Below are 55,996 nucleotides of genomic sequence, written 5' to 3'. Positions count from 1 at the left end.
CCAGAGTGAGCCGCACGAGCGTCTGCTTCTGCACGGGGTAGTGCGTGCACTTCAGGTATCGCAGGGAGGTCCCTCCCAGCTCGCCGACGACCCGGACCTCGTAGAGACCCGCGCCGGCGAGGCTCGTGCTGGTGGCGCGGTGCTGGTCCCGTGGGGCCGCACCGGGATCGTCGTCCTCGACGCTCATCACCCGGTGCACGTCCGTCAGGGTCAGGCCGAGGCTGCCGATCTCGACGAGCAGCGCGCTGAGCTCCTCGGGTCCCTCGACCCGGCGCCGGAGGGCGGTCTGGGCCTGGGTGCTGCGCACCGTCATGCCGGGGTAGAGGGCGCGGAGCGCGTCGTCGGGACGTCGGGTCAGCTGGACGTCGTACTCGAACTCTTGCTCCTCGTCGACCATCACGCCACGGTGCTCCGTCGGCGGGGTCCTCGCGTCACCCTCGGGGGGTGAGGCCGTCCCAGTGCGCTGTCTTCATGCTGAGGGAACGAGCACGACGAGAGGGAGGCAGGCCGATGGCGACACCGAGCCCGGTGGCAGCGCAGGACCGCCACGAGAACCGTTCCACGGGCGGTGCATGGTCGGGCTGGATCATGTTCGCCAGCACCATGATGTTCATCCTCGGGTGCTTCCACGCGATCGCCGGCTTCGTCGGCATCTTCGACGAGGACTACTACCAGGTCGGCGAGAACGGCCTCGTCGTGAGCGTCGACTACACGACGTGGGGGTGGATCCACCTGATCCTGGGCATCCTCGTGGCCTGCGCGGGCGGGGCGCTCCTCCGGGGTGCGATGTGGGCCCGGATCGTGGCCATCGTGCTCGCGGTGGCGAGCTCCATCGCCAACCTCGTCTTCATGCCGGCCTATCCCCTGTGGTCGCTCATCATGATCACCGTCAACTTCCTGGTGATCTATGCCGTCACGGCCCACGGTGACCGTCGATCCCTCGACGGCTACTGAACGGCAGGCGTCGCGTGACTCGGCGCCCGTCCCTGTCCCGTCCCGTCCCGTCACACCAGCGTAGGAGTAGGTAGACATGTCAGATGACTTCGGTTTTTGGGACGTGATGGTCTCGATCTTCTGGTTCACGATCCTGCTGGCCTGGATCTCGCTCCTCATCCACATCCTGGCCGACATCTTCCGGGACGACAGCATGAGCGGTGGCAAGAAGGCCCTCTGGACGATCTTCATCGTCCTCGTCCCCTGGCTGGGAGCCCTCGTCTACATCATCTCGAACGGCGACTCCATGAACCGGCGCAACCGTGAGGCGGCGATGGCGCGCATGGCGGTCTACGACTCGCAGCGACCGCCCTCGACCCAGGTGTCGGAGGAGCTCCGGGGCCTCGCCGAGCTGCGCGACAGCGGCGTCCTGTCCCCCGCCGAGTACGAGCAGGCCAAGGCCAAGGTCCTGGCCTGACCGGGCCGCGAAGTCACGGCTGCCCCGCCGCGGCATGCTCGAGCGGCCCGACACAGGAGGAACGATGGGATTTCGCGACCGGGGCCTCGACGGCCCCACATTCCGGATGCGCGAGAAGCTGGTCGCGATCGGGGACGACTTCTGGATCGAGGACGACAGCGGTCGCCGGCTCTTCAAGGTCAACGGCAAGGCTGCCCGGTTGCGGGACACCTTCATCCTGGAGGACGCGAGCGGCAACGAGCTGTGCAAGATCCAGGAGAAGAAGCTCTCCGTGCGCGACAAGATGACCATCGAGCACGGCGCCATGACCGCGACGGTGCACAAGCGACTCCTCGGCATCCGCGACCACTACATCATCGAGGTGGACGACGGCGAGGACCTCAAGGCGCACGGCAACATCGTCGATCACGAGTACGAGATCGAACGAGACGGTGACACGGTGGCCAAGGTCTCGAAGAAGTGGTTCCGCGTCCGCGACACGTACGGCGTCCAGCTGGCCGAGGGCCAGGACGTGCCCCTCGTCCTCGCCATCACCGTGTGCGTCGATGCCATGGCTCGGGGCTGACCGCGCGCTCCGCGGGGTCACCCGCCGCGGATGATCCGCGGCTCGCAGCCGCCTCACTAGCGTCGAGACACCGGGCACTGGCTCGCTCGCTGAAGGGGTGATGGGGATGACGCGTGGTGCGAAGCTCGACACGAGGCGGCGGTCGGCGTGACGGCGGGGGACGTGGCGGCGCGGGCCAAGGTGCCGACGACCACCTACATCTCGTGGGTGGCCCTCGCGATGATGACCACCAGCTCGGTGGCCAGCCTGCGCGCAGCGCCCACGATGGCCGTCTACGGCCTCGCCTGCGTGTTCCTCTACCTCCTCCCCGCCGTCGTCTTCCTGCTGCCGACGTCGCTGGTGTCGGCCGAGCTGGCGTCCGGCTGGGAGGGCGGCATCTACAAGTGGGTGTCGGAGGGCATCTCGAAGCCGATGGGCTTCCTGGCCGTGTGGTGCCAGTTCGCGATGACGATCTTCTACTATCCGAGCCTGCTCGGGTTCGTGGCCAGCACGCTCGCGTACGTCTTCAATCCCGAGCTGGCCAGCAGCGGCGTGTGGACAGCAGCCGTCATCATCGTCGTCTACTGGTCCGGCGTGTGGATCTCCTCGCGCGGCACCAAGGGCGTGGCCGGCCTGGCCAGCGGTGGCCTCATCATCGGGACCCTGATCCCCGGCGTCGTGCTGGTCCTGCTCGGCATGGTCTTCCTCGGACAGGGCAACGAGTCCGCGGCGCCGATGACCGCCGACAACATCTTCCCCGTGTGGGCAGGTCTCTCGAGCCTCGTGCTCATCGTCAACAACTTCCTCTCCTACTCCGGCATGGAGATGAACGCGGTCCACGTGGGGTCGTTGAAGAACCCGGGCAAGGAGTTCCCGAAGTCGATGTTCCTGGCCATGGGCCTGGTGCTCACGATCTTCATCCTGCCCGCGCTGGCGATCAGCTGGATCGTCCCGGCCGAGGAGCTGTCCCTGACCGCCGGAGTGATGCAGGCCTTCGACGCGGTCTTCGCGAACTTCGGCTGGCAGTGGCTGACCCCGATCGTCGGCATCATGCTGGTGGCCGCCTCGCTGGGCGGCATGCTGACCTGGCTCGCGGGCCCCTCGAAGGGGCTGCTCCTGATCTCCCGCCAGGAGGGCTACCTGCCGCCGTACCTGCAGAAGCTCAACAAGAACGGCGTGCAGCAGAACATCCTGGTCGTCCAGGGTCTCGTCACCACGGTGATCGGCCTGGCCTACGCCCTCATCCCCGACGTCTCCAGCGCCTACTGGGTCTTCTCGGTGATCACCACGCAGGTCTACCTCATCATGTACCTGCTGATGTTCGTCGCGGCGATCCAGCTCCGACGGAAGGAACCCGACCACCCGCGCGGCTACCGCGCGCCCATGCTGATCGGGATGTGCGGGATCGGCTTCGCCGCCTCCCTGGCCGCCCTGCTCGTCGGCTTCGTCCCGCCGTCGCAGTTCGCGGACGGCAACGCGGGGCTGTACTTCGCGATCGTCGGCGGCGGCGCGCTCGGGCTCGGGCTCCTGGTGCCGTTCATCTTCTACAAGATGCGCAAGCCCAGCTGGAAGCAGCCCGAACCGGAGGAGGTGATCGCGTCATGAGCACTCCTGCCGAGACCCAGAGTCCGCGCGAGCGCAGCTGGATCTTCATCGTCGTCCTGGTCCTTCTCGCGGTGATCACCCTCGCCGGCGTCCTCGCCTTCAGCCGCGGGGTCAATGACGCGCAGGCCCAGAACAAGGCCAACGAGCTCGTCAACGCGCTCACGGAGGTCGGAGCCCGCACTCCCGACGTGGACCAGGTCGCACGTGTCCTTGGCGACGACGGCGGCGCCACCTGCGAGAACCCGAACGAGGCACTGAGCCGGGCCGTCCTCCTGTCGCAGCTCACCAACGGGGCGACCGGTCCTGGGCAGAGGCCGGTGATCGCGGACAGTCGGGTCGTGCAGGGCCAGCTGCTCATCATCCAGATCTACTGCCCCGACGAGCTGGATGACTTCAAGGACTTCGTCGGTGACCTGAAGACCGACGACGTGGCGGGCTCGTGACCATCGACCTGCGCGCCCGTGTCGCCGAGCTGATGCCCCGGGCGAAGGAGGAGCTGGCCGAGCTGGTCGCCATCCGGTCGGTCGCCGACCCGCGCCAGTTCCCGCCGGAGGAGTGCGACCGGGCGGCCACCTGGGTCCTCGATCACTTCGCGGCCCTCGGCTTCACCGACGCGCGGCTGGAAAGGACAGCGGACGGCAGCAACGCAGTTGTCGGCTCCCGACCGTGCGCGCGCGCCGACGCACCCACGGTCCTGCTGTACGCCCACTACGACGTGCAGCCGCCCCTCGACGACACCGCCTGGAAGACGCCGCCCTTCGAGCTCGCCGAGAAGGACGGTCGCTGGTACGGGCGCGGGACGGCGGACTGCAAGGGCAACATCCTCATGCACCTCCTGGCACTACGTGCCCTGGGTGAGGCCGTACCGGTGAACCTCAAGCTGGTGGTGGAGGGCTCCGAGGAGCAGGGCACCGGCGGGCTCGAGGCCTTCGTCGTCGAGAACCCCGACCTGCTCCGCGCGGACACGATCCTCGTCTGCGACACCGGCAACGCAGCCGTGGGCAAGCCGGCGGCGACCGTCAGCCTGCGCGGCATGGTCAACGTGGTCGTCACGGTGGAGGCACTCGCCTCCGAGGTGCACTCCGGCATGTTCGGCGGCGCGGCCCCAGACGCCCTGGCGGCGCTCATCGCGATGCTGGCCACCCTGCGGGACGCGGACGGCAACACCACGATCGAGGGCCTGGACAACACCAGCCGGTGGGAGGGCGAGCCCTACCCGCCGGAACAGTTCCGGGACGACGCGGGGCTGCTGGAGGGCGTGCGGCTCCTCGGTGACGGCGCGGTGTCGGACATGCTGTGGGCTCGTCCGTGCGTCACCGTGCTCGGCATCGACTGCCCGCCCGTGGTGGGCTCGGCGGCCGCGATCGTGCCGAGGACGGCGGCGCGGCTGAACCTCCGCATCCCGCCCGGACTGTCGCCGGACGTGGCCGAGAAGGCCCTCACGGCGCACCTCCACCACGCCGCACCGTGGGGGGTCCACGTCACCGTCGAGGTCGAGGCGACCGGCTCGCCGTTCCGGGCCACCGTCGACGGACCGGCGTACCAGGCGATGGGCGCGGCGATGTCGGAGGCCTACGGGACGCCGATGGTCACGCTGGGGCAGGGCGGCTCCATCCCGCTGTGCAACGTCTTCACCGACACCTACCCGGACGCCGAGATCATCCTCATGGGCGTGGAGGAGCCGCAGGCGTTGATCCACGCCCCCAACGAGAGCGTCGACCCGACGGAGATCTCCGCCATGGCGCTGGCCGAGGCGCTGTTCCTGCAGCGCTACGCCGCCGCCTCGAGCTGACGGGCACGTGCTTGCTTCCGTCGGCCGGGCTACGTGGCCGCAACCACCCGCACGCCGGGCGGGAGGAGCGAGCCGTCGCCGACCGCGTCGTCGAGCCACAGCCCGATCACGCCAGCCAGCTCCGTGGGGTGACTGAAGTTCACCGCGTGTGCCGCTCGGTCGATGACGGCGATCGTCAGGTGTTCCGGAGCGAGCCGGGCCACCTCGCGGATGCGGTCGGGAGACGGCAGGAGGGGATCGCGGGTCCCCAGGACGGCAAGGGTCGGGACGGGCGTGTTCAGCAGTCGCTCGAGCGACGGGAAGCGGGTCAGCTCGCCGAAGAGACGCAGTCCGTTGAGGGGCCCGAACCTCACGTAGTCGGGCACGGCGACGGGAAACATCCTCGTGCTCTCACGGAAGACGTCCTTCGCCAGCTGCCCGACGGCTCGGCCCATGGGTTGGTTGTGCACGCCACCGGCCGGCGAGACCAGGACGAGCCGGTGCACCCGCTCGGGCGCCTTGTGGGCGACCTCCAGGCTGACGGCGCAGCCCATCGAGTTCCCGACCAGGACGGCCTTGTCGATGTCCAGACCGTCGAGGATCGCGATCGTGCTGTCGGCCAGGCCCGGGATGTCGAGGACGCGATCCCGTCGCTCACTGCGCCCGTAGCCGGGAAGGTCCGGGACCACGTTGACCCCACGCGCGGCCAGGGCTCGGGCGGTCGGCATCAGGTAGGCGCCGGAGATCGCGAACCCGTGCAGGTGGACGAGGGCGACCCCGTGCTCGGTGGTGCTGCGCCGGTAGTGGACCGACGTCCCGCCCACCTGGATCTGCTCGTCCACCCAGCCGTCGCCTGGTCCCTGGTGGGCCTTCATGGGCCGAGGCTAAGCGAGGATGGTCACGCATGGGGATAGAACCCGCCGAGGACTGGCGCCGCGGCGATGCCGTGGACACACCGCCCCCGACCTCGCCTCCCACGTTCGAGCTGGCACCGGACGACGTCTCCGGCACACCGCTGTGGCCCGTCCAGCAGATCGTCGACGGCGCCTTCTTCGTGATCGGCACGGTGCTCGTCATGTGGCTGGGGTGGATCGTGGTCACCGTCGGTGTCGACGACGGCTGGTACGTCATCGGCTCGGTGTTCCTGTTCTGGGTGCTGCTGGCCTACGTGGGGCTCCCTCGCCTCCAGGAGGTGCTCTCGAAGGTCTACGTGCCCGACTACTTCATCGGGCGGTCCCTCACCGACATCGGTGTGCTCGGTGACCCGATCAACCTGGCCCTCGACGGCACCGAGGCGGACATCCACGCCGCCATGCTCCGCGCCGGCTGGACCCGTGCCGACGAGCTCACGATCCGCTCCTCCTGGCGGATCGTGGTCTCGTCGGTGCTGCGCCGCCCGTATCCGGAAGCCCCCGTCTCGTCGCTGTTCCTCTTCGGGCAGCGGCAGGCGTTCGCCTACCAGCAGGAGGTCGACGGCAATCCGTCACAACGCCACCACGTGCGTTTCTGGCCGGTCCCCGACGGCTGGAAGCTGCCCGGTGGGTTCGAGGTGCAGTGGCTGGCCGCAGCGACCTACGACAGGGCGGTCGGCATCTCCCTCTTCACCCTCCAGGTGACGCACCGGGTGGACGCCGACATCGACATCGAGCGCGACTACGTCATCGACACGGTCCGCTACGCGGCCCCGGACGTCTCCCTGCGCGTCATCAAGGACTACTCCAGCGCCTTCACCACCCGCAACGGTGGAGGCGACGTCGTACGCACCGACGGCAGCCTGCCGATCCTGGACCTGACCACCCTCCAGGCGCCGCAGCCGGACCGGCTGCAGCCGGCCGACGACGCGTTGTCGCGCGCGGTGTCCCACCGCGTACCGCCACCGGCCCTCCTGGCCGCGGCCGCGTTGAGCGTGGGCAAGTCCGCGGTCACCCTGACAGCCGTGTTCGCCGCCGTCGTCCGTGGCGAGAGCGCCCCGGCCGCCGCCTCGACCTTCGAGATCGCCGTGATGGGGATCAGCGCGCTGTGCCTCGTCGGCCTGTGGGCGTTCATGCTCGCTCACCATGCCTGGGCCCGGTTCGCCCTCATGGTCGTGTGCACCGTGGAGGCCGTCACCCAGCTGGTCGACCTCGGCGCGGCCGACGAGGTCCACTTCTCCGTCCTGATTAGCACCGCGATCACCGTCCTCATCCTCATCGCCGTGAGCTCGGACGGAGCCCGGCGCTGGGTGAGGCTCGATCGGCGGCCCTGAGCCGACCGAAGGCGGTTCGGTCGTGGTGCGTCACCTTGGGTGACCGTCCGTCGTTGTACCGACCATGAGACGTCCGTCGGTGGGCCGTGCCGCTGGTGTCCCATGGAGCCACGGCGGCCGCGCGACCGAATGCGGACGGCTTGGGAACAACAGAGCCGCGCTACGTGGTAGCGCGGCTCTCGGTGATCTTGGTGGGCGATACTGGGTTCGAACCAGTGACCTCTTCGGTGCGAACAACAGAGCCGCGCTACTTGGTAGCGCGGCTCTCGGTGATCTTGGTGGGCGATACTGGGTTCGAACCAGTGACCTCTTCGGTGTGAACGAAGCGCGCTACCACTGCGCCAATCGCCCAAGCTCGGCAGAACCGTATCCCATCGTGCGGCCCGGGCCGGAATCCGGGTCAGCTATCGGCGCCGACGGTGCGGTCCTCAGCCTTGCGACCGCGGGCCTTGATGTCGCTGCGCAGCTCGTCGGCCTTCTCGGGGTGGCCGTGGAAGCGCCGGTAGCTGTAGATGATCAGGCCGACCGCGATGAGGGCGGACGCCACCTGGGTGACACCGGTCCAGACCCCACCGGGCAGCCACCACGTGTCGGCCAGCGGCCACCAGTCCGGGGACGGCGGCTTCATGATCCAGAGCACACCGCACGCCGCGAGGACGATCGCCCCGAGGCAGGAGGCGACGATGCGGGGCCAGGTCTCGACGCTCTCCGCGGCGCCGAGCATCGCCCGCAGCCGGACCGGCTCGACCCGCCGCTCCGCCCAGTCGTACTGCTGGGAGAGGAGTGCGAGGCCGGCGAAGATGCCGAGCAGTCCCGGTCCCGGCAGGAAGATCGCCGCCACACCCAGCACCAGCAGGGTCCACCCCAGGACCTCGAGCACGATGCGCTTGGCTGCCCCCGTCATGGGAAGAACCTACCCGGGGGGACCAGAGGTTTCGCAGCAGCCGAAAGGCCGGGTTACCGTCAAGTTCGCCATGAGCCAACATCAAGATCCGGTCTGGACCAGCCCGGGTCATCTTTTGCCGTTTTGCATCACGAGGGTCGCGGCATGCCGTCTCATGAGCACGCAACCTCGGAGAAACCCTCACTTCGGGCGATCACAAGGAGCTCTCGATGAACCTGTCCGGTAGCGGGCACACCCTGTCCGACGTCGCGTTGGACATCACCGTCGAGTGCATGGACGACCGCGGCATCCGCCACGAGATCGACACCGTGCTCAGCTACGCCGCCTCCGACCCGTTCGCGGTCGCGATGACGTTCGTCACCTCTGACGGCAACCTCGTGTGGACCTTCGGTCGCGACCTGCTGATCCGTGGTACGGAGGCTCCGGCCGGCGAGGGCGACGTGCACGTCTCACCCGCGATCGGCCTCAGCGGCCGCGCCATGGTCTCCATCGAGCTCAGCTCCCCCGACGGCCACCTGGTGCTGCTGGCTCGCGCCGCGGACGTCGTCGACTTCATCGCGCGCACCGTCGCGGTGGTCTCCCCCGGCACCGAGTCCGACGTCTTCGACGCGGACATGCTCATCAGCCAGCTGCTCGCTTCCTGAGCCAGCCTCGGCCTCGCGGGGCTACACCCGCGAGTGCTGCGCGACCCAGCTCGCGTGGAGCCCTGCGTAGACGCTGCCGGCCTGCGTGACGAGCTCACGGTGCGGCCCACGCTGCACCACGCGGCCCTTGTCGACCACGATCACCTCGTCGGCGCTCTCGGCCGTGGACAGCCGGTGCGCGATGGTGACCGACGTCCGTGACTGCATCAGCCGCTCGAGGGCGCGGCCGATCTGCATCTCCAGCGCTGGGTCGACGGCGCTGGTGGCCTCGTCGAGGACCAGGAGGTCGGGGTCGGCGAGGTGCGCGCGCAGGAGCGCGACGAGCTGCCGCTCGCCAGCCGACAGCGACTCGCCGCGCTGGCCCACCTGGGTGTGGAGCCCGCGCGGGAGGCCGCGCAGCCAGTCGTCGATGCCGAGCTCGACCGCCGAGGCGCGGATGTCGTCCTCGGTCGCGTCGAGCTTGCCGTAGCGCACGTTGGCCGCGATCGAGTCGTCGAAGAGGAAGCCCTCCTGCGGCACGAGCACGACACTGCGCCGCAGGGACCGCGCCTCGATGCGGCGTACGTCGACACCGTCGAGCAGCACGGCGCCGTCGGTCGGGTCCATCAGGCGGGTGAGCAGCTTGGCGAAGGTGGACTTGCCCGAGCCGGTCTCCCCGACGATCGCCACCCGGGTGCCCGCGTCGATGGCCAGGTCGACCTCGCGGAGCACCGGCGGCCCGCCGGGGTAGGCGAAGCTGACGTCGGCGAAGCGGACGTCGATCGGACCCCGCGGGAGGACCTCGCCGTCGGCCCCCGGGTCGATGAGGTCGGCAGGCGTCTCGAGGATGCCGAGGACGCGGCGCCAGCTGGCGATGGCGTTCTGCGCGTCGGTGAGGATCTGGGTGCCCATCTGCACCGGCCCGACGAACAGGGTGACCAGGAACGCGAAGGCGAGGACCCGGCCGGGCGTCATGTCACCGGTGAAGCCGAGGAGCACGCCGATCACGATCACGCCGGCGTTGGCCAGGCCGGCCGAGAGGCCGCCGAGGGAGAACGACGTGACGGTGTAGGTCTGCGCGTGGGTGTAGGCGTCCTGCCAGTCCTGGATGGCGGTGTCGATGCGCGCCTGGGTGCGGTCCTCGACGCCGTAGGAGCGGACCACGGCGGCGCCGACGACCGGCTCGGAGATGGCGCCGAGCAGCACGCCCACCTGGTGGCGTACGACGGTGTAGGCGGCCGACAGCTTCTTCTGGAACCAGCGGATCGAGAGGAACAGCGGCGCGAACGACAGCCAGACCACCAGCGCGAGCTGCCAGCTGTAGACGACCATCAGCACGGTCGCGACCAGCATCTGCCCGATGCTGACGACGAAGATCAGGCCGCCGAAGACGAGGAACTGGCTGACCTGGTCGACGTCGCTGGTCACGCGGGAGACCAGTGCGCCGCGGCGCTCGGTGTTCTGGGTGAGCAGCGGGAGGTCGTGCACGTGGCGGAACGCCTTCGTGCGCAGCGTCGCGAGCCCGCGCTCGGAGGTGGTGAAGAGCCGGCTGGTCATCAGGTAGGACGCCCAGCTCGTCACGGCGATCGCGAAGGCGGCGAGCACCCCCATCCAGACGACGTAGTCGAGGCGGGGACCACCGGGGCCGTTGAGCCCGCGGTCGAGCGTCTGCTGGACCGTGATCGGTACGACGATCTGGCCGCACGAGGCGATCACGGCGAGGAACAGCGTGAGCCCGAGGCCCTCGCGCAGCTCGGGTGAGTACTTCATGCCGAGGCGGAGGGTCGCCATGGCGCCGATGTCCTCGCCGGTGTCCATCCGGGTCCCGGAGGTGGGTGCGACAGCGCTCATTCCGGGGTCCCCACGGTGTTGTCGGACGGAGGAGCGAAGCGGTGGAGGGCGAGAAGGTCGTGGGGTGGGTTCATGATCGGCTCCCTCCGTCGGTGGCGGATCCCGCGTCGGCATCGAGGGCGGCGTCGGTCTCGTAGGCGTTGACCAGCTGGGAGTAGGCCGGGCTGGTGGCAAGCAGCTCGGCGTGGGTGCCCCGGCCGACGATCCGGCCGTCCTCGAGGTGCAGGACCTCGTCGGCCAGCGAGATCGTCGCCTTGCGGTAGGCCACCACGACGAGCGAGGCGGCCGAGTCTCCCCCGTCCTCGTCCCGGTCGTCGCGCAGCGAGGCGAGGATGCGCGCCTCGACCTCCGGGTCGACCGCGGAGGTGGCGTCGTCGAGGATCAGCAGCCGCGGACGGCGTACGAGTGCGCGGGCGAGCGAGAGCCGCTGGCGCTGGCCACCGGAGAGCGAGGTGCCGCGCTCGCCCAGCTTGGTGTCGATGCCGTCGGGCAGGGCGGCGACGAAGCCGTCGGCCTGGGCGGTGCGCAGCGCGGCCCACACGTCGGCGTCGGGGACGTCGGCGCCGAGCGTGACGTTGCCCCGGACGGTGTCGTCGAACATGAAGGCCGTCTGGGGCACGAGCGCCACGTCGCGTGGCAGCGCGCCCTTGCGGAGGCCCTTGAGGTCGTGACCGTCGATGCGGATCCGGCCCGCGTCGGGGTCGACCAGCCGGGTCATCAGGCTGGTCAGCGTGCTCTTGYCGGAGGCAGTCGCGCCGACCAGCGCGACGGTGCGCCCGGGGCGTACGTCGAAGTCGACGCCGCGCAGCAGCGGCGCGTCGGCGTCGTAGGAGTAGTGGAGGTCCTGGACCTCGAGGAGCGCGCCCGACGTGAGCACCGGCAGCTCGTCGTCGCCGTAGGACATGTTGCCGGTCGCGTCGAGGACCGCCTTGGCACGGCGGTATCCCACGACCGAGCGCGGGAACTCGCCGAGCAGCCACCCGATCGCCCGGATCGGGAAGGAGACGATGGTCAGCAGGTAGGCGACGGTCACCACGTCGCCGGCCTCGGTCGCGCCACTGGCGACGCGGGCGACGCCGACCGCCAGGACGACGAGGACCCCGAGGCTGGGCAGGCTGGCCAGGGTCGGGTCGAACACCGCCCGGATCCGGCCGGCGCGCACGTTGACGTCGCGCAGCTCGTGGGCCTTGGCGCGGAACCGGTCGGTCTCCTCGACCTCGCGCCCCAGCGTCTTGACGACCATCGCGCCGTCGAAGGACTCGTGGGCGATCTCGCTCACCTCGGCCCGGAGGCCCTGGGCGCGGGTCATCAGCGGCGAGGAGTAGTGCTGGTAGAGCAGGTTGGCCGCGACGACGGCGGGGAAGACGAGCAGCCCCACCACGGCCAGCACGACGTCGGCGATGAACATCTGCACGACCGCGATGACCATCATCACGACGGTGCCGAGCGCCATCGGCAGGGGCATGATCGGTGACCACGCCGCCTCGACGTCGGAGTAGGCGTTGGAGAGCAGCTGGCCGGTCGGGTGGCGCTGGTGCCACTCCATCGGCAGGGACAGGTACTGGCGAGTCACGCCGCGGCGCGTGTGGGACTGCATCCGGTAGTACATGATGCCGCCGCCGAGGCGCCGGGCGACGATGCCGACGGCGCGCAGGATCGCGACGCCCATGAAGAGCGCGACCACCAGGACCAGCATGTCGGTGCCGATCTCGCCGGTGTCGAACGCCGGGATCAGGACGTGCTGGGTGGCCCAGCCGAGCACCCACGCGTCGGCCACGGTGAGCACCCCGAAGAGCACGGCACCCAGCGTCGCGACCGTGAAGACGATCGGCTCGCGCTTGATGCCGACCCACAGGACCCGGAAGCCGTCGAGAGTGGTGGTGCCCCGCAGCTCCGCGTCGTCGCCCACAGGTGTCGCCCGCCTCCTCGTCGTCCGGTGTCTCCGCTGGTCAGTTGCCGAGCGCAACCAACCAACCGGGCAAGGCTATTCCTCGGCACCGACACTCCGCGAATCGAAAAGCGTCTCGCTCAGGAGGCGCGGATCCGCGAGAGGAACGCGCGCGTGCGGTCCTCCTGCGGGTCGCCGATCACCTGCTCGGGCCGCCCCCGCTCGTGGATGCGCCCGTCGTGCAGGAAGCAGACCTCGTCGGCCACGTCGCGGGCGAAGCCCATCTCGTGGGTGTTGAGCAGCATGGTCACGCCCTCGGCCTTGAGCTCGGTCAGCAGGTCGAGCACCTCACCGACGAGCTCCGGGTCCAGCGCGCTCGTCACCTCGTCGAGCAGCATCAGCCGCGGGTTGGCCACCAGCGCCCGTGCGATCGCCACCCGCTGCTGCTGCCCGCCGGACAGGTCGTCGGGACGGGCCGCGGCCTTCTCGGCGAGCCCGACGCGCTCCAGCATCGCCAACCCGCGGGACCGCGCCTCCTCGGCGCCGACCCCGTGCACCAGCCGCAACGCCAGGGTGACGTTGCCCATCACGTCGAGGTGCGGGAAGAGGTTGTATGCCTGGAAGACCATCCCCATGCGCGAGCGCACCTCGTCGCCGTCCACGCGCGGGTCGGTGATGTCGCGGCCCTCGAAGGAGATCACCCCGTCGTCGACGACCTCGAGGAGGTTCACGCACCGCAGCAGCGTCGACTTGCCGGATCCCGACGCACCGATCAGCACGACGCACTCGCCGGGCTCGATGGTCAGGTCGACCTCGCGCAGCACGACGTGGTCGCCGAACGACTTGCGGATGCCGTCGAGGCGCAGCAACTCGGTCATCACGGGGTCCCCGCGGCGTTGTTCGGAGGAGCGAAGCGGAGGAGAAGAACGTCGTGGGGTGTTCTCACAGGTGGCCTCCTGCGCCGTGGTAGCCCTTCTTGCGGGCGTAGCGGTCGGTGAGCCTCGCCATCGGGATGGTGAGGCAGCAGAACAGCACCCCGGCGACGACGTAGGGCGTGTAGTTGAAGTCGATGGCCGTCTCGATCTGGGCCGCGCGGATCGCGTCCACGACGCCGAGCACGGCGATCAGGCCGGAGTCCTTCTGGAGCGAGACCAGGTCGTTCATCAGCGGCGGGATGACCCGGCGCCAGGCCTGGGGCAGCACGACGCGGCGCAGCGTCTGCCCGTAGGTCAGGCCGAGGGACCGCCCGGCCAGGCGCTGGCTCGGGTGGACCGACTCGATTCCGGCCCGGAACACCTCGGCGACGTAGGCCGAGTAGGACAGCACCAGGGCCGTGCATCCCCAGAAGAGGGCCGAGGTGGGCAGCCCGGACAGGCTGAGCGCGGGGCCGCCGAAGCCGAGCAGGAAGATCACCAGCAGCAGCGGCAGGCCGCGGAAGACGTCGACGTACGCCGTACCGACCAGGCGCAGCGGGAAGGCGACGGGACCGCGGATGGTGCGCATCACCGCGATCGTCAGGCTCAACGCGACGATGAGGACGGCGCAGAGCGCCATCACCCGGATGTTGAGCCAGAGGCCCTCGAGCACCGCCGGGAACGACGAGACGGCCTTGTCCCAGTCGAAGTAGGTCTCCTGGACGCGCTCCCAGCCCGGCGAGCTGACCACCAGGCCGCCGACGACTCCGAGCAGCAGCACCGTGCTGCCCGACGCGATGACAGCGCTGCGGATCGTGCGCCGGCGTCGCCACTCGTCGCGCTCGCGCTGGACCTCGGAGGGCTCCCAGGCGGTGTCCACCTGGTCAGTCATGGGCTCGCCTTCAGGACAGCTCGGGAGCGCCCTGCTGGGCCAGCCACTCCTGGCCGATCTGGTCGAGGACGCCGTCCTCGCGCAGCGTGTCGACGGCCGACGAGACGCAGTCGGTCAGCGGGCTGTCCTTGGCCAGGACCGCGCCGAACTGCTCCGGCTCGCCGTCCGGGAGCGGGAGCTGGCCGACGATGACACCGTCGTCGAGCTGCACGGCGGTCATGAAGTAGGCGGTGGGGAGGTCGACGACGATGCCGTCGATCTGGCCGTTCTTGAGCGCCTGGACCGCCTGGTCGTTAGTGTCGAAGACGGCCGGGTCCTGCGAGGGCTGGATCTGGTCGGTGATCGCGGTGTAGCTGGTCGTGCCGACCTGGGCGCCGAGCTTGGCGTCGGCGAGGTCGGCGAGGCTGGTGATGCCGTCGATCGAGCTGCCCTTGTTGGTGATGACCGTCTGCACGACGTCGTAGTAGCCGGAGGAGAAGTCGACTGCCTTGCGGCGGGCCTCGGTGATGGACACCTGGTTGACGTCGAGGTCGAAGTCCTTGGGGCCGGGCTGGACCACCTTGTTGAACGGGACCTTCACCCAGGCGACCTGGTCCTGGGTGTAGCCGAGCTGTTCGGCGACGGCGTAGGCCACCGCGGACTCGTATCCCTCACCGTTGGTCGGGTCGTTGTCGACGAACCACGGCTCGTAGGCGGGAGTGTCGGTGGCGATGGTCAGGGTGCCGTCGGCGACGGTCTCCATCGCGTCGGGCGTGCACTCGTCGGCGGCAGCCGTCTCGGACGCCGAGCTCTCCGAGCTGTCCGAGCCGGCGTCGCTGCCGCTGTCGGCCTCGTCGGTCGGGGCGCACGCGGAGAGCGCGATCGCAGCGGACGCGAGGGTGACGACGGCGAGGTGGCGCTTGGCTGCGCGCCGGGAGGTCTTCAGCATGGCCGAATCCTACGACTGCGTCCGCCGTCAGCGGACCGGATGGCCCGCTGTGGACAGACCGGTCTTGACCTCTGCGATGGTCAGCGTCCCGAAGTGGAAGACCGTGGCTGCCAGCACCGCGTCGGCGCCGGCCTCGACGGCGGGCGGGAAGTGCTCGACCGCACCCGCTCCCCCGCTGGCGATGACCGGGACGCCCACCTCGCGTCGTACGGCGCGGATGAGCTCGAGGTCGAAGCCGTCGGTCGTGCCGTCGGCGTCCATCGCGTTGAGCAGGATCTCCCCCGCACCGAGCTCGGCGGCACGCACGGCCCACTCGATCGCGTCGAGCCCGGCACTCTTCCGACCGCCGTGCGTGGTGACCTCGAAGCCGCTCTGCGTGCCCGTCGCGCGTCGCGCGTCCACGCTCAGCACGAGCACCTGGTTGCCGAAACGGTCGGCGATCTCCGCGACCAGCTCGGGCCGGTGGATCGCGGCGGTGTTGACCGCCACCTTGTCGGCACCTGCGCGCAGGAGCCGGTCGACGTCCTGGACGCTGCCGACGCCGCCGCCCACGGTGAGCGGGATGAAGACCTCCTCGGCGCAGCGGCTGACCACCTCCATCGTGGTGGCACGGCCCTGGTGGGAGGCGGAGATGTCGAGGAAGGTCAGCTCGTCGGCGCCCTCGGCGTCGTACAGCCTGGCGAGCTCGACGGGGTCGCCGGCGTCACGCAGCTCGGTGAAGTTGACGCCCTTCACCACCCGCCCTCCGTCGACGTCGAGGCACGGGATGACGCGGATCGCGAGGCTCATGCGGGGTCCCCTCGGCGTTGTTCGGGGGAGCGCAGCGGAGGAGAAGAACGTCGTGGGGTGTTCATCGCTCCTGCTCCTTGCGCGCGCGGGCTGACAGGGCGACGTCGACGATTCCCACGCGGGACTGGGCGTCCAGCTCGGCGAGCGGCACCCAGGCTGCGTGGTCGGTCGACCCGTCGACCTCGGTCGTGCCGAGCTCGCCGCCGGTGATCGTCGCCTCGAAGACGAACCGCTGCGAGCGGAACAACCCGTCGAAGGTGCGGCCCTCTCCGGTGAAGAAGTCCTCGGCGAGGAGCGCACCGGGCTCGACGTGGTGACCGGTCTCCTCGAAGACCTCCCGCACCAGCCCGTCACGGATCGACTCGTCGAACTCGATCCCGCCGCCGGGAAGGGACCAGGCCGGGTCGCTGTGCCCCTCGCCGTTCCACCACGCGAGCAGCACGCACTCCTGCCCGTCGACCTCGTCGACGAGGAGCACGTAGGCAGCCAGCCGCGTGTGGTAGTCGGTGAACTCCATGCTCACGGCACCGGCTTCGTCAGCGCCAGGGCGTCCTCGAGGCTGAAGCGGCCCTCGTAGAGCGCGGTGCCGGCGATGGCGCCCTCCACGCCCTCCTCGACGAGGGTCATGAGCGCGCGGATGTCGTCGAGGGTGGTGACGCCGCCGCTGGCCACGACTGGCTTGTCGGTGGCGGCGCAGACGTCGCGGAGGAGCTGGAGGTTGGGCCCCTGCAACATGCCGTCCTTGTTGACGTCGGTGACGACGTAGCGGGCGCACCCCTCGGAGTCGAGGCGGGCGAGGGTCTCGTAGAGGTCGCCGCCGTCGCGGGTCCAGCCGCGCGCGGCCAGCGTCGTGCCGCGCACGTCGAGCCCGACCGCGACCCGGTCGCCGTACGTCGCGATGGCTCGGGCGCACCACTCGGGCTGCTCGAGCGCGGCGGTGCCGATGTTGACCCGCCGGCACCCGGCTGCCATCGCTGCCTCCAGCGACTCGTCGTCGCGGATGCCGCCACTCATCTCGACCTGGATGTCGAGGGTGCCGACGATCCGGGCCTGGAGCTCCCGGTTGTGCCCGTGGCCGAAGGCGGCGTCGAGGTCGACGAGGTGGATCCACTCAGCCCCGGCGTCCTGCCAGCGCAGCGCCGCCTCGATGGGGTCACCGAACCGCTTTTCGGACCCGTCCACCCCCTGCACCAGCTGGACGGCCTGGCCGCCCTTGATGTCCACGGCAGGAAGGAGCTCGAGGTAGGGCTGCTCGGGGGTGCTGGGCATGGGTCGATCCTAGGAGCGACCGCTCCCCGTCCCCACCGGGTGGTGGCCCGGCGAGACGCGGCGCCACGCGGGCTGGACCAGAGCTAGCGTGGGGACGTGATCGGCGACCGGTGGGGCGTCAGCGACGCCGAGGTGCGCCGTGCCTACGGGTGCGACGCCTTCGTCACCGCGCCGACGCTGCAGGCGTGGCGCGGTGTCACCGTCCATGCCGAGGCCGCCACCGTGTGGGCCCGCATCCGGCAGGTGCGCCTGGCGCCCTACTCCTACGACCTCGTCGACAACCTCGGCCGTCGCTCACCGCGCGATCTCCGCGACCTGCCGGAGCCGCGGGTCGGAGATCCGTTCACCCGCGCCCTCGGCCGTGACCAGGGGCGGGTGGTGGCGGTCGAACCTGGCCGCGAGCTGACGGCGACGATCATGGGCGCCCACATGTCGTACGCCGTCCTGCCGCGGGAGGGCGACGTTCGCCTCGTGCTCAAGGTGGTGGCTCGCACCAGCAGGTGGCTGGCGCCGGCTCTCTCGGTCGGCGACCTGGTGATGGCGCGCAAGCAGCTGCTCACCCTGAAGGAGCTGGCCGAGGTCTAGTGTCGGCCGCGCTTCAGGGTCGGCAGCTCGTAGGCGATGCCGTCCGTCGGGCGGGTCGGTGCGATCCCCATGGCCCGCAGGATCGTCGGCATGATGTCGACCGACCTCACCTCGGCACGCAGGTCCTTGTGCGACGTGTTGGCGCCGGCGAAGACGATCGGGACCTGCTGCGACGTGCGCTGGATGCCGCCGTGGTCGCCGAGGACGGAGTACGTCGTGTTGTCGGGCAGCGTCGCGATCAGGTCGGGACCGTAGTCGGCGGCCTGGGTGTCGACGAGCTCCTGCGCCTTCGTGGCGAACCACCGCTTCTCGGCGCCGTGCATCCGGTCCCAGCGCACCGGGGTCACCCGGTCGAAGTGATCGCCGTCGCGCCGCCAGACCGCGGTCACGTCGGCCAGGCCCTCCATGATGGCCGCCGCCTCGGCGACCTTCTCCGGGGACTGGTCCTTCAGCCACACGTTGAGCGAGGAGTCGCTGTAGGAGAAGCCAACGTTGGTCTTCCCGGTGCCGTCGTCGGTGCCGTCGATGAGCGGTTGCAGCGCCTCCTGCGGGCTCAGGTACGGCACGTCGTTGGCCGGCGAGCCGTAGTACCAGTTGAAGTAGCCGTAGTCGTTCACCGGCTCGAAGTCGCCGTGGAAGTGGCCCTCGTCAGCCGCGACGGAGCCGTGGTCGGCGGTGAGGACGACGAGCGTGTCGTCGAGCTGGCCACTGTCCTCGAGCGCCTGCATGATCCGGCCGACCTGGGCGTCCGCGGTCTCGGTGGCGTACTCCATGTGCGTCATCGGGTCGTAGCCCGGCGTCGCGCCCTCCGGGTCGTTGACGCCTCCCCACATGTGCGCGGCCTTGTCCACGCCGGGGAGGCTGACGAAGATGCCGCTCCAGCCGTCGCCCTCCTGCCCCATGATCTCGAGGACGGCATCGGTGGCCCAGATGTCCCCGCCCTGGTGTGCCGGGTCGTGGCCGACCACGTAGCGGTTGTCGGTGGCGGGGTAGAGCTGCGCCGGGTACTGGAGGGTGTCGTACCCCGTGTCGCGGGCCACCACCCACCGTGAGCCGCAGTCCGCCGAGAAGTACGCCGGCACGTTCCAGCCCGTCGGCGCGCGGTGGCGGGTGGTCACCGGAGGGTTGCTCCCCGGGACGGGGCACGTCTTGCTGCCGAACGTGATCGTCGAGGTGTTCGCCGACCCGGGACCGCTGAGGCCCCATGCGGCGTACCCCTTGGGGCTGACGGTGAACACCTTGCCGGTGTCGTCCAGGTAGTCGGACAGGTGCGGGTAGCCGGCCGCCTGCTGGAGCGGCGCCATCTGGTCGCGCCCGAAGTTGCTGGTGATGTAGAGGCCGCCGGGGGCGCCGAGCAGGCCGGCCACGTCGCGGTAGCCCTCGTTGGTCCAGCCCATGTGCTTCGGCGAGGCACCCGTCGTGACCACGTTGTGGGTGACGACCGTGACCGACCCGGTGTGGCCGAGGTAGCCCTTGGGCGTGTCGACACCGTCCTTCATCAGCGCCTGCACGTTGCCCATGCCGTACGTGTCGACGATCTCCTTGCTGAGCGCGTCGACGACGATGACGACGACCTTCGTCGGCCGGTCGGGCGCCCTCGTCCCGTGCCCCCCACGACCCCCGGCCTGGGCACCCGACTGGGTCCCGACGACGGTGAGCGCGACCGCCGAGGCGGCAACGACGGCGAGCAGGCGGGCACGGTGCTGAGCCATGACGACTCCCTCCCGGCGCGGCGGCGCTGCCGCGGTCCGTGAGCCGAACGTAGACCCGGCCCGCACCCCCGGCAATCCCCCGGGATGGGTAGGTCCGCGCCTCCGCCGAGCCCCGCGGATCAGCGCCAGACGGGCGCGACCTCGCGTCGGTAGCGGCGCGCGACGAGCAGGGTGAGGATCGTGATGACAGGCCCCGGGATGTTCGCGCGCAGCGCCGACCGCTCCCGCTCCCCCGCGCCGTCCTGCATCCAGGCCAGGGAGTTCGCCGCGTCGACGGGGCTGGCCGGGCGCAGCTTCTTGGCCAGTGCCTTGAACTCCTCGTCGTCGTGCAACGCGCCCATCGGGCCCTCCACGTCGCGTTCCTCGTGGTCGAGGTGGCCGTTGATCACCTCGCGGGCTCGCGCGACCTCGTCGGCCGCGGCCGCGGCGTTGATCGCCGACGGTGCGCCGACGACGGCGTCGAGGCTGGTCGAGACCGACGTCAGCGCCTGCTTCATCGCCACGTGCTCGGACTCCATCTGCTCGAGGAGCGTGCGGTCGACGCCGCGCGACTGGAGGAACGGCCACACGTGCTCGTCCTCGGCCTCGTGGTGGTGGGTGAGCTCCCGGACCAGGTTGCGCCAGGCCGTACGGATCTCGCGGGCTCGCGCCGTGTCGCCGTCGGGCAGCGTGCGCAGTGCCTGCTCGGTCCGGGTCACGTCGCGGCGCACGGCCGCGTGGATGATCTGGTTCATGCTCATGGTCCCCGTCATGTCCGCGACGCTAACGAGGCGACGCGGCCCACTGCGACCCGATTTCGGGGTAAGTCGCGGGCCGCGCGTGGCTCGGCTGCAGTCGACGGCCCGACGGTCCAGAATACGGTCGACCACATGTCGACCCGCCAGGGTCGCCTGACGACGGGGGACCCACCATGCGATCGCTCCAGCGCGCACTCACCTCGGCGACGCTCGCCGCTGCCCTCCTGGGCCTGTCGACGACAGCCGCGCACGCCGACCGGTGGTGGGGCCGCGACGCCGCGCGCGACGTCACCCAGTTCACCTTCACGCCTGAGCCTCCCCCGTGCGGGACCTGGGAGGTCGCGACCCAGGCCCAGGACACCACCACCGACCTCGTCGGACTGTCGGTGGTGCACGGACGCGACGACGTCGTCCTGCGGGCGCACTACCGAGACCTCACCGGGTTCGCGAACCGCTTCGTCAGCTTCACCCTCGCGACGGACGGTCGCGACTTCCAGGTTGCCCTCCACGAGCGTGGCCGCCGTCCGGTCGCGGAGCTCTGGAGCGCCCCGCCCGAGCCCGAGGAGGTGGACGCGTGCGGTAGCTACTCGGTGATCCAGGCGGGCCGCGGGTGCGACGTCGAGTCGCAGGTGCTGCTGGAGCGTGACGTCATCGCCGTGACCGTCCCTCGCGACTGCGTCGGCGATCCGCGCTGGATTCGGGCGGGAGTCGTCGACCAGCGCTCAGTCGGCGCCCGGTTCCGCGGCGACGCGTGGGGACTGACCGGAGGGGGAACCGAGACCGATCTCGCCGACGCGCCTCTCTCACCGCGGGTGCGGCGCAGCCGCTGACCCGTCGCGGGTCGGCCTAGACCGACACCCGGAGCGACGCCACCCAGTTGGCGAGCAGCGCGGCACCGGCGTCCCCGGACTTCTCCGGGTGGAACTGCGTCGCGGTGAGCGGGCCGTTCTCGACGGCGGCCACGAAGCGGTCTCCCCCGTGCTCGGCCCAGGTCACCAGCGGGGCCGCCGTGCGGTCGTTCGTGACGAGGTCCCAGGAGCGCGCCGCGTAGGAGTGCACGAAGTAGAACCGCTCGTCCTCGACGCCGGCGAACAGCCGCGTGCCTTGGGGGGCCTCGACCGTGTTCCAGCCCATGTGCGGCACCACGTCGGCCTCGATCCGGGTCACGAGACCGGGCCACTCCTCGCAGCCCTCGGTCTCGACGCCGTGCTCGACACCGCCCGCGAACAGGATCTGCATGCCGACACAGATGCCGAGAACCGGGCGCCCGCCCGCCAGCCGCCGGCCGATGATCCGCTCGCCCTTGATCTCGCGCAGGCCGGCCATGCACGCGGCGTAGGCACCGACGCCGGGCACCACGAGGCCGTCCGCGGCGAGCGCGGTGTCGAAGTCACCGGTCAGGGTTACCGTGGCGCCGGCGCGCTCGACGGCGCGCACGACCGAGCGGAGGTTGCCCGACCCGTAGTCGAGGACGACGACGTCGGGAGCCGTCACAGGCTGCCCTTCGTGGACGGTACGCCGGTCTCGCGGGGGTCGATCGCCACGGCGTCGCGGAACGCGCGGGCGAAGGCCTTGAACTGCGCCTCGACCACGTGGTGCGGGTCGCGGCCGCCGAGCACCCGCACGTGCAGCGCGAGGTGGGCGTGGAAGGAGATCGTCTCGAAGACGTGGCGGGTCAGGGAGCCCATGTAGGTGGCGCCGGTGCCGCCGATGGCGACGTACTCCTGGCCCTCCGGCTCACCGGTGTGCACGCAGTAGGGACGGCCCGAGACGTCCACGACGGCCTGGACGAGCGCTTCGTCGAGCGGCACGGTGGCGTCGCCGAAACGCCGGATGCCGGCCTTGTCGCCGAGGGCCTCGCGGAGCGCCTGGCCGAGCACGATCGCGGTGTCCTCGACCGAGTGGTGGGCGTCGATGTGGGTGTCGCCGCTGGTCTGGACGACGAGGTCGACCAGGGAGTGGCGAGCGAAGGCGTCGAGCATGTGGTCGTAGAACCCCACGCCGGTCGACACGTCGGAGCGGCCGGTGCCGTCGAGGTCGACCTCGACCAGGACGCCGGACTCCTTGGTGGTGCGCTCGATCTTCGCGGTGCGGCTCATACCGGCTCCTTCGTTGTCTCGATTGTGTCCAGCAGGGCCTTCTTGAAGGCTGCCATCTCCTCGGCCGTGCCGATCGACACGCGCAGCCAGCCGTCGGGGCCGGTCTCGCGGATCAGCACGCCCCGGTCGACCAGACCCTGCCAGACGGCGTGCCGGTCGGCGAACCTGCCGAACAGCGCGAAGTTGGCGTCGGAGTCGGCGACCTCGAGCCCCTGCTCGCGCAGCCAGACCACGGTCGCGTCGCGCTCGGCGCGGAGGTCGTCGACCTTGCCGAGCAGCTCGGGGGCGTGGCGCAGCGCCGCCAGCGCGGTCGCCTGGGTGACGGCCGAGAGGTGGTAGGGCAGTCGTACGACCCGGATCGCGTCGCAGATCGAGGGATCCGCGGCGAGGTAGCCCAGCCGGGCGCCCGCCAGGGCGAACGCCTTGCTCATGGTGCGCGTGACGACGAGGTTGCGGTGCCGCGGCAGCAGCTCGAGCGCGCTCGGGGTGCCGGCGCGGCGGAACTCGCCGTAGGCCTCGTCGACGACCACGATGCCGCCGGGCTCGTAGGACGCGGCCGCCTCGCACAGCATCGTCACCGCCTCGGGCGGCAGCGCCGTCCCGGTCGGGTTGTTGGGGCTGGGCAGGAGCACGACCGACGGGCGACGCTCCTCCACCAGCCGACGCGCGGCGTCGAGGTCGAGCGAGAAGTCCTCGGCCCGGTGGCCGGCCACCCACTCGGTCATCGTGTCGCGGGCGTACTCGGGATACATCGAGTACGTCGGCGCGAACGACAGCGCGACGCGCCCCGGACCACCGAAGGCCTGCAGCAGCTGCAGCATCACCTCGTTGGACCCGTTGGCCGCCCACACCATCTCGGGGGTGATGCCCGAACCGCCGGACGTGTCGAGGTACGCCGCCAGGGCGGAGCGCAGCTCGACGAACTCGCGGTCGGGGTAGCGGTTGAGCGACACCGCTGCCGCACCGACGGCACGGGCGATGTCGGCCGCGGCCTCGGGCGAGGGACCGTAGGGGTTCTCGTTGACGTTGAGCTGCACGGGCGCCTGCTCCAGCGACAGCTGGGGCGCACCGTAGGGCTCGATCCCCCGCAGCTCCTCGCGCAGCGGTGGGAACAGCCCGCTCACCGCTGCGACCGGTCGCTGTCGAACCGGACGCTGACCGCCTGGCCGTGGCCCGGCAGGTCCTCCGCCCCGGCCAGCGTCACGACGTGGCCGGCGACCTCGGCGAGCGCCTCGCGCGAGTAGTCGATGACGTGCACCGACTTCGTGAACGCCCGCACGGAGAGACCGCTGGAGTGGCAGGCGCAGCCGGCCGTCGGCAGCACGTGGTTGGAGCCTGCGCAGTAGTCGCCCAGCGACACCGGCGACCACGGGCCGACGAAGATCGCGCCGGCGTTGCGCACGCGCGCGGCGTGGGCGGCGGCGTCGCGGGTGACCACCTCGAGGTGCTCGGCGGCGTAGGCGTCGACGACGTCGACGCCCTGGTCCATGTCGTCGACCAGCACGATGCCGGACTGCCGCCCGCCCAGCGCGGTGCGGATGCGATCGGTGTGACGGGTGGCGAAGACCTGCTTGTCGAGCTCGGCCTCGACCGCGTCGGCGAGCTCGAGCGAGTCGGTGACCAGAACGGACGCCGCCATCGGGTCGTGCTCGGCCTGGCTGACCATGTCGGCCGCGACGAACGCGGCATCCGCGCTGTCGTCGGCCAGGATCGCGATCTCGGTCGGCCCGGCCTCGGAGTCGATGCCGACGACGCCCCGCAGCAGCCGCTTGGCGGCCGCGACGTAGATGTTGCCGGGACCGGTGACGAGGTCGACGCGCTCGCAGGGGCCGGCGCCGTAGGCGAACATGGCGATCGCCTGCGCGCCACCGACTGCGTAGACCTCCTCGACGCCGAGGAGCTCACAGGCAGCGAGGATCGTCGGCTCCGGAAGGCCGTCGCGGTTCTTCTGCGGCGGGCTCGCGAGCGCGATCGAGCGCACCCCGGCGACCTGCGCGGGAACGACGTTCATCACGACGCTGCTCACCAGCGGGGCGAGACCACCGGGGACGTAGAGGCCGACGCGGTCGATCGGCACCTTGCGGTGCGTGACGGTCGCCCCGGGGGCGACCTCGCTGGTGACGTCGCGCTCGAGCTCGGCCGCACAGGTGGCGCGGAGCCGACGGATCGACTCCTCGAGACCGGCCCGCACCGCTGGGTCCAGACCCTCGAGCGCGGTCGTCAGGGCCGCGCGCGGCACGGCGATGTCGTCGCCCTCCACGCCGTCGAAGCGGGCGGAGAACTCCGTGATCGCCTCCACGCCGCGCGCCCGGACCGCGTCCAGGATCGGCTGCACCTGATGCGTGGCGGCCTCGACGTCGAACTCGGCGCGAGGCACGCTCGCGCGGTAGTCGACGGACGCCGCGTCGGCGGCCCTCAGGTCGATGCGCCGGATCAGGGACATGCCCCGATTCTAGGTTCCCCCGCGGGTCGAGCCGAAGTCGCGGGCGTCGGGTGGACACCGGCCGTTAGTGTCGTGGTGTGAGCGACCCACTGCCGATGTTCCCGCTGAGCACCGTGGTGTTCCCGGGCATGAGCGTGCCGCTCCACGTCTTCGAGGACCGCTACCGGATGCTGGTGCGCCACCTCCTCGAGGAGGAGGACCCCGCCCAACGGGTCTTCGGCACGGTCGCGATCCGCGAGGGCTACGAGGTCGGCGACCACGGCGCCCAGTCGGTCTACCGCGTCGGCTGCGTCCTGCAGCTGACCGAGGTCGACCGGCGTGACGACGGGACCTTCGACATCGTCGCCGTCGCCCGCGAGCGCCTGGTCCTCGAGGAGATGCAGCGGGGCAGCGACTACCCGCAGGGCCTCGCCGTCGTGCTCCCCGAGCCGGAGGTCGACGTGCCGGCCGAGGTGCTCGAGCGGGCCCGCGCCACCTTCACCGCGTTCCGCGTGGCGATGACCGAGCTGCAGGGCGACCCCTACAGCGGGACGCTCCCCCGCGACCCCGACTACCTCGCGTGGACGCTGTCCGCCCTCGCCCCGCTGCCCATGGCGGAGCGGCAGTCGCTGCTGGAGGCGGAGAACGCCACCGAGCGGCTCACGCTGGTGACCCGGATGCTGACCGAGGAGCTCCGGGCGATCAACGTCATCCCGTCGTTGCCGGCCACCCAGGTGGCCCGCACCGCCTGGTCCCCCAACTGACCCGCGGGGTCCGCTGATGGCGAAGAAGGCGCGCGGCGCCGGAGGTACGCCGGCCACGGTCGCGCTGTCGGCCGCGGGCATCGCGTTCGAGGTCCGGGCCTACGAGCACGACCCGCGGGCGGCCTCGTACGGGCTCGAGGCGGCCGAGGCGCTCGACGCCGACCCCGCCCGGGTCTTCAAGACGCTGCTGGCGTCGCTGGACGGCTCGCTCGTCGTCGGGATCGTCCCGGTCACGGGCCAGCTCGACCTCAAGGCGCTGGCGCGCGCCCTCGGGGGCAGCAAGGCGGTGATGGCGGAGGTCGCGGCCGCCGAGCGCGCCACCGGCTACGTCGCCGGCGGCATCTCGCCGGTCGGGCAGAAGCGACGGCACCCCACGGTGCTCGACGCCTCGGCGCTCGAGCACGACACGATCCTGGTCTCGGGTGGCCGGCGCGGCTTCGACCTCGAGCTCGCGCCGGCGGACCTGGTGGCGATCACCGGAGCGGTGACCGCCACCATCGGCCGCTGAGGCCTGTCAGTCGGTGGTGACCTTCAGGAGCCCGTGGACCACATCGTCGTCGACCCAGCCGCTGACTCCGAACGCCGACAGCGGCTCGAGGTTCTTGCTGACCTCGGGCGAGTCGCCGGTCAGGCGGACCAGCCAGTCGTCGTCGGCGTTGAAGTTGACGAAGAGCAGCGACTGGGCCTCGTCGGACTCCACGACCTCCGAGTAGGCGGCGCTGTCGCCGAGGCTGCCGCCACCCTCGAGCTCGCCGCGGTAGCCGTCCTGCAGCGCCAGGACGGCGTAGCCGTCGCCCTCGGTCACCTGCATGAACTCGGCCAGCTCGGGCCCCGCCTGCGCGGCGATCTTGTCGAGCACGGCCTGGATCTCGTCGGCGTCGCCGTCGATCCGGATGCCCACCGGGACCTCACCCGGGCCGCCGTTGGCCACGGCGTCGGGGTCGAGCCCGCTGCCCAGCGAGACGGTGACGCCCTCGCCGAGGAGGGTCTCGACGTCCTCCGGGAAGGCGAGGCCTGTCTCGGACTCGAACTGCGCGAGCTGCTCGTCGATCGTCGCGCTCTCGTCGGGCAGGTTGCTCTTGACGTAGTCGAGCATCGCGCCGGCCCAGCCCTCCTCGAGGGACATGCCGAAGGCCGCGACGGTGTCGTCCGGCAGGCCGGCGACCATGTCGGCGCCGTTCTGGCTGTCGATGAACTTGGTCATGTCGGGCTGGTAGTTGGACATGGCGTACTCGACCTCGACCGCGCCGTCGTCGAACCGGACGGTCGCCGCCATGCCGTCGAAGTCGTCGATCATCTGCTGGAGCTCCTCGGGGACCTCCTCGGAGTCCGAGGTCGTGCCGTCCTCGCCCATCGCCGCACCGGGCATGCCCATCATCCCCATGCCGCCCATGCCGCCGAGCTCGTCGAGGTACTTGGTGACGCCCTTGCCGACGTACATCGACATGAAGCCGTCGTCGCCCGCCTCGCCGGTCCACTCCTCGAAGGAGGCGTCACCCGCGAGCGTCGAGCCGTCGGCCGCGTCGACGACCTTCTGGGCGATCTCCGGGGTCTCCGCCACGACGATCCAGTCGCCGTCGACCACCCAGCCACCGACGTCGCCCCCAGCGGCCTCGCCGCCCCCGCACGCGTCGACCAGTGCGGACAGCCCGTCCTCGGCCTTGCCGGAGTCGGTGGTCTGCACGACCCCGACCGGGGTCGGCTCGTCCTCGCCCAGGTCGACCACGGCCATCGCCGCGCGCGAGCCCAGCCACGGCTTGACGTCGGCGTCGTAGTCGAGGCCCTCGCACTCGCCGGAGGAGGTGACCTCCTCGAAGAACCGCTCGCGCAGGTCGTCGTCGGTCTGCAGGTCGACCTTGTCGGTGAACCCGGGGAACTTGCGCAACGTCTTGATGGCCTCGATCTTCTGGCCGCCGCTCGGGTCGAGGTCGACGCTGAAGTAGGCGACCGTCGAGGCGGGCAGCGCCTCTGCCGGCTGCGCGCCCGTGGCGAAGAAGCTGGTGGCCGCCCAGGCGCCACCCGCGACGACCGCACCGCCGGCGACGATCGCGCCCACCGCGATCATCCGCTTCTTGTTGTCGTTGTCGGCCGTCTGCGCCGGCCCCGATCCGTCGAGGTACTCAGGCCCGTCGGCCGGGCCGCCCGGTGTCATGCTCATCTCGCTCTGCTCCCCCGTTGCACGGGTCCCGACGGCGTCGGGACTGCCCACTTGCGGGCGGCGCAAGCCTACCCACGCGAGCGCCTGGCGAACCCCATGTTCCCCAAGAGATAGGACCCGACCAGCCCGGCCATCGCGCCGGCGGGCAGGACAACGAGCGCGGTCGAGTGCCACCGCACCCGCCCGTCGTCGGGGGCGGTCAGACCGAGGTCCCCGGGCAGCGGGGTGTAGTCGGGCCGGCCGGCGGCCAGCGCCTGCGGGTCCGGCGGTCCGAGCGCGGTGCCGACGCCGTACATCACGGCCGCGGCGATGCTCGCCGAGACGAGCACCGCGACCACCGTGACGGTCTCGTGGCCGCGCCACAGCCCGGCCAGCACGGCCAGCACGAGGCCGAGCGGGAAGGCGATGAGGACGAAGAGGGCGATGCCCTCGAAGGAGAAGTCCGGTCCGGCCGGCTCGAGGTACCAGCGGCCCTGGTAGGCCAGCCCGGTCGGGGCGTCCCACAGCCGCTCCCAGAGCACCCCGCCGGCCGCACCGCCCACGACGAAGAGCACGAGCACCGACAGCACCCGTCGGATCACCCTGCCGGTCGACACGTTCGAGCCGTCCGGGCCGGTCGAGTGCTCCGTGCCGGCGGGCGCGGTCACGTCGCTCATCCCGTCAGGCAGCCGGGGCCGAGCAGCTGCTTGAGGTCGGCGAACAGGGCGGGGCTCGGGCTGACCCGCAGGTTGTCGTCGAGGCGCAGCACCTTGGTCGAGCTCCGGGTGAGCAGGCGCAGCTGCACCTCGGTCATGCCCGGGTGGGTGCCGAGGACGTCACGCAGCTGGGCGACGACCGGCGGGGTGCACCGGGTCGACGGCAGGCTGATCACGACCGGTCCCGCCGGCCCCTGCGTGAGGTCGGGTGCCGTGACCTCCTGGGCGCGGAGCTCGGGTTGGTCCTTGTCACGCGAGAGCTGGCCCTTGATCCGGACGATGTTGTCCTCGACGAGCAGCGTCGAGGCGAGGGTGTAGGAGCTCGGGAAGAGGAGGACGTCGATCGCGCCGTCGAGGTCCTCGAGCGTGATCGTGGCCCACGGGTCGCCCCGCTTGGTGATCTTGCGCTGCACCGAGGTGATGAGGCCGCTGACGGTGAGCGTGGAGTTGTGGGCGCGCTCCTCGTCGAGCATCAGCTGGCCGATGGTGCAGTCGGTGCCTTGCGAGAGGACGTGCTCGAGGCCGAGCAGCGGGTGGTCGGAGACGTAGAGCCCGAGCATCTCCCGCTCGTGGCCGAGCAGGGTCATCTTGTCCCAGTCCTCGACGTCCGGGATCACGACCGTCGCACCGGCAGCGCCCACGTCGTCCGGCATCAGCATGTCGATGAGCGAGTCCTGCCCGCTCTCGTCGTCCTTCTTGGCCTGGACGTACTTCTCGACGGCGTCCTCGTGGATGATCGAGAGCGCCCGACGCTTGTGCTTCATGTCGTCGTAGGCACCGGCCTTGACCAGCGAGTCCACGACCCGCTTGTTGCAGACCAGCGCCGGGACCTTGTCCATGAAGTCGTTGAAGTCGGTGTAGCGGCCCTTCTCCTCGCGCGCCGTCACGATCCGGTCGACGACGTTGCTGCCGACGTTGCGCACGGCGGTGAGGCCGAAGCGGATGTCGTGGCCCACCGGAGTGAAGTTGGCGTGCGACTCGTTGACGTCTGGCGGGAGGACCTGGATCTTCATGCGACGGCACTCGTTGAGGTAGATCGCCATCTTGTCCTTGTCGTCCTTGACGGACGTGAGCAGCGCGGCCATGTATTCGGCCGGGTAGTTGGCCTTGAGGTAGGCGGTCCAGTAGGTGATGACGCCGTAGGCGGCGGAGTGCGACTTGTTGAAGGCGTAGTCGGAGAACGGGAGCAGGATCTCCCAGAGCTTGTCGATCGCCACCTGGGGGAAGCTGCGCTCGAGCATGCCGGCCTGGAAGCCGGCGTACTGCTTGTCGAGCTCCTCCTTCTTCTTCTTGCCCATCGCGCGGCGGAGGTTGTCGGCGGCGCCCAGGGTGAAGCCGGCGAGCACCTGGGCGATCGCCATCACCTGCTCCTGGTAGACGATCAGGCCGTAGGTCTCCCCCAGCACCGGCTCGAGCGCCTCGGCGAGCGCGGGGTGGATCGGCTCGATCGCCTCGCGGCCGTTCTTGCGGCGGGCGTACTTGTTGTGGGAGTCGGCGCCCATCGGACCGGGGCGGTAGAGCGCGCTGACGGCGGTGATGTCGGCGAAGACGTCGGGCTGCAGGGAGCGCAGCAGCGCCCGCATGCCCGAGCCGTCGAGCTGGAAGACGCCGAGCGTGTCGCCGCGGCCCATCAGCTCGTAGGTCGGCCGGTCGTCGAAGGGCAGCTCCTCCAGCACGACCGTCTCGTCGCGGTTGACCTGGATGTTGGCCAGCGCGTCCTCGAGGATCCGGAGGTTGGACAGGCCGAGGAAGTCCATCTTGACGAGTCCGAGCGACTCGCACATCGGGTAGTCGAACTGGGTGATGACGGCGCCGTCCTGCGGCCGCGCCATGATGGGTACGACGTCGATGATGGGCTCGCTCGACATGATCACGCCGGCGGCGTGCACGCCCCAGTTGCGGATCTGGCCCTCGAGGCCGAGCGCCGTGTGGAAGATCGTGCGCACGTCGGGGTCGGAGTCGTGCAGCGCGCGGAACTCGCCGCCCTCGTTGTAGCGCTTGTGCTGCGGGTCGAAGATGTCCTTGAGCGCGACGCCCTTGCCCATCACGTCAGCGGGCAGCGCCTTGGTGATGCGGTCGGAGATCGCGAAGCCGTGGTCGAGGACGCGCGCCGCGTCCTTGATGGCGGCCTTGGCCTTGAGCCGGCCGAAGGTCGCGATCTGCGCGACCCGCTCGGTGCCGTACTTCTCGGTGACGTACTTGATCACCTCGCCGCGGCGGGCGTCGTCGAAGTCGATGTCGAAGTCGGGCATCGAGGGGCGCTCGGGGTTGAGGAACCGCTCGAAGAACAGGCCGTGCTCGAGGGGGCACAGGTCGGTGATGCTCAACGCGTAGGCGGCGATGGAGCCCGCACCGGAGCCACGGCCCGGGCCGACGCGGATGCCGTTTGTCTTGGACCACTGGATGAAGTCGGCGACCACGAGGTAGTAGCCGCAGTAGCCCTTCTGCGAGATGACGCCCAGCTCCATCTCGACGCGGTCCTTGACCTCCTGGGTCAGCCGCTCGCCGGGGTAGCGGGCCTCGATGCCGCGCCACACCTCCTTGCGGAACCAGCTCTCCTCGGTCTCGCTCTCCGGGACGTCGGCGCGGGCCATGTAGCCGCCGGTGGACTCGACGAACTCGACGTTGCACCGCTCGGCGATCTCGAGGGTGTTGTCACAGCCGTCGGGGATCTCGGCCCACATCTCGCGCATCTCGGCCGCGGACTTGATGTAGTAGCCGCCGCCGTCGAACTTGAGCCGGTTGGTGTCGGCCAGCCGCTTGCCGGAGGCGACGCAGATGAGGGCGTCCTGGCCGTCGGCGTCCTCGGGGTTGGTGTAGTGGGTGTCGTTGGTGACGATGGTCGGCAGGCCGAGCGTCGCCGCGATCTTGCGCAGGTCCTCGCGGGTGGCCCGCTCGGCGGCGATGCCGTGGTCCATCAGCTCGAGGTAGAAGTTGTCCTTGCCGAAGATGTCCTGGAACTCGCCGGCAGCGCGCAGCGCCTCGTCGTACTGGCCGAGCGTCAGCCGGGTCTGGATCTCACCGGACAGGCACCCCGTGCTGGCGATGATGCCCTTGGAGTAGCGCTGGAGCAGCTCGCGGTCCATCCGGGGCTTGTAGTAGTAGCCCTCGAGGCTGGCGAGGCTGGCCAACCGGAAGAGGTTGTGCATGCCCTCGGTCGTCTCGGCCCACATGGTCATGTGGGTGTAGGCGCCGCCGCCGGCGACGTCCTTGCCGCCCTCCTCGGCAAGGTCACCCTGTCCCCAGCGGACCCGGCGGCGCTCGCCGCGCATGGTGCCGGGGGTGAGGTAGGCCTCGATGCCGATGATCGGCTTGACGCCGTGCTGCTTGGCCCGGCGGTAGAAGTCGTAGGCACCGTGGAGGTTGCCGTGGTCGGTCATCGCGATCGCCGGCATGCCGAGCTCGCTGGTGCGGGCGAACAGGCCGTCGAGCAACGATGCCCCGTCGAGCATCGAGTACTCGGTGTGCACGTGCAGGTGCACGAAGTTGCCCGCGGAACTGGTGGAGGAGCCGGACGACATGGAGGAGACTTCCGCGCCTTTCAGGGGTCGCTGACGGTGTCACGGATGGGGCAGGTGCTGGCTGCGCAGCGGGCATCCAGAGGGAGGGGGAAGAGCCGTCAGCCTACGTCAGTGTGCCCGGCCCCACCGACAGGACACCCGACCCGATCCGCGCCGCGGCGGGCGCCACGCTCACCGCCAGTCGATCGCGTGGCCGTGGCCGTGGCTGTACGCCACCGGGGTGCCGTCGAGCGCGGTCACGAACCGCCCGGAGGGCACCTCCAGCCCGCCGGTGACGCGGGGCAGGACCCGCCTCCCCTCGTTGCTGATCCACCGGCAGCGGCCCTCGGCCACGAGGCCCGACATCAGGTCGTGGAACCGCTCGCGGTCCGGCTCCTCGAGGTAGGCGATCACCGCCGAGTGGAGGACGACCGGGGTGCCGTGGGGCGCCGCCTCGTCGACGAGGTCGGCGACGTGGTCGAGGAGGTCGCCCTGCCGGATGGCGGGCGGCTCCCGGCGGGCGACGCCGACGGCGGCACGCAACCGCTCGCGACGCTCGTCCTGCTCGGGCCAGACCAGGTTCTCCAGCCACGCCATCGCGTCGGGGTCCGAGACGTCGAGAGGGTTGAGGTCGACGCCACCCCGCCAGGCGACGTGCGGGTGGCCGGCGGGGACGGGCAGGTCGCCGGTGGCCCGCGCGCCCAGCAGCGGACCGCCGCTCCCCCGCAGCCCGCCCAGGGGTGACCACTCGTAGTCGTAGCGGTCGGGGAAGAGGCAGAGGCCGGCGCTGGCCCCGACCTCGATCAGGGACACCGGTCCCTCGATGAGCCCGAGGACCGGGACCAGCGTCGCGAGCCGGCCGACCTCGTTGGTCTGGGTGGCCCGCGCCATGACGGTGGCGCGCACGGCCGGCTCCTGCTCGATCAGCACGGCGCGCAGGGCGGCGTACGACGCCGGGGCGGCGGCACCGTGCCACCGGGCAGCCGCGAAGACCAGGTTGGGTTGGCGCTTGACGGGCGGCAGCGTGCCGAGCCAGGCCAGGAGCTCCTCGTCCTCCGCGACGCCGAGCGCCCACTCCTCGAAGCACGGCGAGTCACCGGCCGCGTAGGTCGCGAAGTCGCGGTACTCGGCCACCACGTCGTCGTAGAGCAGCACCCCGCCATCATGCTCGGCCGCCCGGCCCTCCGGTTGCCCAGTCCGGACGGGGGCGTTGACCTGAGTGACGTAGGTCACATACGGTTCCACCTAGTCCTATTTGTTTGGGTTCCATACAAACAAACTCCCCCCATCACCCGAAGGACGAGTCAATGAGGAAACCGCTCAGCCTGCTCACCACCGGCCTCGCCGCCGGCGCCCTGCTCCTGACCGGGGCCGGCTACGCCTCCGCCGGAGCCGATTCGGACGCGGCCGCCGCCACCAGCGCCGCCGCGACCGCCGATCCCTACAAGGTGCTGGTCGTCGGCAAGACGCTCGGCTTCCGCCACTCCCACATCGACGACACGACCAACGCGGTCATCAAGCTGGGCCAGGAGCACGGCTTCACCGTCGACGTCTGGGACCCGCCGATCGGTCGCTCCCCCGGCCAGCCCGCCCTGTCCATGGCGACGACGCCCTTCACCAGCACCGAGGCGCTGTCGCAGTACGCGACGATCATGTTCGCCTCGCCTGTCGACGGCACCAACAGCCAGAACCCGGCCAGCCCCCGCACCCTCGACGACGCCGAGCTCGCGGCGTTCAAGGGCTACATCCACCAGGGCGGCGGCTTCGTGGGACTCCACGCCGCCACGGACGAGATGCACGCCGTTCCGTGGTTCAGCGAGCTCACCGGCGGATCGGCCCGCTTCCGCAACCACCCGGCGCAGCAGCAGGCCACGATGGTCGTGGAGAGCCCGAACCACCCGTCGACGACCATGCTGCCGAAGGAGTGGTCGCGCTTCGACGAGTGGTACAACTTCACGTCCAACCCGCGCGAGGACGTGCACGTCCTGATCACCCTCGACGAGTCGACCTACAGCGGCGGCAGCATGGGTGCCGACCACCCGATCGCGTGGTGCCACAACTTCGAGGGCGGTCGCTCGTGGTACGAGGGCGCCGGCCACGTGGACTCCTCCTACACCGACCCGCTGTTCCTCGATCACCTGCTCGGCGGCATCGAGTGGACCGCGGGCGTCGTCGAGGGTGGCGGCAACTGCGTCACCTTCCCCGAGGTCGAGAAGATCACCGCCGACCTCGGTGAGGGCGGCAACCGCAACGCCAAGCTCAGCCGCGACGTGGCCGCCTACCTGGCCTCCGCGGAGGCGGCGGCCGAGGCCGGCGACCACGCCGGGGCCGCGCACATCCTGAAGCAGGCCAAGGGCAAGGCGCACGGCCTGCAGGACGACACCATCGTCGCCAAGCTCGCCGACCTGCAGGAGTGGCAGGGGGGCCTGGTCGGCTGGTGACCACCGCCCGACCACGCACCACCTGACGCACCACCTGACGCACGACTGGTCGACGACCGGTTACGCCCGACCCCGGGCGTGGCCGGTCGTCGTGCGTGCAGGGCGTCGGCTCAGCGGGAGGCGTCGAGCGACTCGGTGATGATGACGTCGACGATGCGGGCCACCCGCTCGGCACCCAGCTCGGGCGCCACGCCGGCCACCCGTTCGGCGATCTCCGCCTCGCGCACGGGGTCGCGCTCGGTCGACGGCTTCACCGCCTGCACTGCCCGGGTCAGCGCCGTACGACGCGCGAGCACGTCGCCGAGCACCAGGTCCGTCTCGTCGATCAGCCCGCGCAGGAAGGCCAGCGGATCGGCGCCGGGCCACGCCACGCGGACGTCCGGCGCACCCTCCTCGTTGGCCGAGCCGTCGGTGCGCTCGAGCTCGAGGCAGCCGTGCCGACCGTAGAACGCGCGGGCCGGCGCGTTGGACTCGAAGACCCACAGGCAGAAGCCGCCCGGGCGCGTCGACGCGACGAGCTCGAAGAGCGCCGTCCCGACGCCGTGGCCCTGGTGGTCGGGGTGGACGTAGAGGTCGTCGAGCCAGGTCGACGTCCAGCGCGCGTAACCGACCGGCTCGCCGCCGCGCTCGGCCACCCAGACGTCGTACGTCGACAGGTCCCAGCCCGCGACCCACGCCCGCGCCTCGTGGTCGGGGTGCACCGGCGGCGGGAAGGACTCGCCGGCCCCGCGACGGGCGGCGAGGTGGAGCTCGGCGACGGCCGGGAGGTCGTCGGTCGTGGCGGGACGGAGGGTGAGCTCAGTCTTCATCGCGGATGACGTCGAGCGCGTGCGCGAGGTCGGCGGGGTGCGTGGACTCGTAGGTGACGTAGTCACCGCTCTCGGGGTGCTCGAAGCCCAGGCGCATGGCGTGCAGCCACTGCCGCTCGAGACCGAGCCGCTTGGCCAAGGTGGGGTCGGCCCCGTAGGTCAGGTCGCCCACGCACGGGTGCTTGAGCGCGCTCATGTGCACGCGGATCTGGTGGGTGCGCCCGGTCTCGAGGTGGACCTCCAGCAGGCTGGCGAACCGGTGCGCCTCGAGCGTCTCGTAGTGGGTCACGCTGTGACGACCGTCGGCCATCACGGCGAACTTGTAGTCGTGGTGCGGGTGGCGGCCGATCGGTGCGTCGACAGTGCCCGCGAGCGGATCGGGGTGGCCCTGGACGAGCGCGTGGTAGGTCTTGTCGACCGTGCGGTGCCGGAAGGCGTTCTTGAGCACCGAGTAGGCGTGCTCGGACTTGCAGATGACCATCACGCCGCTGGTGCCGACGTCGAGACGCTGCACGATCCCCTGCCGCTCGCTCGCGCCGCTGGTGGAGATGCGGAAGCCCGCGCCGGCCAGGTGACCGACCACGGTGGGACCGGTCCAGCCCGGCGAGGGGTGCACGGCCACGCCGACCGGCTTGTCGATCACCACGATGGCGTCGTCGTCGTGGATGATCCGGATGCCCTCCACGATCTCGGGCTTCACCTCGAGCGGGTCACGCTCGGCCGGGATCGTCACGTCGAGCATCGCACCGGCGTCGACCCGGTCGCTCTTGCCGACGGCCGCCCCGTCGACGTGCACCAGGCCCTGGGCGATCAGGTCGGCGGCCTTGGTCCGGGACAGGCCGAACATCCGCGCCATCGCGGCGTCGACGCGCTCGCCGGCCAGGCCGTCGGGGACGAGGACCGTGCGCTGCTCGGCGTGGGTGGTCACGCCGCCTCGTGCCCGGAGCCGCGCTCGGAGTCGCGGGTGCCGTCGAGGGCGACCCCGCGGAACGTCTGGAGGATGATCAGGCCCGCAGCGATGTTGATGCAGACGTCGGCGATGTTGAAGACCGGCCAGTTGGGCAGCATCAGGAAGTCGACGACGTGGCCGTGGAACGCCTCCGGCTCGCGCACGATGCGGTCGGTGAGGTTGCCGGCCACGCCGCCCAGCAGCAGGCCGAGGGCCAACGCCCAGCCGATGCTGCGGATCCGGCGGCTCAGCCAGAGCACGACCACGACCGCGACCATCGCCAGGCAGGTGAAGACGATGGTGAACTCGGTGCCGGTGCTGAACGCCGCGCCCGGGTTGAACGTCAGGTGGAAGGTCAGCCAGTCACCGAGGACCGGGATGTCGCCGTCGGCCAGCTCGGACAGGGCCCACTGCTTGCTGGCGAGGTCGAGACCGTAGGCCAGAAGGGCGACGGCCGCGAACACGAGCCGCGCATCCACGCGGGGTCGGGACGGGACCGGATCGGCCTGGTCGCTGTGGTTCAGCGACGCTCCTCGCGCTGCTTGCATGACATGCACAGTGTGGCATGCGGCACCGCCATCAACCGATTCTTGCCCACGGGGTTGCCGCAGGAGTCACAGACGCCGTAGGAGCCGTCGTCGATGTGGGCCAGGGCCCGCTCGATCTGCGCCAACGTCTCCCGCTCGCGCGCCAGGACAGTCAGCTCGTGGTCGCGCTCGAAGCTGGTCGCCCCGACGTCGGCCTGGTCGTGCCCGGCCCCGTCGCCGGCGTCGCGCATGAGGCCCGCCAGCTCCTGCTCGGACTCACCCACGATCGCGGTGAGCCGGTCGCGGTGCTCCTTGAGCTCCTTCACGACCTCGTTGAGCTCGGTCCTGGTCCACGGGTCCTCGCCCTCGAGCACCACGAGGGTGGCCGGGGTGGCCTTGCGTACCTTCTTCGCCGGCGCGGCCTTCTTGGCAGGCGTCGGAGCGGCCTTCGTCACGGGTGCAGCCTTCTTCGTGGGGGTCGAGGTGGTCGATGCAGACTTGGTGGCCGGGGCCTTCTTCGCAGCAGCCTTGGTGGCGGGCGCCTTCTTCGCTGCGGCCTTGGTGGCCGGAGCCTTCTTCGCAGCGGCCTTCGTGGCCGCGGCCTTCTTGGCCGGGGTCGCCGCGGGAGCCGTCTTCTTGGCGGGTGCCTTCTTCGCGGGTGCCTTCTTCGCCGGCGCCTTCGTGGCAGCCGCCTTCGCGGCGGGAGCCTTCTTCGCCGGCGCCTTCGTGGCAGCCGCCTTCGCGGCGGGAGCCTTCTTCGCAGGGGCCTTCTTGGCAGCCGCCTTGGTGGCGGGCGCCTTCTTCGAAGGGGCCTTCTTGGCGGGCGCCTTCTTCGCGGACGTCGCCGCGGCAGCCGTCTTCGTCGCGGCCTTCTTGGCCGCGCTCTTCTTCGCCGTGCTCGTCGCTGATGCGCTCTTCTTCGCCGACGCCTTCGTGGCCGTGGCCCCGTCCGCGGCCCGCGTGCGACCGATCACCCGCTTGGCAGCGGCGGCCGCGGTGCCGGCCAAGGACTTGCGCGTGGTGCCAGCCATCTCCGAGGGCCTCCAGCATCCGTCAGGTGTGGCGGGAACCACACGGTGGCAGGGAGGCTAGCCGCTGCACCCTGACGAACCAACCTCGGCTCGCCGAAATGCGAGAACGACCACCCCGAGGGGCGGTCGTTCTCGTCACGCGTGGAGCAGGTGATCAGTTCTCGTCGTCACCCAGCACCGAGCGAAGGCGCTTCGGCGCGTTGCCGCTGTCGACGGGAGCCTGCGTCTCGCTGCCGGTGGCGAGAGCCTCCAGCTGCTGCGTGAAGTAGGTCTTCAGGCGGGAGCGGTACTCGCGCTCGAACTGGCGGAGGGTCTCGACGTCGCTGTTGAGCTTGTCGCGCTCCTTCTCCAGGTCGCCGAACATCTGCTGGCGGCGCTCGGCGGTCTCGGAGTCGAGCATCTGCGAACGCTGGCGGGCGTCGGCCTCCATGCGGTCGGCCTTGGTCTTGGACTCGGACTCGACACGCTCGGCCTTGGTGCGCGCGGCACCGACGATGCGGTCGGCCTCGTTCTTGGCGTCCTCGACGAGCTCGTCGGCGTTGCGCGTCGCGATCTCGAGGAGACGGGCGGCGGCGTTGGACGCCTCCGGCACGGTCGAGACGCGCATCGTCTGCATCGGCGCGGCGGCGACGGGGGCCGGCTCGGCCCGCTGGGGCTCCGGCTCCGGCTCGGGCTCGGGCTCCGGCTCAGGAGCGGCGGGGGCGAACGACGCAGGCGCGGGGGCGGACGTCGACGCACCACCGGACTGCGCGGCCGACAGCTTGGACCGCAGGTCCTCGTTCTCCTTGGTGAGCCGGGCGAGCTCGGCCTCGACCTCGTCGAGGAACTGGTCCACCTCGCCCATGTCGTAGCCCTCACGGAGGCGGACAGGCGTAAAGCGCTTGTTGCTCACGTCCTCAGGCGTCAGCGGCATGACCTCACCCAAACTTTCACGATCGAATATCACGGTGGCTCTGCTGTCAGGAGACAATAGCGCCCGGGATGCCACCGGGCACAGTGACCCGTGTGGCGGATGGTTCTAGAGGCCGAAGATGGTGGCGACCACGTTGAGCAGCAGCCATGCTCCCACCATCACCAGCAGGAAGCTCAGGTCGAGGGCGACCTGGCCGATCCGCAGTGGCGGCACGACGCGACGCAGCGCCACGATCGGCGGGTCGGTGGCCGAGTAGACGCCCTCCAGGGCGACGAGCAACGGACCTCTGGGCTCCCAGCGGCGCGCGAACACCTGGACCCAGTCGACGACGAAACGCACCCACAGCAGCGCGATGAAGAGCAGCAGGATGACGTAGAGGACCTGACCGAAGGCTTGCACGGGACGATTATGGGTCAGCTCTGGTTGAAGAACCCGTCCTCGGCCATCCGCTCCTTGTCCTCGGCCGAGATCGCCACGTTGGGCGGGGAGAGCAGGAAGACCTTGTTGGTCACCCGCTCGATGGAGCCCCGGGTGGCGAAGATCAGGCCAGCGGCGAAGTCGACCAGACGCTTGGCGTCGTTGTCGTCCATCTCGCTGAGGTTCATGATCACGGGCGTGCCGTCGCGGTAGTTCTCACCGACGAGTCGCGCCTCGTTGTAGTTGCGGGGGTGCAGGGTGGTGATGCGGCTCAACTCAGCCACGACTCCCGTCTGGACCGAGGCCGGACGACGGCGCTCGGCAAGGTCGGACACAGGGGCAGGGCGACGCTCACGCTGGACCGGACGCTGCTCGACAGCCTCCTGGGTCGAGGTCTCGGCGTCGCCGTCGTAGTCGTCGTAGTGGCCGGTGTCCTCGAGCAGGCCGAGGTACTCGCCGATCTTGCGCATCGCGCCGCTCATGAGACTGTTCCTCCGCTAGACCTGGCACCCGGGACCGAGTGCCTGTTGACTGTTCTGGACATTACTGGACCGTGGGCCTCTCACCGAGGACCGCGGAGCCGACACGCACGTGTGTCGCACCGTGCCGGACAGCCGCCTCGAGGTCGCCGCTCATCCCTGCGGACAGCGTGGTGGCCTCCGGGTGGTCGCGGACGAACGAGGCGCGGCCGTCCGCGAGCCGGGCGAAGGCGACGTCGGGCTCCTCCCCGAGCGGCGCGACGGCCATCAGGCCGCGCAGTCGGAGCATGCCGGCCTCCTCCACACGACCCGCCAGGTCGGCGAGGTCGTCGGGGTCCGCACCCGACCGGTTGCCGGCCCCCGGTGGATCGAGGCTGACCTGGAGCAGGACGTCGACCTCGTGGCCGCGGGAGTGGGCGCCCCGCGAGAGCGGGGCCACCAGCTTGGCGCGGTCGACCGACTCGACGACGTCGGCGTAGGCCGCAACGGCCGCGGCCTTGTTGGACTGCAGCCCGCCGATGAAGTGCCACCGCAGGCCGAGGTCGGCGCACTCGGCGGCCTTGACCTCCGCCTCCTGGTGGCGGTTCTCCCCCACGTCGGTGACACCGAGGTCGGCGAGCAGGCGGACGTCGGAGGCCGGGAAGAACTTGGTGACCACGACGAGGGACACGTCGTCCTCGGGCCGCCCCGCCTCGGCGCACGCCGCGGCGATGCGACGGCGTACGACGTCGAGGTTGGCGGCGAGCACGTCCGCGCGCGCAGTCATCGGTGGCTCCAGATGACGCCGGCGAACCTGGTCGCCGCATCGCCGTCGCGACGGTAGGACGGCCAGGAGGCGTCCTCGCGCGTGCAGGCGTCGACGGTGCGTACGTCGTCGATGCCGGCGGCGGCGAGCTGGGCGCGGACGCCCGCGCCCAGGTCGAGCCCCGGCGTGCCCCACGAGGTGGTGGAGCGCGCCTCGGGGACGACCGCCGCGACCTGCTCCTGCAGGTCGAGGGGCACCTCGTAGCAGGCGCCGCACACGTGGGGCCCGATCCAGGCGACCGTCGGGTCGCCGCCCCGCTCGCGGAGGGCCGCGACGGCTGCCGGGACGACTCCCCCGGCGAGCCCGGGCCGGCCGCTGTGCACGGCCGCGATCCACCCGGTGGCCGGGTCGGCCAGCAGGACGGGGACGCAGTCGGCGGCCCGGGCGAGGAGGGCGACGCCGGGCTGCGAGGCGACGAGGGCGTCGCACGACGGCGCACTCGCCGCGCCCTCGACCGGCCCGACGGACTCGACGGACTCGACGGACTCGACGGCGGCGCCGTGCACCTGGTGCATCAGCACCGGTGCCGCCCCGGTCTCCCGGGCGACCTGCGCCAGCGCGTCGGCGCGCACCGCATCGTCCGCGGCGTCGCCGAGGCTCAGGGAGACGTCGGTGAAGGCGACCTCGATCACGAGGTCGCCTTCGATCCGATCACGGTGGTGAAGCAGCGGCACGGTCCTGCGTCAGCTCACTTCAGGAAGTCGGGCACGTCGAGGTCGTCGTCCTCGAACTGCACCTGACGAGCCGGCCGCGAGGGGGCGGGCTGCTGGGTGGACTGCTGGGTGGACTGCTGGGACGGCGCCTGGGTCGACTGCTGCGGCTGCTGGGACGGCGCGAACGTCGTCGTGGCCGGACGGTCGGACGTCGAGTCGTTGCGCGACTGCGCAGGTGCCCTGGTCGCGATCTGCTGGGCCGCGGCGCGGGTCTCGTCCTGGCTCTGGGCCGGCTGGCCCTGGCGCAGCACGTTGCCGTCGGAGCGACGCTTGGGCATGCCGCCGTCGAAGCCGGCGGCGATCACCGTCACCCGCACCTCGTCGCCCAGCGCGTCGTCGATGGTCGCGCCGAAGATGATGTTGGCCTCGGCGTGGGCGGCCTGGGACACGAGCGCTGCAGCCTCGTTGATCTCGAAGAGACCGAGGTCGGAGCCACCGGCGATCGAGAGCAGCACGCCGTGCGCGCCCTCGATGCTCGCCTCGAGCAGCGGGCTCGAGACCGCCATCTCCGCGGCGGCGACCGCACGGTCCTCGCCGCGGGCCGAGCCGATGCCCATGAGGGCCGAGCCGGCGTTGGCCATGACCGACTTCACGTCGGCGAAGTCGAGGTTGATCAGGCCCGGGGTCGTGATCAGGTCGGTGATGCCCGAGACGCCCTGGAGCAGCACCTGGTCGGCCTGCTTGAAGGCGTCGAGGATCGACACGCTGCGGTCGGTGATCGACAGCAGCCGGTCGTTGGGGATCACGATGAGGGTGTCGACCTCCTCGCGGAGCTGGCTGATGCCCTCCTCGGCGGAGTTGGCGCGACGGCGGCCCTCGAAGGCGAACGGTCGCGTCACGACGCCGATGGTCAGGGCGCCCAGCGAGCGGGCGATGCGGGCCACGACGGGCGCGCCACCGGTGCCGGTGCCGCCTCCCTCGCCGGCGGTCACGAAGACCATGTCGGCGCCCTTGATGACCTCCTCGATCTCGTCCGCGTGATCCTCGGCGGCCTTCGCCCCGACATCGGGGTTGGCGCCGGCACCGAGGCCGCGGGTGAGCTCGCGACCGATGTCGAGCTTGACGTCGGCGTCGCTCATGAGGAGTGCCTGGGCGTCGGTGTTGATCGCGATGAACTCGACGCCCTTGAGGCCGACCTCGATCATCCGGTTGACGGCGTTGACGCCGCCACCACCGATGCCCACGACCTTGATGATCGCCAGGTAGTTCTGCGCTGCTGCCACGGCTCCGGGGCCTTCCTTGTGTGGGTCTGTGAAGTCTGGGGATGGACGGTGGTCGACACCCTCTGCGGCCCGCCGGAACCCTAACCGTGAGCCTGAGGGTTATAGTTATGTCAACCCCGCCTTTCGCCAGACACTAGGCACCGACGGCCGCGATTCCCGGACGGACACGCCCACGTGTCGCGTGTCGGCAAAGAATTTCTGCTGGTGCGACCCCCGGACGTCCCCGGGGTCCACGTCAGGGCGTGGTGCGGTAGGTCGGGTTCCCCGGGACGCTGACGTCGTAGTACGGCGCCTTCTGGGCGGCGAGCAGCTTGTCGACCACCTGCGCCTTGAGCTCCGACTCCTCCGCACTCCCCCACAGCACCTCGCGCTGGTCGCGCATGACGAGAGTGATCTGGTCGACGGTGGCGACCTCGACGTGGTCCACGCGGATGACCAGGTCGTCGGGCAGCGCCGACACGACGGTGGCGGCCTCGCGCAGCGCGTCGGTCCCGGCGTTGGCCCCCGGGCGGACGCGCGGCATCCCCTTGGGGACGGCCTTGTAGTCGCGGAACACCACGCCGTCGGCATCGAGGCCACGGAGCCTGCCGGCCAGCTCGACCGCGGCGACGGCGGTGCGCTCGACGACCGCGATGCGTACGACGTCGGGCCAGGTGCGGGTGACGTCGACGGACTCCACCTCGGCGAGGGATCCGACGCGGGCGTCCGCGCGGCCGAGGTCCACGAGGGCGAGCTGGTCGCCCACCGGCACGTCGGCCACCTCACGGACCCGGGCGTCGCTCAGGAGGCTGTTGCCGACCACCTCGACGCGCTTGACCTGCAGGGTGGTGGAGAAGAACACCAGGTAGATCGACGTGCCCAGCAGCGCGACGACCAGCAGGAGGGCCAGGACGTAGCGCAGCGACAGCCAGCGCCGTGCCCACTGCCGACGGGCGAAGCGGCGACGGGTACGGCGGGTCGCCGCGGCCTCCTTGCCCGGCTTGACGTCCGCGCCCGACGGGCCCTGCTCGCCGTCACGGCCGATGCTGGTGCTCGTGACGCCGGCCGCCCCGCGGCCGCCCTGCTCCGGGGCCTCGCGGTCCACTCAGTCACCCCCGAGGAGGTCGAGCACCCGCGGCCCGACGCCGGTGATGTCGCCGGCCCCGAGCGTGATCACGAGGTCGCCGGGACGGGCGCGCTCGGCCAGCGCCTGCGCGGCGGCGCCCAGCCCGTCGACGTAGGTCACGTGCTGGACCGGGAGCGGGACTGCGTCGGCGACGAGCAGGCCCGTCACCTCGGGGTCCGGGTCCTCGCGGGCGACGTAGACGTCGAGCACGACGACCTCGTCGGCGGCACCGAGCTCGCGGCCCATCGCCTCGCCGAAGATGCGGGTGCGCGACACGAGGTGCGGCTGGAAGGCGGCGACGACGCGCCCGTCGCCGGCGAGCGCGCGGGCGGCCTCGAGGTCGCCCCGGATCTCGACGGGGTGGTGGGCGTAGGAGTCGTAGACGCGCACGCCGTCGACCTCGCCCTTGAGCTCCATCCGGCGCCCCGTGCCGATGAAGCCGCCGAGGCCCTCGGCGAGCGCGTCGTAGGGCAGGCCGAGGCGCAGCCCCATCGCGAGCGCGGCGACCGCGTCGAGGACGTAGTGGCGACCGGGGATGCGCAGGCGCAGCTCACCGAGGTCGTCGCCGCCGCGGGTCACCCGGCACGACGAGGTGGAGCCGTCGAGCGTGAGGTCGTGGATGCGCACGTCGGCTCCCGCCGACTCCCCCACCGTCACGACGTCGAGGCCCCGATCGCGCGCCAGCCCGGCGAGTCGTGCGGCGCCGGGGTCGTCGACGACGCAGACGACGAAGCCGTCGCGGTCGATCGTGTCGACGAAGTCCTCGAAGGCCTGGTGGTAGGCCTCCTCGGTGCCCCAGTTGTCGAGGTGGTCGGCCTCGACGTTGGTGACGATCGCCGCGTGGGGCCGGTAGTGCAGGAAGGCGCCGTCGCTCTCGTCGGCCTCGGCGACGAACAGGTCGTCGGCACCGGCGTCGGCGTTGCGACCGGTGGCGGCCAGCACGCCCCCGACGGCGTACGACGGATCGACGCCCGCCGCGAGCAGCGCCGACGTGAGCAGCCCCGTGGTCGTCGTCTTCCCGTGGGTGCCGGCCACGGCGAGGACGCGGGAGCCGGTCATGACCGCCGCGAGCCCGGCGGAGCGGGGCAGGATCCGCAGGCCCCGCCGTCGCGCCTCGAGGACCTCGGGGTTGTCCTCGCGCGCCGCGGTCGTCACGACGAGCGTGTCGGCGTCACCGAGGTGGGCGGCGTCGTAGCCGAGGTGGCAGGTCACCCCGAGCTCGCGCAGCGCCGGGAGGAAGGGGGTGTCGTGGTCGTCGCTGCCGGTGACCGTGAGACCGCGCTGGGCCATGATCCGGGCGATCGCGGAGATGCCGGCGCCGCCGATGCCGACGCAGTGGACGCGTCCGAGCTCGGCGGCGGGCAGCACCTCGTCAGGCACCGGGATCCTCATGCGCGCGAGCCCCCTGCATCGAGCACCATGCGGGCGAGCTTCTCGTCGGCGTCGAGCGGGATCACTCCGGTGGCCGCGGCGCCCATGGTCGCGAGCCGTTCGGCGTCGTTGAGCAGCCCGGGGACGCTGGCCGAGACCCACTCGGGGGTCAGCGCGGCGTCGGAGACCAGCAGGCCGCCGCCGGCGTCGACGACCGGGCGCGCGTTGAGCGCCTGCTCGCCGTTGCCGATCGGCAGCGGGACGTAGATCGCCGGCAGGCCCACGCCCGAGACCTCGGTGACGGTGTTGCTGCCCGAGCGGCACAGCACCGCGTCGGCAGCGGCGTAGGCGAGGTCCATCCGGTCGACGTAGTTGAGCACGACGTAGGGCACGTCCCCCGGCGCGACGGTGAGCTCGTGCTTGGGGCCGACCACGTGCAGCACCTGCACGCCGGCCGCGGCCAGGGCGGGCGCTGCCGCGGACACGGCCGCGTTGATGCGGGCGGCTCCCTGCGAGCCGCCGGTGACCAGGAGCGTCGGCAGGTCGTCGCGGAGGCCGAACGTGGTCAGGGCCTCGGCGCGCAGCGCGCCGCGGTCCATGGTCGAGATCAGCCGGCGGATCGGCAGGCCCGTGCACACCGCGCCGCGCAGGTCGGTGGCGGGGAAGCTCGTGGCGACGTGGGTCGTCATGCGGGCGCCCAGCTTGTTGGCGATGCCGGGGATCGCGTTGCCCTCGTGGACCACGATCGGAACACCGCGCTTGCGGGCGGCGAGGTAGGCGGGGACGGAGACGTAGCCGCCGAAGCCGACGACGACGTCGGGACGCACCCGGTCCACCACCTCGAGCGCGGCCGCGCGCGCGGCGCGCAACCGGGTCGGCGTACGCAGCAGGTCCGGACCGGGACGACGCRGGAGCGGGACGCGCGGCACGATCTCGAGCGGCAGCCCGGCCTCGGGGACCAGGCGGGACTCGAGCCCCTCGCGGGTGCCGAGGCAGGTGACCTCGGTCGCCGGGTCGAGCCGGCGCAGGGCGTCGGCGGTAGCGAGCAGGGGCGAGGTGTGGCCGGCGGAGCCGCCGCCGGCGAGAAGTACGCGCATCGAGGGCAAATCTAGCGAGCGGGACCCGCGGAGAGTCCGGCGGAGCGGTTGCGGCGGCGAGCGGCGAGCGCGGCAGCGGCCTCCGGCTCGCGGCGCGCGAAGCCGATCACGAGCCCGAGCGCCACGAGCGAGGGCAGCAGGGCCGACCCGCCGTAGGACACGATCGGGAGCGGGATGCCGATGACTGGCAGGACGGCGAGCACCATGCCGACGTTGATCATCATCTGGCCGAGCAGCCAGACCACGATGCCGAACGTCGCGTAGCGGACGAACGGGTCCTCGGTGCTGAGCGCGACCCGGATCGCGGCGTAGGCGATCGTGAAGAACAGGCCGACCACGAGCAGCGTGCCGATCAGGCCGAGCTCCTCGCCGAGCACGGCGAAGATGTAGTCGGTGTGGGCCTCCGGGAGGTCGCCCCACTTCTGGGTCGAGGCCCCGATGCCCTGGCCGAACCAGCCGCCGCTCGAGAGCGCGTAGAGGCCGTGGGCGGGCTGCCAGCCCGTGTCGGTGTAGTCCTTGAACGGGTCGGTGAAGTGGGTGATGCGCTGGAGCCGCTCGGGGTCCATCGCGGCCAGGGCGGCGGCCGCGGCCCCGAGCACGGAGATGCTGAGGGCGAAGAGACGCATCGGCGCACCGACGACCCAGAGCATCCCCAGCATGATCACGCCGAGCACCATCGCGGTGCCGAGGTCACGGCCGACGAGCACGAGAGCGATGACCGCGAGCAGGCCCGGCACGACGGGCACCAGCAGGTGGTGCAGCTCTCCGAGGCGGCGCTCCTTGTGGGCGTAGATGTTGGCCGCCCAGAGCACGATGGCGAGCTTGGCGACCTCGGCAGGCTGCATGGTGAACGGACCGACGGCGAGCCAGTTCTTGTTGCCGTTGATCAGCACGCCGAAGCGGGCCACGAGCGCGAGCAGGACCAGCGCGAAGACGAAGCCGGGATAGGCCAGCCGACGCACGTGCTTGATCGGCATCCGGGACGCCACCCACGCGGCCGGCAGGCCGATCGCCACCCAGAGCAGCTGCCGCTTCACGACCGCGTAGGAGTCGTCGTAGGTGAGGTAGGACCGGACGCTGGACGCGCTGAGCACCATGATCAGGCCGATGGTGAGCAGCAGCGCGGACGCGCCGAGGAGCAGGTAGTAGGACGCGAGCGGCTTGTCGGCCGCCTCGCGCAGCCCGCGCCACGCGCCGGAGACGGTGTCGCGCACCGCGTGCCACGCCGCGACGACGCCGGAGCCCAGGGGCGCGCGGCCGCCGGAGGAGTCGCCCGGGACGTCCTCGGGGTTCGCGGTGGTCACTGCTCGCGCTCCCCTCTGGTGGCGGCTGGTGGCTAGTCGGTGCGGTCGATCCTGCGGTGCACGGCGGCCGCGAACGCGTCCCCGCGGGCGCCGTAGTTGGCGAACATGTCCATGGAGGCGCACCCCGGCGCGAGCAACACCGTGTCACCGGACCTGGCGAGCCCGGCAGCCGCGTCGACCACGCGCTCCATCGGATCCCCAGTCTCGTCCGCGCCCACATCGATGACCGGCACATCGGGCGCGTGTCGCGAAAGTGCGTCGGCCACCACCTGGCGGTCCCGGCCGAGCAGGACGACACCACGCAGCCGGCCGCCCACCGCGGCCACCAGGTCGTCGAACCGGGCGCCCTTGGCGAGGCCGCCTGCGATCCACACGACGTCCTCGTAGGCGGAGAGGGACGACTGGGCGGCGTGCGGGTTGGTGGCCTTGGAGTCGTCGATCCAGGTCACGCCGTCGGCCTCCGCGACGTGGGCGATCCGGTGGCCGTCGGGGCGGAACGCGCGCAGCCCGTCGCGCACCGCCTGCTGACTGACGCCGTGGGCTCGCGCGAGCGCGGCGGCGGCCAGGGCGTTGGCGACGAAGTGCGGGGCGGGCGAGGCGAGGTCACCCAGCGTGCAGAGCTCGGCGGCGCTGGTCGCGCGCTCCTCGATGAACGCCCGGTCGACGAGGAGGTCCTCCACGACACCGAGGTTGCCGGCGGACGGCATGCCGAGGGTGAAGCCCACGGCACGCGCGCCCTCGCCGACGTCGGCCTCGCGGACCATGTCCTCGGTGGCAGCGTCGGCGAGGTTGTAGACGCAGGCACGCTGCACACCGGCGTAGACGCGTGCCTTGTCGGCGGCGTAGACCTCCATGCCCGTCCGGGCGCCCGGGTCGGTGCCCACGCCCGGCTCGTCGTCGTACCAGTCGAGGTGGTCCTCGGCGATGTTGAGCACGACGGCCGACTCCGCGGCCATCGAGCGGGTGTAGTGGAGCTGGAAGCTGGAGAGCTCGACGGCGAGGACGTCGTAGGGCTCGGGGTCCATCACGGCCTCGACGATCGGCAGGCCCACGTTGCCCACCGCGACGGCACGGAGCCCGGCGGCGGTGAGGATGGACTGGAGCATCTGCACCGTCGTGGTCTTGCCGTTGGTGCCGGTGACGGCCAGCCACGGGGCGGGAGCGTCGGGGTCGCGCAGGCGCCACGCCAGCTCGACCTCGCCCCACACGGGGATCCCGCGCTCGGTGGCCTGGGCGAGCAGGGGCGCGGTCGGCTTCCAGCCCGGTGAGGTGACCACCAGGTCGACGTCGTCGGGCAGCACGGCGGTCGCACCCGGCTCGAGCCGGACGGTCGCGCCGAGCGTCTCCAGCAGCTCGGCCTTCTCGGCCTTCTCGTCGCTGGTGGACTCGTCAAGCGCCGTCACCTGCGCGCCGAGGAAGAGGAGGTTGTCGGCGGCGGCGAAGCCGGAGACGCCGAACCCGGCGACCACGACGCGTACGCCGGACCAGTCGCTGGCGCGGCCGAGGTCGTCGACGTCCACCCCGCCGGGAGCCTGCTCACCCAACGCCGGCGACCCACTCGGCGTAGAAGATGCCGAGACCGGTGGCCACGGCGAGCCCGGTGACGATCCAGAAGCGGATGACGATGGTCACCTGCTCCCAGCCGAGCATCTCGAAGTGGTGGTGCAGGGGCGTCATCCGGAAGACCCGGTGGCCGGCCTGGACCTTGAAGATGCTCCGGAACAGCCCGCTCGCCCGGCTGACCTTGAAGACCGACACCTGGATCATCACCGACAGCGTGATGACGACGAACAGCCCGCCGATGACCAGCAGCAGCAGCTCGGTGCGGGTCATGATCGCGAAGCCGGCCATCGCGCCGCCCAGCGACAGCGAGCCGGTGTCGCCCAGGATGATCTGCGCCGGCGAGGCGTTCCACCAGAGGAACCCGAAGCAGGCGCCGGTGAGGGCGGCGGCGACGACGGCGAGGTCCAGCGGGTCACGCACCTCGTAGCACTTCGCGCCCGCCTCGAGGGCGCAGGACTGGCTGTTCTGCCAGATGTTGACCAGCGTGTAGGCCGCGAAGATGAGGATGCACGATCCGGTCGCGAGGCCGTCGAGACCGTCGGCCAGGTTCACCGCGTTGCTGAAGCCGGTGACGATGAACCAGATGAGGAACAGGGCCAGCACGGCCGGGAGCGCGAACCGCTCGTAGTCGCGGATGAAGGAGATGTGGTCCGACGCAGGACGCCAGCCGCGCTCGTCCTCGAGCACCGGCGAGAGGGCGAGCACTCCGAACACGAGTGCGACGACCGTCTGGCCGATCATCTTCGCGCGGCTGCGCAGGCCGGTGCTGTGCTGTCGGCTGACCTTGAGGAAGTCGTCGAGGAAGCCGACGACGCCGAGCCCCACCAGCAGGAAGATCAGCAGCAGCGCCGAGGCGGTGGGCGCCTGACCGGTGATCAGCTTGGCCGCGAAGTAGCCGACGACGGTGGCCAGCACGACGACCGCGCCGCCCATGGTCGGCGTACCTCGCTTGACGTGGTGGGTGGTCGGGCCGTCGTCGCGGATCGGCTGCCCGAATCCCTGCCGCGTGAAGAACCGGATCGCGTAGCGCGTGCCGAGCAGGGAGATCAGCAGGGAGAGTCCTCCTCCGAACAGGATGGCTCTCATGTGGTGGTTCCTTCCTTGCCGCTCCCGGTCAGGAGGTCGTCGGCGATCAGTTCCAGCGCCGCCCCCCGCGATGCCTTCACCAGGACGACATCAGCAGCCGAGACATTGTGCCGCAGCCAGTCGACCGCTTCGTCACGCCCCGCCGTGGTGATGGTCACTCCCCCGCCTCCGACGGCGTCGAAACCCCGTGAGATCCCCGCTGCGTCGTCGCCCACGGAGAGCAGCACGTCGACCCCGGCCCGGGCTGCGTAGTCCCCCACCTCCCGGTGGGCCGCGGCGGCTCCGTCGCCGAGCTCGAGCATCTGGCCCAGCACGGCGACCGTACGCCGACCGGTGCGGTCGCCGATCCCGGCAAGGGTCTCGAGCGCCGCCCGCATCGACTCGGGGTTGGCGTTGTAGGCGTCGTTGATGACGACGAGCCCGTCGGGCCGCTCGGCCAGCTCCATCCGCCAGCGGCTGGCCGGGACGGCGTCGGCGAGCGAGTCGGCGACGGTGTCGAGGTCGAGGCCCGCAGCGAGGGCCATCGAGGCGGCCGCGGCGGCGTTGCGCCACTGGTAGGCGCCGACCTGGGCGAGGTGGACGGTGGCGCCGGAGCCGCGGTGGGCCAGCTCGAACGACTGTCGGCCGAGCTCATCGGTCGTGACCTCGCTGACGGCGACGTCTGGGGCCGCGCCGTCCGTGGGGCCGCCGAACGTGACGACCTGCGCCGCGGTGCGCCCGGCCATCGCGGCCACGAGGTCGTCGTCAGCGTTGAGCACGGCGGTGCCGTCGGCGGGCAGCGCCTCGACGATCTCGCCCTTGGCCTGCGCGATCGCCTCGCGGCTTCCGAACTCCCCGATGTGGGCGGTCCCGACGTTGAGCACGGCGGCCACATGGGGCGGCGCGATGGCGCACAGCTCGGCGACGTGTCCGACGCCGCGGGCCCCCATCTCGACGACGAGGTAGCGGGTGTCGGGGGTCGCCCGGAGCACGGTCAGAGGCACGCCCAGCTCGTTGTTGAAGTTGCCGCGGGTCGCGACGGTGGGCCCGGCCTCGGACAGCAGGTGGGCGAGGTAGTCCTTGGTGCCGGTCTTGCCCTGGGAGCCGGTCATCGCGAGGACGACGACCTCGGGCAGCTGGTCCACGACGTGGCGCGCCAGCAGCCCGAGCGCCGCGGTCACGTCGTCCACCACGACGGTGGGCAGCTCGGTGGGCCGGCTGCCGAGCACCGCCACGGCACCGGCGTCACCGGCGGCCTCGGCCAGGTCGTGGCCGTCGACCCGCTCGCCGGCCACGGCCACGAAGAGACCGCCGTCCTCCGGGGTGCGGGTGTCGACGAACGCGCCGCCGACGACGACCGCCTCGCCGTGGGCGGTGCCGCCGACCACGTCGGCGATCTGGTCCAGGGTCATCTCGATCATGCGTCGCTCCCGGGCACGTCGGCGCCGTCGCGGCCGGCCGCGAGCGCCCGGACCTCCTCGGCAGCGACCACGCGGTCGTCGAACGGGTGCACCACGTCGCCGACCTCCTGGCCGGTCTCGTGGCCCTTGCCGGCGATCAGCAGCACGTCGCCGGGACGCGCACGGCGTACGGCCTCACGGATCGCGAGCCGACGGTCGCCCACCTCGACCACCTCGGCGTGGCCGCGGGCGCCGGCCAGGACGGCGGCGCGGATCGACGCGGGGTCCTCCGTGCGGGGGTTGTCGTCGGTGACCACCACCACGTCGGCGAGCCGCGCGGCGATCTCCCCCATCACCGGACGCTTCACGGTGTCGCGGTCACCGCCGGCGCCCACCACGACGACGACCTGGCCGTCGGTCAGCGGTCGCAGGGTGGCGAGGACCGCCTCGAGGGCGTCGGGCTTGTGGGCGTAGTCGACGACCACGGTGAAGTCCTGGCCGGCGGAGACCTGCTCGAGCCGCCCCGGTACCCCGCCGACGCGGGCGATGCCGTCGGCCACCTGTCGCGGGTCGAGCCCGGCGAGCGCCGCCGAGGCGATGGCGGCCAGCGCGTTGGAGACGTTGAACTCGCCCGGCACGTGGATCTCCGTGCGGAGCTCGACGTCGGGGCCGAGGACCGTGAAGCTCGCGCCCCCGGCCGTGAGGTCGACGTCGACCGCCCGCCAGTCGGCGTCGGCACCGCGGGAGGAGTACGTCGACATCGGGATGCCGGCGACGTCGAGGAGGCGACGGCCGAACTCGTCGTCGACGTTGGTCAGCCCGACCCGGGCCCGCTCGGGGGTGAAGAGACCGGCCTTGGCGGCGAAGTAGTCGTCGAGGTCGGCGTGGAAGTCGAGGTGGTCGCGACCGAGGTTGAGGAAGGTCGCGACGTCGAAGACGACGCCGTCGACCCGACCGAGCACGAGAGCGTGGCTGGAGACCTCCATGGCGCAGGTGTCGACGCCGCGCTCGCGCATGACCGCGAAGAGGCCGTGCAGGTCCGGCGCCTCCGGCGTCGTGAGCTGGGTCTTGACGTCCTCCCCCGCGATCCGGGTGCCGACGGTGCCGATGGCCGCCGAGGTCACGCCGGCCTCGGTGAGCCCCTGCTCGAGCACGCGGGTGGTGGTGGTCTTGCCCTGGGTGCCGGTCACTCCGATGACGCGCAGGCCGGCCGCGGGGTCGCCGTAGATCCGCGCGGCAAGGCGCCCGAGCACGCGGCGCGGCTCGGTCACCACGAGGGCCGGCGTGCCCGGCGGGAGCCGGTCCAGGCCCGCGGAGTCGGTCAGCACCACGACGGCGCCGGCCGCGACGGCCTGCGCGGCGAAGTCCGCGCCGTGGGCGCGCGCGCCCGGGAGCGCGGCGTACAGGTCGCCGGGTCGCACCCGTGCGGTGCTCAGCGAGATGCCGGAGACGGCGACGGCCAGGTCACCGTGCACGGCGACGTCCGTCGTGGCCGAGAGCCAGTCGGCGAGCTCGGTCGCAGGGGTCGACGGGGACTGCTGCGGACGCGTCGCACTCTCGGGCTCGTGCACCGGCCGAGGGTATCGAGTCACCACTCGACGGGCAGGCGCGACGGCGTGCCGTTGGTCGGCTCGACGCCGTAGCGGCCCAGGACGTAGCCCATGATCCGGGAGAACACCGGGCCCGCGATCGAGCCGCCGCCCCCGTCGACCTTGGGGGCGTGGACCACGACGTAGACCGTGAAGCGGGCGTCGTCGGCCGGCGCGAAGCCGGCGAAGGACACCGAGGTGCTGCCGTCGTAGCCGGTGCCGTCGCTGGCGACCCGCTGGGCGGTGCCGGTCTTGCCGGCCACGAGGTAGCCGGGCACCTGCGCCGCGGGCGCGACACCGTCCTCGGGGTCGACGACCTTCTCCATCATGCGGGCGGTCGCGCGCGCGGCCTGCTTGCTGACGACCCGGGTGCGGGTGGCCACGTCGGTGCCGACGGTGACTCCGTCGTCGGTGACCGCGGAGCCGGCGATCAGGCTCGGCGAGACCCGCACGCCGCCGTTGGCGACCGTGTTGACGGCCGCAGCCATCTGGGCGACGTTGACCGAGAGTGACTGGCCGAAGGCGACGCGGTCCTTGGTCTGCGAGGTCATCGCCTCGCCCGGCGTGAGGATGCCGGGGGTCTCGCCGCGCACACCGACGTTGGTCCGCTGGCCGAGACCGAACTTCTGCAGGTAGGCCACCAGCTCGACCGGGGAGAACGCGTCAGCGGCGAGCACGGTGCCGATGTTGGAGGACTTCGCGATGATCCCCGCGAGCGTGAGCCGGATGTTGCCGTGGTCGAACCAGTCACCGATCACCCGGTCCTGCCGGGCGAGGCTGGGCGGCACCTTGAAGCGCTGGCGCGGGAACGCCTTGCCGGCGTCGATGAGCGAGGAAGCAGTGAGCACCTTCTCCACCGAGCCGGGCTCGTAGGTGTCGCTCAGGGCGCGGGACCCGAGGTCGTCCTCGTCGGCCTCGGTCGGCGCGTTGGCGTCGAAGGTCGGCACGTCGGCGAGCGCGAGGATCTCTCCGGTGCGGGTGTCCATGACGACCGCGGCACCGCTCTCCGCGCGGTACTGGCGCACCGACTGCGCGAGCACCTTCTGGGTGAACCACTGGAGGTCGCGGTCGATGGTGGTGCGCAGCGGCGCACCGTTGTGCGCGGCCTTGAGCGTGCTCTCGCGCAGCGGGATCCGCACGCCCTTGCCGGAGTTGGACTGCCACGTCGCCTCGCCGTCGACGCCGGCCAGCTGCTTGTCGAAGGTGCGCTCGAAGCCGCCGAGGGGCTCGTCGGTGCCCATGTAGCCGAGCAGGTTGGCGGCCACGTCGCCGGAGGGGTAGGAGCGGATCGGGTCGTCCTGGAGGCTGATGCCGGTGAACCCGGCGTCGTCGAGCTCGGCGAGCGTGTCGCCGGCGAGGGTGCTCGGCACCCGTCGGGCGACGTACTCGTAGCGGCTGCCCTCCTTGCGCCCGCGCAGGGCCGTGAGGGTCCGGAAGTAGTCGACGGAGAGCCGGTCCGAGAGCAGGCGCGCGAGCTCGGGTGCCCGGTCGGCGGTGAGGTCGGGGTCGGCGATGACCATCTTTCCCTTGACCGAGTCGGCCAGGGGTACGCCGTTGCGGTCGAGGATGTCGCCGCGCTCCGCCACCAGCGGCAGCCGCACCGCACCCTCGGCGGCCGCGCGGACGGCGTACGAGCGCGGGTCGACGCCCTGGAGCTGGACGAGCCTCGCACCGAAGAAGGAGAGGACGATCGCGATGAGGACGAACCCGATGCGCAGTCGCAGCATCGGCGCGCCGCGCGAGGCGCCGCGCCTGGTGCGGGTGCTCGGCACTGGTCTCCTCATTTCCCGTCGGCTCCCTGCCGGATCCGACCTGCTCGACAATCTAGGTGTGCGGTGCCGTCGAACGGCGTGACCGCGCCGTCAGCGGTTGCGGTTCTTGCGGGGCTTGGCGTTCGCCACCCCGGGGTCCGTCGTGGCCTGCTCCTCGACAGTGGGAGCGGCGGGCACCTCGACGTACGTCGGCTCGGGCGCGAGGATCGCCGGCTTGATCGGCGCCGGCGGCTGCAGCTGGATGGCGTTCTCCCGGGTGGCCGGCGTCCGGACGCCGGTGGTCTTGCCGGTCTCGAGGTCGAGGAACACCGGCGCCGACGGGATGACCATGCCCATCGTCTGCGCCTCGGTCGCGACGCGCTGCGGGTTGCGGAGCTCGTCGAGCTCCATCCGCAGCGTCTGCTCGCGCGCGGCGAGGGTGTCGGCCTCCGACTCGAGGGCGGACGCCGTGAACGACGCCTGCTGCATGGAGGTGTTGAAGAGGAGCAGTCCCACGATGCCGCCGACCAGGACCAGGCTCACCAGCGTCATGAACGGCACCCGCGGCGCGCGGGACCGCACGCGCGGCACCACGGTGAGACGGGCCTTGTCGACCGCCTCCTGGGCGATCCGCGTGACGCGGGTCCTGGGCTGCAGGGCGGGACTGCTCATCGGGCGACTCCTGGGGAAGAGGGAGAGGACGGGAGGACGCGCTCGACGGCGCGCAGGCGGACGGATGCTGCTCGGGGGTTCTCGGCGATCTCGTGCTCGTCGGCCTGCTCGGCGCCGCGGGTGACGAGCCGCAGGGCAGGCTCGGCACCCTCGGGGACGAACGGCAGGTCCGGCGGCACGTCGAGCCGGGTGGCGTCGGCGAAGGCCCGCTTGACCAGGCGGTCCTCGAGCGAGTGGTAGGCCTCGACGACCACGCGACCACCGACGCCGATGACCTCGATGGAGGCGGGGATCGCGCGGCGCAGGACGGCGAGCTCGTCGTTGACGGCCATCCGCAGCGCCTGGAAGGTGCGCTTGGCGGGGTGGCCACCGGTACGCCGCGCCGGGGCGGGGATCGATGCGTAGAGCAGCTCGACGAGGTCGGCGCTGGTGGTGAACGGCGTCGTCTCGCGTCGGCGGACCACCT

The 55,996-nt window shown here is 71.3% G+C and carries 55 protein-coding genes and 1 tRNA gene (2 of these 56 cut by a window edge); 13 read left to right on the top strand and 43 right to left on the bottom strand.

The window, feature by feature from the left end:
- Positions 1-397: the 5' portion of a hypothetical protein gene (locus ACXJKB_RS03825; protein ID WP_457185567.1), read on the bottom strand. It extends 104 nt beyond the left edge of the window; only the first 397 of its 501 coding nucleotides appear in the window; the start codon lies at positions 395-397; its stop codon lies beyond the left edge, outside the window.
- 113 nt (positions 398-510) lie between these two features.
- Between ACXJKB_RS03825 and ACXJKB_RS03820 the strand changes: the two genes are divergently transcribed.
- The 6 genes from ACXJKB_RS03820 (at position 511) to ACXJKB_RS03795 (ending at position 5,352) form a co-directional block, all read left to right on the top strand.
- On the top strand, positions 511-954 hold the full coding sequence (locus ACXJKB_RS03820) for a DUF7144 family membrane protein (RefSeq protein ID WP_457185565.1): 444 nt from the start codon (positions 511-513) through the stop codon (positions 952-954).
- Between the two features lie 76 nt (positions 955-1,030).
- Entirely contained in the window at positions 1,031-1,411 is a 381-nt protein-coding gene (locus tag ACXJKB_RS03815) for an SHOCT domain-containing protein (protein WP_457185563.1), read from the top strand.
- A gap of 64 nt (positions 1,412-1,475) precedes the next feature.
- Complete coding sequence (locus ACXJKB_RS03810) at positions 1,476-1,976, top strand: LURP-one-related/scramblase family protein (RefSeq protein ID WP_457185561.1); 501 nt, start codon at positions 1,476-1,478, stop codon at positions 1,974-1,976.
- 147 nt (positions 1,977-2,123) lie between these two features.
- Positions 2,124-3,560, top strand: a complete 1,437-nt coding sequence (locus tag ACXJKB_RS03805; RefSeq protein ID WP_457185559.1) for an APC family permease — start codon at positions 2,124-2,126, stop codon at positions 3,558-3,560.
- Entirely contained in the window at positions 3,557-4,003 is a 447-nt protein-coding gene (locus ACXJKB_RS03800) for a pilus assembly FimT family protein (RefSeq protein ID WP_457185557.1), read from the top strand. Before ACXJKB_RS03805 ends, ACXJKB_RS03800 begins: the two co-directional genes overlap by 4 nt.
- A complete protein-coding gene (locus ACXJKB_RS03795) occupies positions 4,000-5,352 on the top strand; it encodes a M20/M25/M40 family metallo-hydrolase (protein WP_457185555.1) in 1,353 nt (450 codons plus the stop codon). Before ACXJKB_RS03800 ends, ACXJKB_RS03795 begins: the two co-directional genes overlap by 4 nt.
- A 29-nt stretch (positions 5,353-5,381) precedes the next feature.
- On the opposite strand, the gene ACXJKB_RS03790 is transcribed toward ACXJKB_RS03795, so the two are convergent.
- Positions 5,382-6,206 (bottom strand): alpha/beta fold hydrolase, encoded by an 825-nt coding sequence (locus tag ACXJKB_RS03790; protein ID WP_457185553.1) that lies wholly within the window; start codon positions 6,204-6,206, stop codon positions 5,382-5,384.
- Positions 6,207-6,235: 29 nt separating this feature from the next.
- On the opposite strand from ACXJKB_RS03790, the gene ACXJKB_RS03785 reads away from it, so the two are divergent.
- The gene (locus tag ACXJKB_RS03785) at positions 6,236-7,576 is read left to right on the top strand and encodes an LssY C-terminal domain-containing protein (protein ID WP_457185551.1); all 1,341 of its coding nucleotides are present in this window, start codon (positions 6,236-6,238) and stop codon (positions 7,574-7,576) included.
- Positions 7,577-7,852: 276 nt separating this feature from the next.
- On the opposite strand, the gene ACXJKB_RS03780 is transcribed toward ACXJKB_RS03785, so the two are convergent.
- Positions 7,853-7,927, bottom strand: a tRNA-Val gene (locus ACXJKB_RS03780).
- A 49-nt stretch (positions 7,928-7,976) separates the two neighbouring features.
- A complete protein-coding gene (locus ACXJKB_RS03775) occupies positions 7,977-8,480 on the bottom strand; it encodes a PGPGW domain-containing protein (RefSeq protein WP_457185549.1) in 504 nt (167 codons plus the stop codon).
- Positions 8,481-8,689: 209 nt separating this feature from the next.
- Between ACXJKB_RS03775 and ACXJKB_RS03770 the strand changes: the two genes are divergently transcribed.
- On the top strand, positions 8,690-9,124 hold the full coding sequence (locus ACXJKB_RS03770; protein ID WP_457185548.1) for an SsgA family sporulation/cell division regulator: 435 nt from the start codon (positions 8,690-8,692) through the stop codon (positions 9,122-9,124).
- A 21-nt stretch (positions 9,125-9,145) separates the two neighbouring features.
- On the opposite strand, the gene ACXJKB_RS03765 is transcribed toward ACXJKB_RS03770, so the two are convergent.
- The 8 genes from ACXJKB_RS03765 to priA form a co-directional block, all read right to left on the bottom strand.
- Positions 9,146-10,954 carry an ABC transporter ATP-binding protein gene (locus ACXJKB_RS03765; protein WP_457185546.1) on the bottom strand — a complete coding sequence of 603 codons (1,809 nt, stop codon included), beginning with the start codon at positions 10,952-10,954 and terminating at the stop codon, positions 9,146-9,148.
- Positions 10,955-11,024: 70 nt separating this feature from the next.
- Positions 11,025-12,863, bottom strand: coding sequence for an ABC transporter ATP-binding protein (locus ACXJKB_RS03760; RefSeq protein WP_457185544.1), 1,839 nt, complete (start codon positions 12,861-12,863; stop codon positions 11,025-11,027).
- 119 nt (positions 12,864-12,982) lie between these two features.
- A complete protein-coding gene (locus ACXJKB_RS03755) occupies positions 12,983-13,720 on the bottom strand; it encodes an amino acid ABC transporter ATP-binding protein (protein ID WP_457185542.1) in 738 nt (245 codons plus the stop codon).
- Between the two features lie 64 nt (positions 13,721-13,784).
- Positions 13,785-14,648, bottom strand: a complete 864-nt coding sequence (locus ACXJKB_RS03750; protein ID WP_457185540.1) for an amino acid ABC transporter permease — start codon at positions 14,646-14,648, stop codon at positions 13,785-13,787.
- Between the two features lie 10 nt (positions 14,649-14,658).
- Positions 14,659-15,576 carry an ABC transporter substrate-binding protein gene (locus ACXJKB_RS03745; RefSeq protein WP_457185538.1) on the bottom strand — a complete coding sequence of 306 codons (918 nt, stop codon included), beginning with the start codon at positions 15,574-15,576 and terminating at the stop codon, positions 14,659-14,661.
- 27 nt (positions 15,577-15,603) lie between these two features.
- Entirely contained in the window at positions 15,604-16,365 is a 762-nt protein-coding gene (gene hisF, locus ACXJKB_RS03740) for an imidazole glycerol phosphate synthase subunit HisF (protein ID WP_457185536.1), read from the bottom strand.
- A 61-nt stretch (positions 16,366-16,426) separates the two neighbouring features.
- Positions 16,427-16,882: an NUDIX domain-containing protein gene (locus ACXJKB_RS03735; protein ID WP_457185626.1), complete on the bottom strand. Its 456-nt coding sequence runs from the start codon at positions 16,880-16,882 to the stop codon at positions 16,427-16,429.
- Between the two features lie 2 nt (positions 16,883-16,884).
- Positions 16,885-17,634, bottom strand: coding sequence for a bifunctional 1-(5-phosphoribosyl)-5-((5-phosphoribosylamino)methylideneamino)imidazole-4-carboxamide isomerase/phosphoribosylanthranilate isomerase PriA (gene priA / locus ACXJKB_RS03730; RefSeq protein ID WP_457185534.1), 750 nt, complete (start codon positions 17,632-17,634; stop codon positions 16,885-16,887).
- A 96-nt stretch (positions 17,635-17,730) separates the two neighbouring features.
- Here priA and ACXJKB_RS03725 point away from each other — a divergent pair, with 96 nt between their 5' ends.
- On the top strand, positions 17,731-18,219 hold the full coding sequence (locus ACXJKB_RS03725; protein ID WP_457185532.1) for a hypothetical protein: 489 nt from the start codon (positions 17,731-17,733) through the stop codon (positions 18,217-18,219).
- Here ACXJKB_RS03725 and ACXJKB_RS03720 read toward each other — a convergent pair.
- Both ACXJKB_RS03720 and ACXJKB_RS03715 read right to left on the bottom strand, forming a co-directional pair.
- Positions 18,216-19,931: an alkaline phosphatase family protein gene (locus tag ACXJKB_RS03720; RefSeq protein WP_457185530.1), complete on the bottom strand. Its 1,716-nt coding sequence runs from the start codon at positions 19,929-19,931 to the stop codon at positions 18,216-18,218. The two genes, ACXJKB_RS03725 and ACXJKB_RS03720, sit on opposite strands and share 4 nt — an antisense overlap.
- A gap of 119 nt (positions 19,932-20,050) precedes the next feature.
- Positions 20,051-20,683: a hemerythrin domain-containing protein gene (locus ACXJKB_RS03715; protein WP_457185528.1), complete on the bottom strand. Its 633-nt coding sequence runs from the start codon at positions 20,681-20,683 to the stop codon at positions 20,051-20,053.
- A gap of 158 nt (positions 20,684-20,841) precedes the next feature.
- Here ACXJKB_RS03715 and ACXJKB_RS03710 point away from each other — a divergent pair, with 158 nt between their 5' ends.
- Entirely contained in the window at positions 20,842-21,498 is a 657-nt protein-coding gene (locus ACXJKB_RS03710) for a hypothetical protein (protein ID WP_457185526.1), read from the top strand.
- A 16-nt stretch (positions 21,499-21,514) separates the two neighbouring features.
- Here the strand turns inward: ACXJKB_RS03710 and hisH are convergent, their stop codons facing one another.
- The 4 genes from hisH to hisD are packed head-to-tail and all read right to left on the bottom strand — an operon-like array spanning position 21,515 to position 25,210.
- Positions 21,515-22,162 (bottom strand): imidazole glycerol phosphate synthase subunit HisH, encoded by a 648-nt coding sequence (gene hisH / locus ACXJKB_RS03705; protein ID WP_457185524.1) that lies wholly within the window; start codon positions 22,160-22,162, stop codon positions 21,515-21,517.
- The gene (hisB, locus tag ACXJKB_RS03700) at positions 22,159-22,767 is read right to left on the bottom strand and encodes an imidazoleglycerol-phosphate dehydratase HisB (protein WP_300045284.1); all 609 of its coding nucleotides are present in this window, start codon (positions 22,765-22,767) and stop codon (positions 22,159-22,161) included. The genes hisH and hisB overlap by 4 nt, the downstream gene beginning before the upstream one ends.
- Complete coding sequence (locus ACXJKB_RS03695; RefSeq protein WP_457185624.1) at positions 22,764-23,882, bottom strand: histidinol-phosphate transaminase; 1,119 nt, start codon at positions 23,880-23,882, stop codon at positions 22,764-22,766. Before ACXJKB_RS03695 ends, hisB begins: the two co-directional genes overlap by 4 nt.
- Positions 23,883-23,887: 5 nt before the next feature.
- Positions 23,888-25,210 carry a histidinol dehydrogenase gene (hisD, locus tag ACXJKB_RS03690; RefSeq protein WP_457185522.1) on the bottom strand — a complete coding sequence of 441 codons (1,323 nt, stop codon included), beginning with the start codon at positions 25,208-25,210 and terminating at the stop codon, positions 23,888-23,890.
- Positions 25,211-25,287: 77 nt separating this feature from the next.
- On the opposite strand from hisD, the gene ACXJKB_RS03685 reads away from it, so the two are divergent.
- Positions 25,288-25,953 (top strand): LON peptidase substrate-binding domain-containing protein, encoded by a 666-nt coding sequence (locus ACXJKB_RS03685; protein ID WP_457185520.1) that lies wholly within the window; start codon positions 25,288-25,290, stop codon positions 25,951-25,953.
- A gap of 16 nt (positions 25,954-25,969) precedes the next feature.
- Positions 25,970-26,461, top strand: a complete 492-nt coding sequence (ybaK, locus tag ACXJKB_RS03680; RefSeq protein ID WP_457185518.1) for a Cys-tRNA(Pro) deacylase — start codon at positions 25,970-25,972, stop codon at positions 26,459-26,461.
- A gap of 6 nt (positions 26,462-26,467) precedes the next feature.
- On the opposite strand, the gene ACXJKB_RS03675 is transcribed toward ybaK, so the two are convergent.
- The 4 genes from ACXJKB_RS03675 to ACXJKB_RS03660 form a co-directional block, all read right to left on the bottom strand.
- Complete coding sequence (locus ACXJKB_RS03675) at positions 26,468-28,111, bottom strand: DUF3352 domain-containing protein (protein ID WP_457185516.1); 1,644 nt, start codon at positions 28,109-28,111, stop codon at positions 26,468-26,470.
- 68 nt (positions 28,112-28,179) lie between these two features.
- Positions 28,180-28,767, bottom strand: coding sequence for a hypothetical protein (locus tag ACXJKB_RS03670; protein ID WP_457185514.1), 588 nt, complete (start codon positions 28,765-28,767; stop codon positions 28,180-28,182).
- Entirely contained in the window at positions 28,764-32,327 is a 3,564-nt protein-coding gene (gene dnaE, locus ACXJKB_RS03665) for a DNA polymerase III subunit alpha (protein WP_457185512.1), read from the bottom strand. The genes ACXJKB_RS03670 and dnaE overlap by 4 nt, the downstream gene beginning before the upstream one ends.
- Before the next feature lie 171 nt (positions 32,328-32,498).
- Positions 32,499-33,539: a DUF2332 domain-containing protein gene (locus ACXJKB_RS03660; RefSeq protein ID WP_457185510.1), complete on the bottom strand. Its 1,041-nt coding sequence runs from the start codon at positions 33,537-33,539 to the stop codon at positions 32,499-32,501.
- Positions 33,540-33,613: 74 nt separating this feature from the next.
- Here ACXJKB_RS03660 and ACXJKB_RS03655 point away from each other — a divergent pair, with 74 nt between their 5' ends.
- The gene (locus ACXJKB_RS03655; protein ID WP_457185508.1) at positions 33,614-34,747 is read left to right on the top strand and encodes a ThuA domain-containing protein; all 1,134 of its coding nucleotides are present in this window, start codon (positions 33,614-33,616) and stop codon (positions 34,745-34,747) included.
- A gap of 110 nt (positions 34,748-34,857) precedes the next feature.
- Here ACXJKB_RS03655 and ACXJKB_RS03650 read toward each other — a convergent pair whose 3' ends face one another.
- The 21 genes from ACXJKB_RS03650 to rsmH all read right to left on the bottom strand — a co-directional run.
- Positions 34,858-35,556 carry a GNAT family N-acetyltransferase gene (locus ACXJKB_RS03650; RefSeq protein ID WP_457185506.1) on the bottom strand — a complete coding sequence of 233 codons (699 nt, stop codon included), beginning with the start codon at positions 35,554-35,556 and terminating at the stop codon, positions 34,858-34,860.
- Positions 35,546-36,484 (bottom strand): RluA family pseudouridine synthase, encoded by a 939-nt coding sequence (locus tag ACXJKB_RS03645; protein ID WP_457185504.1) that lies wholly within the window; start codon positions 36,482-36,484, stop codon positions 35,546-35,548. Before ACXJKB_RS03645 ends, ACXJKB_RS03650 begins: the two co-directional genes overlap by 11 nt.
- Positions 36,481-36,984: a signal peptidase II gene (lspA, locus tag ACXJKB_RS03640; RefSeq protein ID WP_457185502.1), complete on the bottom strand. Its 504-nt coding sequence runs from the start codon at positions 36,982-36,984 to the stop codon at positions 36,481-36,483. Before lspA ends, ACXJKB_RS03645 begins: the two co-directional genes overlap by 4 nt.
- A gap of 41 nt (positions 36,985-37,025) precedes the next feature.
- Positions 37,026-38,063 carry a TraR/DksA family transcriptional regulator gene (locus ACXJKB_RS03635; RefSeq protein ID WP_457185500.1) on the bottom strand — a complete coding sequence of 346 codons (1,038 nt, stop codon included), beginning with the start codon at positions 38,061-38,063 and terminating at the stop codon, positions 37,026-37,028.
- Positions 38,064-38,217: 154 nt separating this feature from the next.
- Complete coding sequence (locus ACXJKB_RS03630; RefSeq protein WP_457185497.1) at positions 38,218-38,976, bottom strand: DivIVA domain-containing protein; 759 nt, start codon at positions 38,974-38,976, stop codon at positions 38,218-38,220.
- Positions 38,977-39,081: 105 nt separating this feature from the next.
- Positions 39,082-39,375: a YggT family protein gene (locus tag ACXJKB_RS03625; RefSeq protein WP_191196913.1), complete on the bottom strand. Its 294-nt coding sequence runs from the start codon at positions 39,373-39,375 to the stop codon at positions 39,082-39,084.
- A gap of 14 nt (positions 39,376-39,389) precedes the next feature.
- Positions 39,390-39,875: a cell division protein SepF gene (locus ACXJKB_RS03620; RefSeq protein WP_191196912.1), complete on the bottom strand. Its 486-nt coding sequence runs from the start codon at positions 39,873-39,875 to the stop codon at positions 39,390-39,392.
- Between the two features lie 61 nt (positions 39,876-39,936).
- Positions 39,937-40,638, bottom strand: a complete 702-nt coding sequence (locus ACXJKB_RS03615) for a YggS family pyridoxal phosphate-dependent enzyme (protein WP_457185495.1) — start codon at positions 40,636-40,638, stop codon at positions 39,937-39,939.
- Positions 40,635-41,309: a polyphenol oxidase family protein gene (locus tag ACXJKB_RS03610; RefSeq protein ID WP_457185493.1), complete on the bottom strand. Its 675-nt coding sequence runs from the start codon at positions 41,307-41,309 to the stop codon at positions 40,635-40,637. Before ACXJKB_RS03610 ends, ACXJKB_RS03615 begins: the two co-directional genes overlap by 4 nt.
- 56 nt (positions 41,310-41,365) lie before the next feature.
- Entirely contained in the window at positions 41,366-42,613 is a 1,248-nt protein-coding gene (ftsZ, locus tag ACXJKB_RS03605; protein WP_457185491.1) for a cell division protein FtsZ, read from the bottom strand.
- Between the two features lie 235 nt (positions 42,614-42,848).
- Positions 42,849-43,697: a cell division protein FtsQ/DivIB gene (locus ACXJKB_RS03600; RefSeq protein ID WP_457185489.1), complete on the bottom strand. Its 849-nt coding sequence runs from the start codon at positions 43,695-43,697 to the stop codon at positions 42,849-42,851.
- Positions 43,698-45,110 (bottom strand): UDP-N-acetylmuramate--L-alanine ligase, encoded by a 1,413-nt coding sequence (gene murC / locus ACXJKB_RS03595; protein WP_457185487.1) that lies wholly within the window; start codon positions 45,108-45,110, stop codon positions 43,698-43,700.
- Positions 45,107-46,186, bottom strand: a complete 1,080-nt coding sequence (gene murG / locus ACXJKB_RS03590) for an undecaprenyldiphospho-muramoylpentapeptide beta-N-acetylglucosaminyltransferase (RefSeq protein ID WP_457185485.1) — start codon at positions 46,184-46,186, stop codon at positions 45,107-45,109. The genes murC and murG overlap by 4 nt, the downstream gene beginning before the upstream one ends.
- Positions 46,187-46,197: 11 nt before the next feature.
- Positions 46,198-47,490 (bottom strand): putative lipid II flippase FtsW, encoded by a 1,293-nt coding sequence (gene ftsW / locus ACXJKB_RS03585; RefSeq protein WP_457185483.1) that lies wholly within the window; start codon positions 47,488-47,490, stop codon positions 46,198-46,200.
- Positions 47,491-47,522: 32 nt separating this feature from the next.
- Positions 47,523-49,034, bottom strand: coding sequence for a UDP-N-acetylmuramoyl-L-alanine--D-glutamate ligase (gene murD / locus ACXJKB_RS03580; protein WP_457185481.1), 1,512 nt, complete (start codon positions 49,032-49,034; stop codon positions 47,523-47,525).
- Positions 49,027-50,139, bottom strand: coding sequence for a phospho-N-acetylmuramoyl-pentapeptide-transferase (gene mraY / locus ACXJKB_RS03575; RefSeq protein ID WP_457185479.1), 1,113 nt, complete (start codon positions 50,137-50,139; stop codon positions 49,027-49,029). Before mraY ends, murD begins: the two co-directional genes overlap by 8 nt.
- The gene (locus ACXJKB_RS03570; RefSeq protein ID WP_457185477.1) at positions 50,136-51,539 is read right to left on the bottom strand and encodes a UDP-N-acetylmuramoyl-tripeptide--D-alanyl-D-alanine ligase; all 1,404 of its coding nucleotides are present in this window, start codon (positions 51,537-51,539) and stop codon (positions 50,136-50,138) included. Before ACXJKB_RS03570 ends, mraY begins: the two co-directional genes overlap by 4 nt.
- Positions 51,536-53,089 (bottom strand): UDP-N-acetylmuramoyl-L-alanyl-D-glutamate--2,6-diaminopimelate ligase, encoded by a 1,554-nt coding sequence (locus tag ACXJKB_RS03565; RefSeq protein ID WP_457185475.1) that lies wholly within the window; start codon positions 53,087-53,089, stop codon positions 51,536-51,538. The genes ACXJKB_RS03570 and ACXJKB_RS03565 overlap by 4 nt, the downstream gene beginning before the upstream one ends.
- 17 nt (positions 53,090-53,106) lie before the next feature.
- Complete coding sequence (locus ACXJKB_RS03560; RefSeq protein WP_457185473.1) at positions 53,107-54,879, bottom strand: peptidoglycan D,D-transpeptidase FtsI family protein; 1,773 nt, start codon at positions 54,877-54,879, stop codon at positions 53,107-53,109.
- A gap of 90 nt (positions 54,880-54,969) precedes the next feature.
- Complete coding sequence (locus ACXJKB_RS03555; RefSeq protein ID WP_191196901.1) at positions 54,970-55,530, bottom strand: hypothetical protein; 561 nt, start codon at positions 55,528-55,530, stop codon at positions 54,970-54,972.
- Positions 55,527-55,996, bottom strand: the end of a protein-coding gene (gene rsmH, locus ACXJKB_RS03550) for a 16S rRNA (cytosine(1402)-N(4))-methyltransferase RsmH (protein WP_300045351.1). The gene runs 508 nt beyond the window's last position; 470 of the gene's 978 nt are visible here — the last part of the coding sequence; the start codon falls outside the window, past its right edge — the gene reads right to left on this strand; its stop codon occupies positions 55,527-55,529. Before rsmH ends, ACXJKB_RS03555 begins: the two co-directional genes overlap by 4 nt.

The organism is Nocardioides sp. P5_E3, from assembly GCF_054049275.1.
The sequence above is the reverse complement of the archived record's forward strand: the minus strand, read 5'-3'. Positions and strand labels throughout refer to the sequence as shown.

Excerpts from the sequence above, each read along its gene's own strand:
- ACXJKB_RS03820 (WP_457185565.1), top strand. The coding sequence starts at position 511 with ATGGCGACACCGAGCCCGGTGGCAGCGCAGGACCGCCACGAGAACCGT.
- ACXJKB_RS03815 (WP_457185563.1), top strand. The coding sequence starts at position 1,031 with ATGTCAGATGACTTCGGTTTTTGGGACGTGATGGTCTCGATCTTCTGG.
- ACXJKB_RS03810 (WP_457185561.1), top strand. The coding sequence starts at position 1,476 with ATGGGATTTCGCGACCGGGGCCTCGACGGCCCCACATTCCGGATGCGC.
- ACXJKB_RS03800 (WP_457185557.1), top strand. The coding sequence starts at position 3,557 with ATGAGCACTCCTGCCGAGACCCAGAGTCCGCGCGAGCGCAGCTGGATC.
- ACXJKB_RS03790 (WP_457185553.1), bottom strand. The coding sequence starts at position 6,206 with ATGAAGGCCCACCAGGGACCAGGCGACGGCTGGGTGGACGAGCAGATC.
- ACXJKB_RS03785 (WP_457185551.1), top strand. The coding sequence starts at position 6,236 with ATGGGGATAGAACCCGCCGAGGACTGGCGCCGCGGCGATGCCGTGGAC.
- ACXJKB_RS03775 (WP_457185549.1), bottom strand. The coding sequence starts at position 8,480 with ATGACGGGGGCAGCCAAGCGCATCGTGCTCGAGGTCCTGGGGTGGACC.
- ACXJKB_RS03770 (WP_457185548.1), top strand. The coding sequence starts at position 8,690 with ATGAACCTGTCCGGTAGCGGGCACACCCTGTCCGACGTCGCGTTGGAC.
- ACXJKB_RS03765 (WP_457185546.1), bottom strand. The coding sequence starts at position 10,954 with ATGAGCGCTGTCGCACCCACCTCCGGGACCCGGATGGACACCGGCGAG.
- ACXJKB_RS03755 (WP_457185542.1), bottom strand. The coding sequence starts at position 13,720 with ATGACCGAGTTGCTGCGCCTCGACGGCATCCGCAAGTCGTTCGGCGAC.
- ACXJKB_RS03750 (WP_457185540.1), bottom strand. The coding sequence starts at position 14,648 with ATGACTGACCAGGTGGACACCGCCTGGGAGCCCTCCGAGGTCCAGCGC.
- ACXJKB_RS03745 (WP_457185538.1), bottom strand. The coding sequence starts at position 15,576 with ATGCTGAAGACCTCCCGGCGCGCAGCCAAGCGCCACCTCGCCGTCGTC.
- hisF (WP_457185536.1), bottom strand. The coding sequence starts at position 16,365 with ATGAGCCTCGCGATCCGCGTCATCCCGTGCCTCGACGTCGACGGAGGG.
- ACXJKB_RS03735 (WP_457185626.1), bottom strand. The coding sequence starts at position 16,882 with ATGGAGTTCACCGACTACCACACGCGGCTGGCTGCCTACGTGCTCCTC.
- priA (WP_457185534.1), bottom strand. The coding sequence starts at position 17,634 with ATGCCCAGCACCCCCGAGCAGCCCTACCTCGAGCTCCTTCCTGCCGTG.
- ACXJKB_RS03720 (WP_457185530.1), bottom strand. The coding sequence starts at position 19,931 with ATGGCTCAGCACCGTGCCCGCCTGCTCGCCGTCGTTGCCGCCTCGGCG.
- ACXJKB_RS03715 (WP_457185528.1), bottom strand. The coding sequence starts at position 20,683 with ATGACGGGGACCATGAGCATGAACCAGATCATCCACGCGGCCGTGCGC.
- ACXJKB_RS03710 (WP_457185526.1), top strand. The coding sequence starts at position 20,842 with ATGCGATCGCTCCAGCGCGCACTCACCTCGGCGACGCTCGCCGCTGCC.
- hisB (WP_300045284.1), bottom strand. The coding sequence starts at position 22,767 with ATGAGCCGCACCGCGAAGATCGAGCGCACCACCAAGGAGTCCGGCGTC.
- hisD (WP_457185522.1), bottom strand. The coding sequence starts at position 25,210 with ATGTCCCTGATCCGGCGCATCGACCTGAGGGCCGCCGACGCGGCGTCC.
- ybaK (WP_457185518.1), top strand. The coding sequence starts at position 25,970 with ATGGCGAAGAAGGCGCGCGGCGCCGGAGGTACGCCGGCCACGGTCGCG.
- ACXJKB_RS03675 (WP_457185516.1), bottom strand. The coding sequence starts at position 28,111 with ATGAGCATGACACCGGGCGGCCCGGCCGACGGGCCTGAGTACCTCGAC.
- ACXJKB_RS03670 (WP_457185514.1), bottom strand. The coding sequence starts at position 28,767 with ATGAGCGACGTGACCGCGCCCGCCGGCACGGAGCACTCGACCGGCCCG.
- dnaE (WP_457185512.1), bottom strand. The coding sequence starts at position 32,327 with ATGTCGTCCGGCTCCTCCACCAGTTCCGCGGGCAACTTCGTGCACCTG.
- ACXJKB_RS03655 (WP_457185508.1), top strand. The coding sequence starts at position 33,614 with ATGAGGAAACCGCTCAGCCTGCTCACCACCGGCCTCGCCGCCGGCGCC.
- ACXJKB_RS03650 (WP_457185506.1), bottom strand. The coding sequence starts at position 35,556 with ATGAAGACTGAGCTCACCCTCCGTCCCGCCACGACCGACGACCTCCCG.
- ACXJKB_RS03635 (WP_457185500.1), bottom strand. The coding sequence starts at position 38,063 with ATGGCTGGCACCACGCGCAAGTCCTTGGCCGGCACCGCGGCCGCCGCT.
- ACXJKB_RS03630 (WP_457185497.1), bottom strand. The coding sequence starts at position 38,976 with ATGCCGCTGACGCCTGAGGACGTGAGCAACAAGCGCTTTACGCCTGTC.
- ACXJKB_RS03620 (WP_191196912.1), bottom strand. The coding sequence starts at position 39,875 with ATGAGCGGCGCGATGCGCAAGATCGGCGAGTACCTCGGCCTGCTCGAG.
- ACXJKB_RS03615 (WP_457185495.1), bottom strand. The coding sequence starts at position 40,638 with ATGACTGCGCGCGCGGACGTGCTCGCCGCCAACCTCGACGTCGTACGC.
- murC (WP_457185487.1), bottom strand. The coding sequence starts at position 45,110 with ATGAGGATCCCGGTGCCTGACGAGGTGCTGCCCGCCGCCGAGCTCGGA.
- mraY (WP_457185479.1), bottom strand. The coding sequence starts at position 50,139 with ATGAGAGCCATCCTGTTCGGAGGAGGACTCTCCCTGCTGATCTCCCTG.
- ACXJKB_RS03570 (WP_457185477.1), bottom strand. The coding sequence starts at position 51,539 with ATGATCGAGATGACCCTGGACCAGATCGCCGACGTGGTCGGCGGCACC.
- ACXJKB_RS03555 (WP_191196901.1), bottom strand. The coding sequence starts at position 55,530 with ATGAGCAGTCCCGCCCTGCAGCCCAGGACCCGCGTCACGCGGATCGCC.